The organism is Hyalangium sp. (assembly GCF_045802625.1).
Taxonomy (GTDB): Bacteria; Myxococcota; Myxococcia; order Myxococcales; family Myxococcaceae; genus Hyalangium.
In genome coordinates, this window is record NZ_JBJMQP010000135.1 from 1 (window position 1) to 55,697 (window position 55,697).

General features: G+C 68.9%; 50 protein-coding genes (1 of these 50 running past the window's edge). 27 read left to right on the forward strand and 23 right to left on the reverse strand.

The window, feature by feature from the left end; all coding sequences use genetic code 11:
- Both ACJ8AT_RS24925 and ACJ8AT_RS24930 read left to right on the forward strand, forming a co-directional pair.
- The coding region (locus tag ACJ8AT_RS24925) for a choice-of-anchor A family protein (protein WP_407740343.1) at positions 1 to 241 on the forward strand (241 nt) is incomplete at its 5' end.
- 104 nt (positions 242 to 345) lie between these two features.
- On the forward strand, positions 346 to 1,035 hold the full coding sequence (locus ACJ8AT_RS24930) for an NAD-dependent epimerase/dehydratase family protein (RefSeq protein WP_407740344.1): 690 nt from the start codon (positions 346 to 348) through the stop codon (positions 1,033 to 1,035).
- Between the two features lie 23 nt (positions 1,036 to 1,058).
- Here the strand turns inward: ACJ8AT_RS24930 and ACJ8AT_RS24935 are convergent, their stop codons facing one another.
- From ACJ8AT_RS24935 to ACJ8AT_RS24950, 4 genes are all read right to left on the reverse strand, one after another.
- Positions 1,059 to 2,219, reverse strand: a complete 1,161-nt coding sequence (locus ACJ8AT_RS24935; RefSeq protein ID WP_407740345.1) for a Gfo/Idh/MocA family protein — start codon at positions 2,217 to 2,219, stop codon at positions 1,059 to 1,061.
- Positions 2,220 to 2,321: 102 nt separating this feature from the next.
- Positions 2,322 to 3,662, reverse strand: a complete 1,341-nt coding sequence (locus ACJ8AT_RS24940; RefSeq protein ID WP_407740346.1) for an aspartate aminotransferase family protein — start codon at positions 3,660 to 3,662, stop codon at positions 2,322 to 2,324.
- A gap of 17 nt (positions 3,663 to 3,679) precedes the next feature.
- The gene (locus ACJ8AT_RS24945) at positions 3,680 to 4,108 is read right to left on the reverse strand and encodes a GtrA family protein (RefSeq protein WP_407740347.1); all 429 of its coding nucleotides are present in this window, start codon (positions 4,106 to 4,108) and stop codon (positions 3,680 to 3,682) included.
- Between the two features lie 5 nt (positions 4,109 to 4,113).
- Positions 4,114 to 4,911, reverse strand: a complete 798-nt coding sequence (locus ACJ8AT_RS24950) for a CDP-alcohol phosphatidyltransferase family protein (protein ID WP_407740348.1) — start codon at positions 4,909 to 4,911, stop codon at positions 4,114 to 4,116.
- Between the two features lie 192 nt (positions 4,912 to 5,103).
- Here ACJ8AT_RS24950 and ACJ8AT_RS24955 point away from each other — a divergent pair, with 192 nt between their 5' ends.
- Positions 5,104 to 5,796 carry a DUF3047 domain-containing protein gene (locus ACJ8AT_RS24955; RefSeq protein ID WP_407740349.1) on the forward strand — a complete coding sequence of 231 codons (693 nt, stop codon included), beginning with the start codon at positions 5,104 to 5,106 and terminating at the stop codon, positions 5,794 to 5,796.
- Positions 5,797 to 5,802: 6 nt separating this feature from the next.
- Here the strand turns inward: ACJ8AT_RS24955 and ACJ8AT_RS24960 are convergent, their stop codons facing one another.
- Positions 5,803 to 6,735, reverse strand: coding sequence for a phosphatase PAP2 family protein (locus ACJ8AT_RS24960; RefSeq protein WP_407740350.1), 933 nt, complete (start codon positions 6,733 to 6,735; stop codon positions 5,803 to 5,805).
- A gap of 299 nt (positions 6,736 to 7,034) precedes the next feature.
- Here ACJ8AT_RS24960 and ACJ8AT_RS24965 point away from each other — a divergent pair, with 299 nt between their 5' ends.
- The 3 genes from ACJ8AT_RS24965 to ACJ8AT_RS24975 are packed head-to-tail and all read left to right on the forward strand — an operon-like array spanning position 7,035 to position 9,896.
- Positions 7,035 to 7,679 (forward strand): hypothetical protein, encoded by a 645-nt coding sequence (locus ACJ8AT_RS24965; protein ID WP_407740351.1) that lies wholly within the window; start codon positions 7,035 to 7,037, stop codon positions 7,677 to 7,679.
- Entirely contained in the window at positions 7,676 to 8,854 is a 1,179-nt protein-coding gene (locus ACJ8AT_RS24970) for a hypothetical protein (protein ID WP_407740352.1), read from the forward strand. The genes ACJ8AT_RS24965 and ACJ8AT_RS24970 overlap by 4 nt, the downstream gene beginning before the upstream one ends.
- The gene (locus ACJ8AT_RS24975) at positions 8,844 to 9,896 is read left to right on the forward strand and encodes a glycosyltransferase (RefSeq protein ID WP_407740353.1); all 1,053 of its coding nucleotides are present in this window, start codon (positions 8,844 to 8,846) and stop codon (positions 9,894 to 9,896) included. Before ACJ8AT_RS24970 ends, ACJ8AT_RS24975 begins: the two co-directional genes overlap by 11 nt.
- Positions 9,897 to 9,906: 10 nt before the next feature.
- Here the strand turns inward: ACJ8AT_RS24975 and ACJ8AT_RS24980 are convergent, their stop codons facing one another.
- The 4 genes from ACJ8AT_RS24980 to glgA form a co-directional block, all read right to left on the reverse strand.
- Complete coding sequence (locus ACJ8AT_RS24980; RefSeq protein WP_407740354.1) at positions 9,907 to 10,506, reverse strand: hypothetical protein; 600 nt, start codon at positions 10,504 to 10,506, stop codon at positions 9,907 to 9,909.
- A gap of 84 nt (positions 10,507 to 10,590) precedes the next feature.
- The gene (locus ACJ8AT_RS24985; RefSeq protein WP_407740355.1) at positions 10,591 to 11,067 is read right to left on the reverse strand and encodes a hypothetical protein; all 477 of its coding nucleotides are present in this window, start codon (positions 11,065 to 11,067) and stop codon (positions 10,591 to 10,593) included.
- Positions 11,067 to 11,990: a serine/threonine protein kinase gene (locus tag ACJ8AT_RS24990; protein WP_407740356.1), complete on the reverse strand. Its 924-nt coding sequence runs from the start codon at positions 11,988 to 11,990 to the stop codon at positions 11,067 to 11,069. Before ACJ8AT_RS24990 ends, ACJ8AT_RS24985 begins: the two co-directional genes overlap by 1 nt.
- Before the next feature lie 33 nt (positions 11,991 to 12,023).
- Positions 12,024 to 13,451 carry a glycogen synthase GlgA gene (gene glgA, locus ACJ8AT_RS24995; protein WP_407740357.1) on the reverse strand — a complete coding sequence of 476 codons (1,428 nt, stop codon included), beginning with the start codon at positions 13,449 to 13,451 and terminating at the stop codon, positions 12,024 to 12,026.
- A gap of 99 nt (positions 13,452 to 13,550) precedes the next feature.
- On the opposite strand from glgA, the gene pdxH reads away from it, so the two are divergent.
- Positions 13,551 to 14,135 (forward strand): pyridoxamine 5'-phosphate oxidase, encoded by a 585-nt coding sequence (gene pdxH / locus ACJ8AT_RS25000; RefSeq protein ID WP_407740358.1) that lies wholly within the window; start codon positions 13,551 to 13,553, stop codon positions 14,133 to 14,135.
- A 16-nt stretch (positions 14,136 to 14,151) separates the two neighbouring features.
- Here pdxH and ACJ8AT_RS25005 read toward each other — a convergent pair whose 3' ends face one another.
- Complete coding sequence (locus ACJ8AT_RS25005; RefSeq protein ID WP_407740359.1) at positions 14,152 to 14,862, reverse strand: SDR family oxidoreductase; 711 nt, start codon at positions 14,860 to 14,862, stop codon at positions 14,152 to 14,154.
- Between the two features lie 104 nt (positions 14,863 to 14,966).
- On the opposite strand from ACJ8AT_RS25005, the gene hemG reads away from it, so the two are divergent.
- From hemG to ACJ8AT_RS25025, 4 genes are all read left to right on the forward strand, one after another.
- Entirely contained in the window at positions 14,967 to 16,340 is a 1,374-nt protein-coding gene (gene hemG, locus ACJ8AT_RS25010; protein WP_407740360.1) for a protoporphyrinogen oxidase, read from the forward strand.
- Between the two features lie 216 nt (positions 16,341 to 16,556).
- Positions 16,557 to 17,129, forward strand: coding sequence for a sugar transferase (locus tag ACJ8AT_RS25015; RefSeq protein WP_407740361.1), 573 nt, complete (start codon positions 16,557 to 16,559; stop codon positions 17,127 to 17,129).
- Positions 17,126 to 18,181, forward strand: coding sequence for a sensor histidine kinase (locus tag ACJ8AT_RS25020; protein ID WP_407740362.1), 1,056 nt, complete (start codon positions 17,126 to 17,128; stop codon positions 18,179 to 18,181). The genes ACJ8AT_RS25015 and ACJ8AT_RS25020 overlap by 4 nt, the downstream gene beginning before the upstream one ends.
- Positions 18,178 to 18,945, forward strand: coding sequence for a LytR/AlgR family response regulator transcription factor (locus ACJ8AT_RS25025; protein WP_407740363.1), 768 nt, complete (start codon positions 18,178 to 18,180; stop codon positions 18,943 to 18,945). Before ACJ8AT_RS25020 ends, ACJ8AT_RS25025 begins: the two co-directional genes overlap by 4 nt.
- A gap of 9 nt (positions 18,946 to 18,954) precedes the next feature.
- On the opposite strand, the gene ACJ8AT_RS25030 is transcribed toward ACJ8AT_RS25025, so the two are convergent.
- The gene (locus ACJ8AT_RS25030) at positions 18,955 to 20,442 is read right to left on the reverse strand and encodes a glutamate--cysteine ligase (RefSeq protein ID WP_407740364.1); all 1,488 of its coding nucleotides are present in this window, start codon (positions 20,440 to 20,442) and stop codon (positions 18,955 to 18,957) included.
- Between the two features lie 161 nt (positions 20,443 to 20,603).
- Here ACJ8AT_RS25030 and rlmN point away from each other — a divergent pair, with 161 nt between their 5' ends.
- Positions 20,604 to 21,692, forward strand: coding sequence for a 23S rRNA (adenine(2503)-C(2))-methyltransferase RlmN (gene rlmN / locus ACJ8AT_RS25035; RefSeq protein WP_407740365.1), 1,089 nt, complete (start codon positions 20,604 to 20,606; stop codon positions 21,690 to 21,692).
- On the opposite strand, the gene ACJ8AT_RS25040 is transcribed toward rlmN, so the two are convergent.
- Positions 21,643 to 22,404 carry a ferritin-like domain-containing protein gene (locus tag ACJ8AT_RS25040; RefSeq protein ID WP_407740366.1) on the reverse strand — a complete coding sequence of 254 codons (762 nt, stop codon included), beginning with the start codon at positions 22,402 to 22,404 and terminating at the stop codon, positions 21,643 to 21,645. The two genes, rlmN and ACJ8AT_RS25040, sit on opposite strands and share 50 nt — an antisense overlap.
- Positions 22,405 to 22,714: 310 nt before the next feature.
- Between ACJ8AT_RS25040 and ACJ8AT_RS25045 the strand changes: the two genes are divergently transcribed.
- Positions 22,715 to 23,101, forward strand: coding sequence for a hypothetical protein (locus tag ACJ8AT_RS25045; RefSeq protein WP_407740367.1), 387 nt, complete (start codon positions 22,715 to 22,717; stop codon positions 23,099 to 23,101).
- A gap of 10 nt (positions 23,102 to 23,111) precedes the next feature.
- Here ACJ8AT_RS25045 and ACJ8AT_RS25050 read toward each other — a convergent pair whose 3' ends face one another.
- Positions 23,112 to 24,725 (reverse strand): adenylate/guanylate cyclase domain-containing protein, encoded by a 1,614-nt coding sequence (locus ACJ8AT_RS25050; RefSeq protein ID WP_407740368.1) that lies wholly within the window; start codon positions 24,723 to 24,725, stop codon positions 23,112 to 23,114.
- A 41-nt stretch (positions 24,726 to 24,766) separates the two neighbouring features.
- Positions 24,767 to 25,627: a metallophosphoesterase family protein gene (locus tag ACJ8AT_RS25055; RefSeq protein WP_407740369.1), complete on the reverse strand. Its 861-nt coding sequence runs from the start codon at positions 25,625 to 25,627 to the stop codon at positions 24,767 to 24,769.
- A 152-nt stretch (positions 25,628 to 25,779) separates the two neighbouring features.
- Between ACJ8AT_RS25055 and ACJ8AT_RS25060 the strand changes: the two genes are divergently transcribed.
- The 3 genes from ACJ8AT_RS25060 (at position 25,780) to ACJ8AT_RS25070 (ending at position 28,987) form a co-directional block, all read left to right on the forward strand.
- Complete coding sequence (locus ACJ8AT_RS25060; protein WP_407740370.1) at positions 25,780 to 26,979, forward strand: hypothetical protein; 1,200 nt, start codon at positions 25,780 to 25,782, stop codon at positions 26,977 to 26,979.
- Positions 26,976 to 27,920, forward strand: a complete 945-nt coding sequence (gene gluQRS, locus ACJ8AT_RS25065; RefSeq protein WP_407740371.1) for a tRNA glutamyl-Q(34) synthetase GluQRS — start codon at positions 26,976 to 26,978, stop codon at positions 27,918 to 27,920. Before ACJ8AT_RS25060 ends, gluQRS begins: the two co-directional genes overlap by 4 nt.
- A gap of 134 nt (positions 27,921 to 28,054) precedes the next feature.
- The gene (locus ACJ8AT_RS25070) at positions 28,055 to 28,987 is read left to right on the forward strand and encodes a hypothetical protein (protein ID WP_407740372.1); all 933 of its coding nucleotides are present in this window, start codon (positions 28,055 to 28,057) and stop codon (positions 28,985 to 28,987) included.
- Between the two features lie 2 nt (positions 28,988 to 28,989).
- Here the strand turns inward: ACJ8AT_RS25070 and ACJ8AT_RS25075 are convergent, their stop codons facing one another.
- Entirely contained in the window at positions 28,990 to 30,306 is a 1,317-nt protein-coding gene (locus ACJ8AT_RS25075; protein WP_407740373.1) for a sensor histidine kinase, read from the reverse strand.
- 153 nt (positions 30,307 to 30,459) lie between these two features.
- On the opposite strand from ACJ8AT_RS25075, the gene ACJ8AT_RS25080 reads away from it, so the two are divergent.
- The 6 genes from ACJ8AT_RS25080 to ACJ8AT_RS25105 all read left to right on the forward strand — a co-directional run bounded on the left by ACJ8AT_RS25080 (position 30,460) and on the right by ACJ8AT_RS25105 (position 36,729).
- Positions 30,460 to 32,121: an FAD-dependent oxidoreductase gene (locus ACJ8AT_RS25080; RefSeq protein WP_407740374.1), complete on the forward strand. Its 1,662-nt coding sequence runs from the start codon at positions 30,460 to 30,462 to the stop codon at positions 32,119 to 32,121.
- Positions 32,122 to 32,256: 135 nt separating this feature from the next.
- A complete protein-coding gene (locus ACJ8AT_RS25085; protein ID WP_407740375.1) occupies positions 32,257 to 32,919 on the forward strand; it encodes an AgmX/PglI C-terminal domain-containing protein in 663 nt (220 codons plus the stop codon).
- 75 nt (positions 32,920 to 32,994) lie between these two features.
- The gene (locus tag ACJ8AT_RS25090) at positions 32,995 to 33,837 is read left to right on the forward strand and encodes a DUF4081 domain-containing protein (protein WP_407740376.1); all 843 of its coding nucleotides are present in this window, start codon (positions 32,995 to 32,997) and stop codon (positions 33,835 to 33,837) included.
- A gap of 11 nt (positions 33,838 to 33,848) precedes the next feature.
- The gene (locus ACJ8AT_RS25095) at positions 33,849 to 34,469 is read left to right on the forward strand and encodes a tRNA-(ms[2]io[6]A)-hydroxylase (protein WP_407740377.1); all 621 of its coding nucleotides are present in this window, start codon (positions 33,849 to 33,851) and stop codon (positions 34,467 to 34,469) included.
- A gap of 695 nt (positions 34,470 to 35,164) precedes the next feature.
- Positions 35,165 to 36,289 carry an HNH endonuclease signature motif containing protein gene (locus ACJ8AT_RS25100; RefSeq protein WP_407740378.1) on the forward strand — a complete coding sequence of 375 codons (1,125 nt, stop codon included), beginning with the start codon at positions 35,165 to 35,167 and terminating at the stop codon, positions 36,287 to 36,289.
- Positions 36,286 to 36,729: an SMI1/KNR4 family protein gene (locus tag ACJ8AT_RS25105; protein ID WP_407740379.1), complete on the forward strand. Its 444-nt coding sequence runs from the start codon at positions 36,286 to 36,288 to the stop codon at positions 36,727 to 36,729. The genes ACJ8AT_RS25100 and ACJ8AT_RS25105 overlap by 4 nt, the downstream gene beginning before the upstream one ends.
- Before the next feature lies 1 nt (position 36,730).
- Here the strand turns inward: ACJ8AT_RS25105 and ACJ8AT_RS25110 are convergent, their stop codons facing one another.
- Complete coding sequence (locus tag ACJ8AT_RS25110; protein ID WP_407740380.1) at positions 36,731 to 38,593, reverse strand: SLC13 family permease; 1,863 nt, start codon at positions 38,591 to 38,593, stop codon at positions 36,731 to 36,733.
- A 258-nt stretch (positions 38,594 to 38,851) separates the two neighbouring features.
- On the opposite strand from ACJ8AT_RS25110, the gene ACJ8AT_RS25115 reads away from it, so the two are divergent.
- From ACJ8AT_RS25115 to ACJ8AT_RS25125, 3 genes are all read left to right on the forward strand, one after another.
- Positions 38,852 to 40,639 carry a phosphoenolpyruvate carboxykinase (GTP) gene (locus ACJ8AT_RS25115; protein WP_407740381.1) on the forward strand — a complete coding sequence of 596 codons (1,788 nt, stop codon included), beginning with the start codon at positions 38,852 to 38,854 and terminating at the stop codon, positions 40,637 to 40,639.
- A gap of 165 nt (positions 40,640 to 40,804) precedes the next feature.
- Positions 40,805 to 41,629 carry a tetratricopeptide repeat protein gene (locus ACJ8AT_RS25120; protein WP_407740382.1) on the forward strand — a complete coding sequence of 275 codons (825 nt, stop codon included), beginning with the start codon at positions 40,805 to 40,807 and terminating at the stop codon, positions 41,627 to 41,629.
- Entirely contained in the window at positions 41,629 to 43,032 is a 1,404-nt protein-coding gene (locus ACJ8AT_RS25125; protein ID WP_407740383.1) for an ABC transporter substrate-binding protein, read from the forward strand. The genes ACJ8AT_RS25120 and ACJ8AT_RS25125 overlap by 1 nt, the downstream gene beginning before the upstream one ends.
- Positions 43,033 to 43,038: 6 nt before the next feature.
- On the opposite strand, the gene ACJ8AT_RS25130 is transcribed toward ACJ8AT_RS25125, so the two are convergent.
- From ACJ8AT_RS25130 to ACJ8AT_RS25160, 7 genes are all read right to left on the reverse strand, one after another.
- On the reverse strand, positions 43,039 to 44,205 hold the full coding sequence (locus tag ACJ8AT_RS25130; protein WP_407740384.1) for a pyridoxal phosphate-dependent aminotransferase: 1,167 nt from the start codon (positions 44,203 to 44,205) through the stop codon (positions 43,039 to 43,041).
- Positions 44,202 to 44,480: a hypothetical protein gene (locus tag ACJ8AT_RS25135; protein ID WP_407740385.1), complete on the reverse strand. Its 279-nt coding sequence runs from the start codon at positions 44,478 to 44,480 to the stop codon at positions 44,202 to 44,204. The genes ACJ8AT_RS25130 and ACJ8AT_RS25135 overlap by 4 nt, the downstream gene beginning before the upstream one ends.
- Before the next feature lie 105 nt (positions 44,481 to 44,585).
- On the reverse strand, positions 44,586 to 45,329 hold the full coding sequence (gene bioD / locus ACJ8AT_RS25140; protein ID WP_407740386.1) for a dethiobiotin synthase: 744 nt from the start codon (positions 45,327 to 45,329) through the stop codon (positions 44,586 to 44,588).
- Positions 45,319 to 46,503: an 8-amino-7-oxononanoate synthase gene (gene bioF / locus ACJ8AT_RS25145; protein WP_407740387.1), complete on the reverse strand. Its 1,185-nt coding sequence runs from the start codon at positions 46,501 to 46,503 to the stop codon at positions 45,319 to 45,321. The genes bioD and bioF overlap by 11 nt, the downstream gene beginning before the upstream one ends.
- Before the next feature lie 4 nt (positions 46,504 to 46,507).
- Complete coding sequence (gene bioB, locus ACJ8AT_RS25150) at positions 46,508 to 47,530, reverse strand: biotin synthase BioB (RefSeq protein ID WP_407740388.1); 1,023 nt, start codon at positions 47,528 to 47,530, stop codon at positions 46,508 to 46,510.
- A 129-nt stretch (positions 47,531 to 47,659) separates the two neighbouring features.
- Entirely contained in the window at positions 47,660 to 48,352 is a 693-nt protein-coding gene (locus ACJ8AT_RS25155) for a hypothetical protein (protein WP_407740429.1), read from the reverse strand.
- 171 nt (positions 48,353 to 48,523) lie between these two features.
- Complete coding sequence (locus ACJ8AT_RS25160; protein ID WP_407740389.1) at positions 48,524 to 49,234, reverse strand: FecR domain-containing protein; 711 nt, start codon at positions 49,232 to 49,234, stop codon at positions 48,524 to 48,526.
- Between the two features lie 220 nt (positions 49,235 to 49,454).
- On the opposite strand from ACJ8AT_RS25160, the gene ACJ8AT_RS25165 reads away from it, so the two are divergent.
- On the forward strand, positions 49,455 to 51,227 hold the full coding sequence (locus tag ACJ8AT_RS25165) for a di-heme-cytochrome C peroxidase (RefSeq protein WP_407740390.1): 1,773 nt from the start codon (positions 49,455 to 49,457) through the stop codon (positions 51,225 to 51,227).
- Between the two features lie 62 nt (positions 51,228 to 51,289).
- Positions 51,290 to 55,697, forward strand: the 5' portion of a protein-coding gene (locus ACJ8AT_RS25170; protein WP_407740391.1) for an AAA family ATPase. It continues 989 nt past the right edge of the window; 4,408 of the gene's 5,397 nt are visible here — the first part of the coding sequence; it begins with the start codon at positions 51,290 to 51,292; the stop codon falls past the right edge of the window.

Consider the following 55,697-nt stretch of genomic DNA (forward strand, 5'->3'; position numbering starts at 1 on the left):
CGGCATCGATCAGCACGGGGTGCTGTACAACTTCGTGGATGCCACCACCATCGACGCTCATGGCTACGGCTTCTGGGGCACGGTGCTGGCTCCCTACGCGCAGCTCAACTTCACGGACGGGAGCTTCGATGGCGGCATCTACGCCGGCGCGTTCTCGGGCAACGCCGAGGGCCACATCAACGCGCTGCAGGACCGCGACATCCCCGTCTGCCAGGCGCCGTCGCCAAACGTCGCCCCGTAGCGCCCCACCGTAGAGCAGCCGCCGCCAGAGCGTCTCTGCCGCCGAATTAGCGCAATTGAAGGCTAGAGTGGCCCCCGTACCAGCGCTGGACGGAGGGCTACGTCATGAAGGTGATTCTCTTCGGGGCAACGGGCATGGTCGGGCAGGGTGTCCTGCGGGAATGCCTGCTCGACTCCAACGTGGAGAGCGTTCTGGCGATCGTGCGCGGCCCGACGGGGCAGCAGCACGCGAAGCTGCGCGAGCTGGTGCACAAGAACTTCCTGGACTTCTCCGCCGTCGAGGGCGAGCTCTCCGGCTATGACGCGTGCCTGTTCTGCCTCGGCGTCTCCTCGGCGGGGATGACGGAGGCGGACTATCACCACGTGACGTACGACTTCACGCTGGCGGCGGCGCAGCCGCTGGCCCGGCTCAACCCCGGCATGACGTTCATCTACGTGTCGGGCGCGGGCACCGACAGCACCGAGAAGGGCCGCAGCATGTGGGCCCGGGTGAAGGGCAAGACCGAGAACGCGCTGCTGAAGCTGCCATTCAAGGCCAGCTACATGTTCCGGCCCGGGTTCATCCAGCCGCAGCATGGAATCACATCGAAGACGAAGCTGTACCGGGCCATCTATGCGGTGATGGGGCCGCTCTACCCGGTGTTGAAGGCGCTCGCGCCCAAGTACGTGACGACGACGGAGAGCGTTGGGCGCGCCATGCTCAAGGTCGCCAGGCAGGGCGCTGCCAAGCAGGTGCTCGAGAACTGGGACATCAACAGCATCGCCTCCGAGGGGGCCTCACCCGCCGCGCGCTGATCAGGCCCCCGGCGCAGGCTCCCTCAGCGGCCCAGGCGCAGCCCCTGCTCCCTCTCCATCGGCACCGAGGGCACGTGCCACGCCTCGGCGCTCAGGGGCTTCTCGCGGCAGCTGTCCGCCGCCGAGCGATAGGCCTGGGTGATGATCTGGATGCACAGATACGCCTCGCGGGCATCCTTGCCCACGAAGTCCCCATCGCGAATGGCGACCAGGAACTGATCGAACATGGAGTTGAACCAGCTGACGTGGCTGGCATCCATCCAGTGCGAGGAGATGGAGTACTTCTCCACCTCCCACGTCACCGCGCCCTGCGCCACGTCCGGGCCGTCCGTGCGCCGCATCACCGCCAGCTGCAGATCATCGTCATCGATGGTGATGGCGCCCTGATCGCCCTGCACCGTGTACATCACCTTGCGCACGCCCGCGGTCCACGTGAGCTGCGCGTAGGCCACCCCGTTCGGGAAGGTGAGCGCGGCGCTGAAGTTGTCCTCGGTATCCCAGCGCCCGGGCTCCAGGTTGGACATCTTCGCGGTGACCGCCGTGGGATAGGCGCCCATCCAGTCGAACGTCAGGTAGAAGGAGTGGCTGCCATGATCCATGGCGATGCCGCCGCCGCTGTAGCGGTGCTCGCGGCGCCAGTGGGTGTGCCACTCGGTGACGCCCTTGGCGTGCGTGTTGCGGAAGGTGTTGAGCGTGAGCGCGCGCACCTTGCCAATCCGCCCGCTGTCGATGATCTCGCGCACCTTCTTCGCCACCGGCGCGTGCTTGTAGTTGTGACAGGGGAAGAGCACGCGGCGGGCGCGCCGGGCATGCTCGAGCAGCGCCGCGGCGTCCTCCAGCGTGGTGGTCAGCGGCTTCTCGCACAGCACGTGCAGCCCGTGATCAAACGCCGCGTGCGCCACCTTGGCGTGATCACACGGCGGAGTGCTGATGTCCACGAAGTCCAGGCGGCCAGCCTCGGCCTGCAACAGCGAGGCATAGTCCGGGTAGATGCGCGCCTGGGGCAGCGCCTTCCGGGCGAGCTCGCGGCGCGCGGCGCAGATGTCCGCCACCGCGACGATCTCCACGTCATCCGTGGTGCGCTTCCGCTCGAGGTACGCCGGCACGTGGCCGTTGCCGGAGATGAAGCCGTAGCCGATGAGCGCGCCCGACAGCCGCCTGGAGGACAATTGAGTAGCTGACATAGGCGGCCTCTAGCCCATTGACCGAAGCGGCTCAAGAGTCCCCCCCCATTGGGAAACTCTCATGCCCGCTGAATTAGTGTCTCCTAAGAATGTGGATGACGCCTAGCGCCAGCGGCCACTCTCGTGCAGCTCGCGGAAGACCTCGTCCAGCAACCCCAGGGCCTCGGCCGCGGCCTCGCGGGTGATGGTGAGCGCAGGCTGGAGCCGGATGTGCGGCGAGTACGTCATCGCCAGCAGCCCACGCCGCACTCCCGACATGTACACCTCGCGCATCACCGCGCTGGAGACGGGTTCCTTGGTGGTCCGATCTTTTACCACCTCGATGGCGAGGAACAGCCCGGCCCCGCGCACCTCGCCGATGAAGGGGTAGCGCTCCTTCATGGCCTGGAGCTGCTCGAGCATGAAGGCGCCCACCTTGGCAGCGTTCTCCCAGAGCCGCTCCTCGCGGATGGTGCGCACCGAGGCCAGCGCCGCCGCCGAGGCCAGCGGGTTGCCGCCGTAGGACGACGAGGCGCCCGAAGGGTTGGACCAGGGCTTGGCCTGGGCGATCTCCGTGCGGGTGAGCACGCCGCTCACCGGGAAGCCGCTGCCGAAGGCCTTGCCCAGGGTGACGATGTCCGGCTTGGCGCCCGAGTGATCCACGCCCCAGGGCTTTCCGGTGCGGCCGAAGCCGGTGATCATCTCATCCGCGATGAACAGCGCGCCCGCCTCGTGCGCCACGTCCGCCACCGCGGGGAGGAACTCCGGGGGAGGAATCACGTTGCCGGCGGTGCCCTGCATGGGCTCGGCGATCACCGCGGCCACGGGCCCCTGGGCCTGCTGCTTGAGCGACTTGCGCATGAACTCCGCGCAGGCCAGGCCGCACGAGGGGTACTTCAGCCCGAACGGGCAGCGGTAGCAGTCCGCGTAGGGCACCTGCGTTGTCCCCGACGGGAAGGGGCCGAAGCCGTGGCGCGCCTCCGAGCCCATCAGCGCCATGGCGCCCGCCGTCTTGCCGTGGAAGCCGCCCCAGAAGCCCACCACGTCCTGGCGTCCGGTGTACACGCGCGCCAGCCGCAGCGCGCTCTCCACCGCCTCCGCCCCGCCCGAGTAGAGCTGCAGCTTGTCGAGCCCGTTGGGCGCCATCTCCGCCACCTGGTGCATCAGCTCGGCGCGAGGCGCGGAGGTGAGGCTGCCCACGGTCAGCTTCTTCGTCTGCTCGGTGAGGGCGGCGACGTACTTGGGGTGGCAGTGGCCCAGCGCGTTGACGCCGATGCCACCGATGAGATCCACATAGCGGTTGCCATCCACGTCCGTGAGGTAGCTGCCCTCTCCGGTGTCCATGGCCACGCCCGCCCAGAGCGCGAAGCCCTGCAGGCCCGGGGCCAGGTGTTCCTGCTCTTTGGCGACGAGCTCCTTGGAGCGCGGGCCGGGAATCTCGGTCTGAATGCGGACGTGACCCATGGAATGAAGCCTCTTCTTCAGGTGGGGGAATAGCGCCGCCGGAAGACATAGAGGCGGTGCAGGGGGTAATTCCAAACGAAGCCGATGACGATGGAGGCCCCAATCACGCCGGGGACCTTGGGGGCGCCGAGCCCATCCACCAGGCCGTATGACAGCAAGACATTGAGCCCCGCGGAGGCCGCGCTCACCAGCGCATAGCGGAGCGCCTGCCCATGGAGGCTGCCCGCCCCCACCCCCGCCTGAAACACCCACCACTTCTTCACCGAGAAGTCCGTGAGGGCGCCGGCCAGCGCTCCGGCCGCGGCCGCGTAGAGGTAGTACACGCCGAGGGCGATGAGGCTGCTCATCAGCCCCCAGTCCACGATGGTCGCCAGCCCCGAGGAGAGCTGTCCCTTGATGAACTTCCACACCTCGTGCCGGGTGCCCCCGGGGGACGCTTCGGCCAAGACGCTCACCGGCCCTTCTTGCGCAGCTCCGCTCGGACGAACGCGGTGCGCTGCACTCCCGTGACATTGGCCAGCAGCGCGATCAGCCCCAGCGCGGCGAGCACCAGGTAGTGCCGCGGCTCGGCGACGCCGCGCTCCCAGAAGTACGTCAGCATGGACGAGAAGAGGGTCGAGACGACCAGGTAGGCGGCGCGCTCGTGGCGTTGCATGAGCCCCATCTTCGCATCGATGCCCATCGCCTCGCCCTTGGCGCGGGAGTAGCTCACCATCACGGCCCCCACACAGGCGAGCGAGCACAGCACGAACCCCAGCGGCAGGTGGCGGTAGTAGTAGGCGTAGCCGAAGAAGACGATCATCTCCGCCACCCGATCGATGGCGGCGTCGAGCACCTCGCCCGAGTCGGAGGACAGGCCGCGCGCCCGCGCCACCGTGCCATCCAGCGCATCGCACATCGCGCCGAACAGCAGCAGCCACGAGCCGAGCCCGAAGAAGCCCCCGCCGATGGCCAGCGCGGCGATTGCGTGCAGCGCCAGCGAGGTCCACGAGAGCACGTCCGGATGCACCCGCCAGCGCACCAGCGCGCGGCTCACCGGGCCGAACATCCAGTAGCCGTACTCCATGAAGTACTCGCCCAGGAGCACGGAGCCCCCCTGCTTCATCACCCGCTCGGTGCGGATGCGGCCTCGGACGGCGCTGCGAATGACGTAGACCGCGAGCGCCAGGAGGAAGGCGCTCAGCAGCGTGACGAAGGGCACCACCGTCACGAGGGGCGAGGACAGAGCACGAGCGAGCGAAGGGGGCATGATCAGAACCAAGCCCCGGATACTTGAGTTTCCAAGGTTGTCAAGGTAAGCCGCCCGCTCACAAGCAAACCCGCCTGCCGGCCGAGGGCAGAGGGGCGCAGCTTGCAGGGGAATAGGCGAGCCGACTACGGCTCGCCGCGCGAGGCCTTCTCATTCCAGGTGCCCGGCACCTCCCCTGTCTTGGAGCTCCCCATGCGTGTTGCCCTCACGAGCGTGCTGTTGGCAGGGATGGCCTACGGAGGCCTCTCGTACGCCTCGACGGATGTCTCCCCCGCGCACTCCACGGCAGGCGCCGCGGCTTCTCGCTGCGCGCTGGGGCCGGATACCCAGTGGCTCGTGGTGGAGGGCAGCAGCAGCGACAACTACTACCGCGTGCAGCAGGAAGAGGGCCGCACCGTCTTTCACACGGACTACCCCAAGGACACCAGCACGGTGACGCTGGGCCGGCGCGTGCCGGACAGCGCCGTGGGCTGGCGCCACCTGGCGTGGAGCTGGCGGGTGCACCGCTTCCCCGAGAACGGCAACGAGAAGATGTCCTCGCGCGAGGACAGCGCCATGGCCGTCTACGCCACCTTCGGCAGCCAGCTGCACCGCCAGTCGCTGAAGTACGTCTGGAGCACCACGCTGCCGGCGGGAACGGTGGTGGGGCCCAAGCGCACGCTCTTCTATGACATCGTCACCATCGTCCTGCAGGGGCCGGGTGGCGCGAACCGCTGGCAGGACGAGAAGGTGGACGTCGCCGCGGACTGGGCACGCTTCTTCGGCGACCCTGGCGCGAGCCCCGAGCAGGCCCCGCCCATGGTCGGCCTGGGGTTGCTCACCGACGGTGACGACACGGAAAGCACTCCCTCCGCGGACATCGCGGACATCGCCCTGACGCCGTGAGCCGGCTCAGCCTCGCGCGCCCTGGAGCCCGGGCTCGGGCAGCTTGCGCTCGCCGAACAGCCGCTCGCAGCCCCACCAGCACACAAAGGCGACGGCAACCCCGGCGAGGAGATCCAGGATGTAGTGGTGCGCCAGGTACACCGCTGAGAAGGCCACGAGCGCCGTGAAGAGCACGCAGGGGATGCGCCAGCGCAGCCCGCGGTTCCACGTGTAGAGCGTCACAATCAGCGGGAAGGCGACATGCAGCGAGGGCATGGCGCCGAACACGTTCGGGTTGCGCGCGTAGAACCCCTGGAAGTAGTGGATGCCGAGCAGCGCATCGAAGCGCGCGCACCCGGCGGCCGAGCCGGCCGTGCTCATCACCGCGGGCCCGAAGCCGTGCTCGATGATGTACCAGGGCGGGGCCACCGGCAGCAGCATGTAGATGAGGGCGCCGAGCGCGTTGGATGCGAAGAGGGCCCAGACGAAGGACGTGCAGCGCTGCCGCTCTCCCACGACGTAGAAGAACACCACCACCGCCAGGAACTGGTAGAGGTAGAGCGCGTACGAGGCGCCGCAGAAGAGATCCAACACGGCCACCGGGCGCGCGTTGAGCCACTCGGCCCAGGGGATGCCGCCGGGCGCGTGGAACAGCGAGACCTCGAGCTTCCACATGTCATCCGTGTGAACGGGGCCCAGCAGCGGCAGGTAGCGCTGCGCGTCCACCAGCACTCCGGTGAGCCACACCGGGAGGACCCCTCGGACGAAGGACTGGGGGCGAGGCCCTATCCACGGCAGGCCGGCGATCAGCCCGTCCGCGAGGATGTGCTCCGGACGAATTCCACTCACCGCTGAGAAGGCCAGATGGGCCAGCGCCAGCGCGAGCATGACCCACCGAAACCCACGCCCCTCGCTGTGCATGGAGCGCTCATCCAGAGTGTGCTTGGTCGTTGCGTTCACGAGTGTGGTGTCCCCTGGCTACCGGGCGCCCTCATACCGGGGTCGTCCCAGATAGGGAAGAGCCGCCCGGCAGGCAACTGCTGTGCATCTGCATGCGCTCATGAGTGTGCAGGTTGCTTCACGTCCAGCCGCATTCCCCTCTGGGAGGCCCTTGGCCTTTTTGATGCAGTGCTCCAATTCGCTATTCGAACGAGGAGCGGCTCGCGATGTGGAAACAGTTCCAGGGGACGGCAGTGCACCGTATCAAACGTGCGGCTGTAGCCCAGTTGCATCGGTCCGTCGAAGGGGAGGCGCTGCTCTTGCGCGTCTACCTGGCGGGCGAGGAGTACGCGGAGAACGATGCGCTGCTCGGACGGCTGAAGGCGCTCGGGCCCGCGTGGCTGTCCGACGGCATGGAGCGCCACCTCGCGGACGAGCGGCGCCACGCTGCCCTGCTTCGGGCGCGGCTCGCGGAGCTGGGGGCCGACCCGGCGGCGCACCTCCCTGGCGGGGTGGATGGCCTGGAGGCGGGAAAGCTCCGAAGGCTGCGGGCGCTCGTGACAACCTATGCGAAGGACTTTGAAGCTGGCGAGCGCGTCCCGCTGCTCGCGGTGGCTGCACGGATGGAGGCCATGTCCGTGCGCATCTTCCAGCGGCACGTCGAAGTGCTGGAGGCCTGGGAGCGTGAGAGCGGCGCTCCTCATCCGACGGCGGAGCTGCTGCGCAGTGTGGTGAAGGACGAACAGCGTCACGTGCGCGGGTGCGAGCTGGCCATCGAGCGGCTGGTGCAGCCTCAGGAGCGCGAGGCGCTCGCCGCGCTGGGCGCTCGCATCGAGGCCATCGAGCGGCGCGGGGCGACGGCGGGCGCCCTGGCGCTCTGGGCGGTGGGCGTGGCGCTTCGACTCCGGCAGGCGGGCGCGCATCTCCAGCCCTTCCGGCAGGGCCGCCGCGAGGAGGCCGCATGAGCCGCCAACGTGTGATGTGGCTCGCGGTCGCGGACGGGCGCGGGCACCTGATGCGCGCGCACCTGATGCGTCAGTTGCTCGGGCGGCAGGGCGTGCAAGTGGATGTGGTGACGACCTCGCCCGAGGGCGCGCGCTTCCTCGAAGCGCTGGGGACTCCGTCGCGGGTGCTCGCCCCCGGCTTCCGCATCGTCTACGACGCTCAGCAGAACCTGGCCCGGCGGGACACCGAGCGGCTCGTGCTGCGCTACCTGCTGTCGCCGCGCCGCATCCAGTCGGATCTGCGCAACCTCCAGCCCTTGATGGAGGGCGCGGACCTCGTGGTCAACGACTTCCATCCGCTGCTGCTTGCGCTGCCGATGCTCGGGCTGGACGCGTACGAGAGCCGGATCGTCCACCTGTACGGGCAGAACCTGTGGGGGGCGTTCGAAGAGCACCTGCATGGGAGAGCCCCCGTGCTCGTCGAGAAGCTCTTCCAGCAGCGGGCGCGTCGGCTGCGCTCCCTGGCGTTCGGCACCGTGGAGCACTCGCTCGAAGTGAACCCGGGGACCGTCGAACGGCAAGGAGCGCGAGCCGTGCGGCTGGCGCCCATCGTTCCCGCCCTGAGCGCGAGACCGGAGGCCGTCCGGAGCCGTCTGGGCGTGGGGCGGGACGAGCGCCTCGCCACGGTGTACCTCAACCCCTACTTCCGCTCGCCCGCGCTCGGAGAGCGGCTGGAGCGCGCGCTGCGGGCCCGAGGCTACCGGCTGCACGCGGTGGGCGAAGGCATGCAGGGGCGTCCCGGTTGGCGGGCCTATGAGCCGCACCTCGCGGAGGTCGCCGCCGCGAGCGACCTGCTCGTCGCCGCTCCGGGGATGGGCTCGCTTGGCCAGGCGCGGCTGTTCGGCGTGCCCTATCTGGCGCTCTGCACGGATCAGCCCGAGCAGGCGCAGAACCTCACCCAGCTCGAAGGCACCGTCGTCCGCACGTTCCGCCCCGCGGTGGAGGACGACGACGCGCTCACCGGCTCACTCGTGGCGCTGGAGCATGGCTCGCGGCAGCGGTGGCACGAGCGCCCTTCACCCGTGGCCGCCGTCGAGCGGCTGCATGCCTCATGGGTCCGTGCGCTCACGGGCCTCATCGCCGCGTCCGTCGCGGAACGTCCTCATTCCACCCAGGAGCTCGCCCATGCCTCGTGAATCGCATCATCCCACCGCCGCGCTCGTGCTCGAGATGAACAACCTGCGCTCAGGCCCGGTGGAGCAGTCGATCGCCAGCCTCGAGCGGCTGTTGCACCACCTCCAGGCCCAGACCCGCCCACTCACCTCGCTGGCCGAGCTCGTCATCACGCACGATGGGCTCCCAGCAGAGTCCCTCGCGCGGCTGAAGCAAGCCGCGGGCAGGCCCGTGCGCTTCGTGGAGCTCCAGGGCGAGGACGGGTACTACACCGCGAAGAACCGAGGCTTCGAGGCCACCCGGGCAGACGTGGTGGCCTTCGGGGATGCGGACTGCTGGCCGGAGCCGCGCTGGCTCGAGGCGCTCCTGGCTCCATTCGAGTCCGAGGCAGGGACGCTGGTGGCCGCGGGCCGCACCACCTACCGCGAGGATCTGCTCGGAGCGGCGGCCACGACCATCGACTTCATGTACTTCGACAGCCCGCTCGGAGAGGGGTGCACGCGCAACTTCTACGCGAACAACGTGGCCTTCCGGCGAGAGGTGTTCGCGCGCCACGCCTACCTGTCCGAGCAGCACATCTATCGAGGCCACTGCCAGGTGCTCGGCCTGAGGCTGCAGGCGGCGGGAGTGCCAGTGCGCTTCGTCCCCGAGGCCCGCACGGTCCACCGCTTCCCAGACTCGCTGCGAGACTTCGCGCGGCTGCGGCTGCTGCGCGGAGCGGACGCGCACGAGCTCACGCCGCACCTGGCCCGCGCCTACCTTCCTCCGAGATTGCAGTGGCTCGGGGACATGCGCCCGGCCGCGTCCATGGCCGTGCTCGCGGCGCGGCTGGGGATGAGCCTTCGCGCGCTCAACCACCAGGATCTGCCACCGGTGAAGGGCATGCGGCGCGCCGCATGCGTCGGGGCGATCGTGGGGCTCTCGCTGGTGGATGCGGCGGGCGCGCTCGCGGGAGCCACGGGCCTGGGTCGGCCTCAAGTGCGCGATGGAGCGCTCGCGGAAGAGGGACTCGGCTACCACACCAACCGCGACGGGCTCACGGACGCCGCCCAGGCCACTGCATAGACGGCTGCGCTCAGTTCCTCGCCTTCGAGCAACGAAACCCCTCCCGGATCCGCTCCAACTGCCCCCAGACCTTGTGCGTCATCGGCTGGGGGCTCGCCTGAAAGAAGGCCACCGTTCTGCCCTGCGCGGCGCATCGGAACACCTGGACCCGGAGATTGAGCGTGAGGGGCTTGTGCGTCTTGAAGGGATCGTACGCATCCACCTTCCCCTCGAAACGCTGCTGTCCCTCCTGGGAGGCCTTCGCCTCCGTCAGGTGGGCAGTGACCGTGGCCGCATGGGGATCGAACTGGGTGTTCTTCTCTTCGACGGCCCGGCTCAGGCCTTCGAAATACGTCTTGAGATCCGCGTTCAGTTGCTCGGCCGTGAACGGGACCTCGCCTTCGAGCCAGAAGACGAAGGCATAGCTCCAGAAGTCCTCGCTCCCCGGCTTGAACATGCCCGGTGAGAAGCGGAGCTCCTCCAGCCCCCGGTACGGGAGCTTCGGCGCGAATTCGGGCGGAAGGGTGAAAGTCTCCGTGCGCCACCCCTCGGGCGTCGGCAAGGCGAAGGGAACTTCGGGCGCTGGAGGCTCCTTCTGAGCCAAGGCTTCCGAAGCGAAGAGGAGCGCCATGATGAGAAGGAGGTGCTGTCGCATGGGACTTCCCTGGGAGACGGCGGGGGACGAGCCCCACGATAGCAAGGAGGCTGCACGCCCTCACTCCAGCTTGGGCTCGGGGGGCGGCAGCCAGGGCAATTCCATCCGCCGCTCCACTTGGAACGTCGCCCGGCGCTCGGTCCTCGGGCCGTAGCGCAGCAGGGCTCCACCGTTCAGCCGGACCTCGTGGGACACATGAGACACAGTCCCCGCGGTCCCCTGGGCCACGAGCGGAAACGTCACCTCCACCGGCCGCGCTCGCCCATCCGTCCCCAGCGGCACCTCCACCTGCTGTAGCCCCTCGGCCAGCCGTCTCCCATCCACTGACAGCTCGAAGTCCACCCCCGTGAGCAGCCCCACATCCGAGGAGGGGTTGCGCACCTCCAGCTTCAGCGTGAGCTGGCCCGTGCCGTTGGGCGCGAAGCGCAAGTCCAGCGTCTCCACCCGCACCGCCGTGTCATAGGCCTCGGGCCTCCAGGGCACCCCAGGGCACCCAGCGAGCAGCACCACCGCCAGCACCGCCCCGAGCGCGCGCATCACCCGCCCAACAGGGGCCGCAGCGCCTCCACCGAGAGCGGCCACCCCGCGCGCTGGGCCATCACCTCGAGCGCCTTGATGAACTCCGCGGCCGTCTGGAACCGGCGCGCCTTGTCCGCGAACAGCGCCTTGCGCACCACCTGCACCGCGTAGTCCGGCAGCTCCAGCTTGAGCGAGGACAGCAGCGGCGCCCGCGCGTCCCTCACCCGCATCATCAGCTCCGCCTCGCCGCCCTGCTCCGTGCCATACAGGCGCCGGTTGGCGAACAGCTCCCAGAGCAGGACGCCCACCGCGTACAAGTCACTGCGCGCATCCACCGCCTGCCCCAGCACCTGCTCCGGGCTCATGTACGCCACCGTGCCGCGCAGCGCGCCCGCCTCGCCCTGCATCATCCCCTCCACCTCGGCCACGCCGAAGTCGGTGAGCTTCACCTCACCCTGCACGCTCAAGAGGATGTTGGTGGGGTTCACGTCCCGGTGGACGATGTTGGTGCCGTTCTCCCCCACCTTGGCCCGGTGGAGGTAGTCCAGCGCCTTGAGGATGCACCAGGCGATGTAGCAGGAGGCCTCCGGCGGCATCGCCGTGCCCACCTTCATCAGCAGGCCCTGCATGAACGCCAGGGTCCGGCCGCTCACCAGCTCCTGCACCATCAGGTAGTCCTGCCCCGCCTTGAAGAGGCGGAACGTGCGGACGATGTTCGGGTGGCGCAGGCGCACGGTGAGCTTCGCCTCGTCCACGAAGGCCTTCACGTAGTTGGCATCCGCTCGGAACGAGGGGTGGAGGCGCTTGAGCACCACCTCCTCCGGCTCGCCCGGGGAGCGCTGGATCGTGGGGCTGGCGCGGGCCTGATACACCTCGGCCATGCCGCCCACCGCCAGGCGGCCCACCACTTCGTACCCTCCCAACTCCAATGCTTCCGCCACGATCGAGAGCCTACCGCGCCTGAATCCGCCCTTCTATTCCTTGCGCAGGGAAGAGAAGAGACTTTCATACTTGCGGGCAGAGCTGGCCCAGGAGAAGTCCCGCTCCATCCCCCGCCGGCGGAACCCCTCCAGGCGCGCGGGGTCCGCGTAGAGCGCCTGTCCCCGGCGCATGGCCGCCAGCAGGGCGGCGGGGTGGAAGGCCTCGAAGAGGATGCCGGTGCCGTCCAGGCCCCCCTCCACCGTGTCAACCAAGCCCCCCGTCGCCCGGACGATGGGCACCGTGCCATACCGCAGGGAGTACATCTGGTTGAGCCCGCAGGGCTCGTAGCGGCTGGGCATCAAGAAGAAGTCCGCCCCCGCCTCCACCAGATGCGACAGGCCCCGGTCGAATCCAATGTGGACGCCCACCTGCTTCGGGAAGCGGGCCTGGAGCATCCGCAGACCCTCCTCGTAGGGCCCCTCGCCGCTGGCCACGGCCACGAAGCGGATGTCCGCCTGCAACGCGGTAGGCAGCACCTCCAGCAGCAGGTCCACTCCCTTCTGCCACGCCAGCCGGGTGACGGCGCCGAACACCGGCGCATCCGTCTCCGGCAGCCCCATACGCCGCAGCAGCTCGCGCTTGTTCACCGTCTTGCCGGACAAGTCCCCCGGGCTGTAGCGCGCCGGCAACAGGGGGTCCGTCGCCGGATCCCACTCGTGCGTGTCGATGCCGTTGAGGATGCCCACCAGCCGCCCCTGCTGCCGCAGCAGCAGCCCGTCCAAGCTGGCGCCCATCTCCGGCGTCTGGATCTCCTTGGCGTAGGTGGGCGACACCGTGGTGACGGCATCCGAGAACACGATGCCCGCTTTGAGGTAGTTCACCGTGTCGTAGAACTCGATGCCGTCGTGCGAGGTGAACAAGTCCCACGGCAGCCCCAGCTCATCCATGACGTCCTTGCCGTACTGGCCTTGGTAGGCCAGGTTGTGGATGGTCATCACGCAGCGAGCGCGCGACAGCGGGGTGCCCTGGAAGCCGCGCCGCAGCGCCACCGCCGCCAGTCCCGTCTGCCAGTCGTTGAGGTGGACGATGTCCGGGATGAACTGCAGCCGCTGGGCCGCCTGGAGCGCGCCGATGCTCAGGTAGGCAAAGCGCCGGTGGTTGTCCCCGAACCCGCCGTACATGTCCCCGTAGATGCCGGAGCGGCCGAAGAACCGCTCGTTCTCCAGGAAGAGCACCTCGTGGCGCTCCGCCACCCGGACCGAGAGGATGGGCCCGCCCTCTTCGCCAAAGGGGAAGCGCAGCCGGATCGACTGCCCCGTGGCGGTCAGCCGAGGCTCCTTCACATCCGCGTAGCGCGGGGTGATGACCTTGACCTCATGGCCGAGCCCGGCGAGCGCCCCAGGAAGGGCCCCCGCCACGTCCCCCAGGCCGCCCGTCTTGGAGAAGGGGGCGACCTCCGAGGAGATGAACAGAATCTTCATGCCCGAACCATGCCGTGTAGCGCCCGTGAGTCAACCTTAAGAAGAAGAGAAGCGCACGAGCGCTCTTCCCTGGGCGAACGAGGTTGTTAGGGTGGGTGCATGGAACTGCCTCAGGATCCCATCGAGCGCTTCGCCGTCCTCTACGAGCAGGCGAAGAAGGCCATCCCCGTGGACCCCAACGCGATGATCGTCGCCTCGGTGGGAGCCGACGGCCGCCCCTCGGCCCGGGTGGTGCTGCTCAAGGACTTCGATGCGCGCGGCTTCGTCTTCTTCACCAACTACGAGAGCCGCAAGGGGCGCGAGCTGCAGGGCCAGCCCGTCGCGGCGCTCGTCTTCTACTGGGCGGCGCTGGAGCGGCAGATCCGGGTGGAGGGGCGCGTGGAGCCCGTCTCGCAGGCCGAGGCGGACGCGTACTTCCACAGCCGGGCGCGCGGCAGCCAGATCGGCGCATGGGCGAGCCTGCAGAGCCAGCCCCTGCCCTCGAGGGAGCTGCTGGAGGAGCGGGTGGATCAGCTCACCCAGCAGTACGAGGGCAAGACGGTGCCGCGCCCGCCCCACTGGTCGGGCTTCCGGGTGGTGCCGGATCGCATCGAGTTCTGGCGCTCGCGCCCCAGCCGGCTTCACGAGCGCATCGTCTACACGCGCGCCGGCACTGGCTGGAGCACCGAGATCCTCTATCCGTGAGCGGGCCCCGCTCCCCCTACCAGAGCATCTCCTTGCCCTGGAAGTCGAAGAAGCAGCCACTTCTGGCCAAGGTCAGCTCGTCGATCACCCGGAGCAAGCCCTGAACGCACTCGTCCACGCGCGTGGGAGCCATCTTGCTGCCCATGTCCGTCTGCACCCAGCCCGGGTTGAGCAAAGCGGTGATGAGCCCCTTCTCGCGGAAGTCCACGGCCATGGTCCGCATGCCCTGATTGAGCGCGGCCTTGGACATGCGGTACGCGTACGCGCCGCCCGCGAAGCCGTAGACGCCGGCGGGCGTGTTCTCGGTCAGCGAGCCCATGCGCGTGGTCAGGTGGACGATCTTCCGCGTGTTCCCCTTCAGCACCAGGGGGAGCAGCGCGGAGGCCATGCGCATGGGGCCAATGGCGTTGGTCTCCATGACATGGGCCATGTCCTCGAAGTCCAGCTCGCCCAGGGGGTTCCACTTGCCGCTGACCCCTGCGTTGTTGATCAGCACGTCGATGGGCGCCTCGCCGATGGAGGCAGCGAAGGCGCGCACGCTGGCGGTGTTCTTCACATCGAGTGCGTGAATGCGCAGACGCTCCCCTGCGTCTCGCGCCAGAGCGGTCAGCTGCCGGGCCTCCCAGGGAACGCGAGCTCCAGCTTCTACGGTGTCGCCACGAGCGAGCAGTTGTCGGACGAATTCGAGACCAATGCCACGAGAGGCCCCAGAGATGGCGTAGCGCATACATGTATTAAGACGCTTCACTGGCTGTAGGCACAACCGATGGGACTCTTGACCCGAGTGACCTACACGCGCACAGGACAAATGGATCCAGGAGTAGCGGAAACATGACCGTAATCGCTGTTATCGGAGGTGGAATTTCGGGGCTCGCGTTGGCGTACCGATTGCGGGCGCGCGGGAAGGATGCGGTCGTACTGGAAGGCGAAAATCGTCTGGGTGGCAACATCCAGACGAGACAACGTGATGGGTTGGTAACGGAGGCAGGACCCAACAGCTTCCTTGATCGGGAACCGGCGACGCGGGAGCTGGCCAAGGGCCTGGGCATCGAGGAGCTGATCCGCGCGGCGGATCCGGCGGCGAAGGCGCGCTACCTCTACACGCGCGGGCAGCTGCGCGCGGTGCCCGCCTCTCCGCCCGCGTTCCTCAAGTCGGATCTCCTGCCGCTGGGCGCGCGCCTGCGCGTGGTGGCCGAGCTGTTCACCGGCCGAGCGCCTGAGGGAGTGGATGAGTCACTGGGGGCTTTCGGGCGTCGGCACCTGGGGACCCGGGCCACGTCGGTGCTGTTGGACGCGGTGCAGACGGGCATCTACGCGGGGGACATGGAGGCGCTGAGCGTGGGCGCCACCTTCCCGCAGCTGACGAAGCTGGAGCGCGAGCACCGCAGCCTCATCCTCGGGGCCATCCGCAGCCAGGGGGCGCAGCGCAAGGCGCTGGCGGCGGGGAGCGGGGGCTCGCAGAAGTTACGCGGAGCGTTGAGCACCTTCGAGGGTGGCATGCAGACGCTGGTGGAGGGCCTGACGCGAGCGCTGGGGCCGGCGGCGCGCACGGGCGCGAAGGTGGAGGGGCTGCAGCCCAGCCAGGACGGCTGGAGAGTCTCGGTGCGGGAGCACGGGCGGCAGGCGGAGCTGCTCGCCTCGAAGGTGGTGCTGGCGACGCCGGCCTACGTCACCGCGGGGCTGGTGCGGCCGCTGGATGAGAGGCTCGCGGCGCTGGTGGAGGGCATTGCCTATGCGCCCATCGCCGTGGTGCACCTGGGATACGCGCAGGGCAGCACGCCCGCGCCGGACGGCTTCGGCTTCCTGGTGCCGGGCCTGGAGAAGCGGCGGCTGCTGGGAGCCATCCACGCCTCCACGGTGTTCCCCTTCCGCGCCGAGGACGGCAAGGTGCTCTACACCTGCATGATCGGCGGCGCGAAGAGGCCGGAGCTGGTGGGCCTGGACGAGGAGGCCCTGGTGACGCTCGCGAGGGAGGAGCTGAAGGAGCTGGCCGGCGTCACGGCGAGCCCCGTGTTCACGGAGGTCTTCCGCTGGACGCGAGGCATCCCCCAATACAACGTGGGGCACCTGGAGCGGGTGGCCGCCATCGACTCGGCGCTGGCGCGGCTGCCGGGGCTGCACCTGGCGGGCAACGCCTACAAGGGCGTGGGGATCAACGACTGCATCCGCAATGCCCTGGCGCTGGGAGATGCGCTGGCATCCTGATTGCTGGCGCGACCACTCACCCTCCACCCGCGACCGCTCGCCCTCTTCCGGGCCACGTCGGGGTCAGGCGGCATCATTCTCCCTCCGTCACGCACTCTCGGAGTGAGCCATGACCTCGATCTCGACGCCCCTGCTGGTTCTCTGCGCCGTCCTCCTCTTTCCGCTGGTGCTCGCGGGCACCATCGCGCTCGACCTGACTGAAGCGGAGGTGGCGCCGTGAAGGGCAAGCGCCTGCTGGATCTCGCCCTGATGCTGCCGCTGGTGCCCTTCTTCGGGCTGGCGGTGGGAGTGCTCGCCCTGCTCGTGCTGATCATCGATGGGCGACCAGTCTTCTTCACCCAGCCCCGGCTGGGCCAGGGGCGCCGGGTGTTCCGCATCCTCAAGCTGCGCACCATGACGTGCGAACCGGACATGCGCGCCCGGCGTCCCACCCGGCTTGGCAACCTGCTGCGCCACCATGGCTTGGACGAGCTGCCCCAGCTCTTCAACGTCCTCATCGGCGACATGAGCCTGGTGGGGCCTCGCCCGCTCACCCCGGAGGATGCCGAGCGCCTCATCGCCTCGCACCCGCCCCTGGCCGCTCGCTTCGAGGTGCCGCCGGGGATAACGGGGCTGGCGCAGGTGTGCCAGGCGCGCGGGGCGGCCCTCACGGCGCAGCTCGATGCCGAGTATGCTCGGGCGCGGAGCGCCTCCGTGGACATCCGCATCCTCTTCCGCACCACCTGGATCAACGTCGTCGGCAAGCGCCGGGGGGCGCGCCCGCTGCCGCCGCACCTCGTGCCGAGATGAAACTGTCTCCGGAAGGCTCGATTGTCCGAGCCACCCTGCTCGCCCTCATGGCGCCCAAGCGGCTGGCGCCGCTGCTGCTGGTGTCGGCGTCACTGGTGCTCGCCCAGGTCCGGTTCAGCCGGGATCCGTTGGCCCTGCCGCTGGGCCTGCTGATGTGCCTGATCTTCGTAGCGGTGGCCCCTGTCTCCTACCGCGTCCTCTTCCCCGAGGGCCTCGACTTCAGCCACGGCGGCGTGCGGCTGGCGCTCTATGGAGCGGTGGGCAGCGGCGTGGTGCTCTCCTCCGGGTACGTCCTGCCGAAGCTGCTGCGCATGGCGCCCACCTTCCTCACCCAGCCGGTGAACCTGGCCGTCTGTGGCGCGCTGTACCTCGTGGGGGGCTGGGGCCTGGGCCGGGACATCGGCTTCGAGGAGTCGCTGGCTCGCGAGCGTGCGCGCGCGGCCCGGCTCGAGCTGGAGGCCGAGCAGGCCCAACTGCTGGCGCTGCGCAGCCACCTGGATCCGCACTTCCTCTTCAACACGCTGAATGCGATCGCCGAGTGGTGCCGCACCGATGGCGCGGTGGCCGAGGCAGCCGTGCTCCGGCTGTCGGCCATGCTGCGCAGCGTGCTGGCCGGAGTGCGCAGCGCGACATGGCCGATGGAGAAGGAGCTGGAGCTGCTGCGCACCCTGTTCGAGCTCCACCTGCTGAGAGATCCGGAGCTGTTCCAGCTCTCGTTCGAGGTGGCACCGGGGCTGGGCGAGGTGCCAGTGCCGCCGCTCATGCTGCTGCCGCTGGCGGAGAACGCGGTGAAGCACGGGCCGGCGGCGGGGCACCGCGGGCGCATCACGCTGGAGCTGAGCTCGCGAGATGGCGAGCTGGTCTTCACCCTGGAGAACCCGGGGGCCTCGAAAGGTCCACGGCTGGGCAGCACGGGCCTGCCCACGGTGGAGCGGCGGCTCGCGCTGGCCTACGGTGGAAAGGCCCGGTTCTCGCTGGAGAGCGCCGAGGGCCGCACCCGTGTCACCGTCACCCTGCCCCGCTCGGGCCCCCTGCTGGGAGTCATCACGTGAGCCAGTCCCTGCGTGTCCTGATCGCCGATGACGAGCTGCTGGCTCGCAAGCGTCTGGCGCGCCTGCTGAGCGCGTTCCCGGACGTGGAGGTGTGTGGCGAGGCGGCGGATGGAGATGCGGTGCTTGCCGCGGCGCGAGCGGGCGGGCTGGATGTGATTCTGTTGGACATCCACATGCCGGGGCTGAGCGGGCTGGATGCGCTGGCGCTGCTGCCAGAGGACGGGCCGGGCGTCATCCTCTGTACGGCGCATGCCGAGCACGCGGTGGATGCCTTCGAGCATGGCGCGGTGGACTACGTGCTCAAGCCGGTGGAGGCGGCGCGGCTGCAGAAGGCGCTGGACCGGGCGCGGGCGAGGCTGGGGCCGAGGGAGGAGCCAGAGCCCGCGAAGGGGCAGGCAGCGGGCTCGAAGGGGCTCACGCGGCTGCCGATTCCCACGCGGCAGGGGATTGTCCTGGTGGATCCGGACACCATCTCCCACGCGACGCTGGAGGAAGAGCTGGTGACGGTGTTCACCACGCAGGGCGAGTTCCTCACGGACTTCACGCTCAACGAGCTGGCCGACAAGCTGCCGGTGGAGGGCTTCCAGCGAGTGCACCGGCGCGCGCTGCTGAACCTGGCCCACGTGACGCGGCTGGAGCCGCTGGAGACGGGGGGCTACATCGCTCGGACCACGCGCGGGCACGCGGTGGAGGTGAGCCGCCAGTCCGCCCGGGAGCTGCGCCGGATGCTCGGCCTGCGCCGCGGGCCCGAGGAAGAAGGCTGAACCTCAGCTTCAGTCCACCGGCCACTCGTGCACGGGCGCGCCGGACTCGGCGTGCTCGCGGTAGCGCTCCAGGAGCGTAGCCAGCGCGTCTTGTTTGGGCATCTGCTCCTGCAGCTTCGCCAGCACCAGGCGCTGCCAGCGAGCTCCCGTGCGCCGCGCCGCCACGCGGGCCTCGATGATGCCCAGCATCGCGTCCGCCTCGTCCGCGTCCACGCCCGCCTCTACCAGTCCGCGCCTCGCCACGGGCAGCAGCTTCGGCACCAGCTCCGTCACCGGTACGGGCTGGGGTGAGGGCGCCCTCTCCGAGGGCCAGAGCAGCACCGCGTCCATCCCCTGCTTCGCCGCTCGGATGAAGTTGCCACGCGCGTGGATGAAGGGCATCGCCGGCAGCAGCGTATCCGTCTGATCCGCGAGGCCCAGCGTCAACCCGAGCAACAGCGCCCCATTGGCCACCATGTCCACCACCGAAGGCCCGGCCGGGAGCGCACGGAACTCGATGCGCAGGTGGCCTCCGCACTTCGGATCATAGATGGCGCGGTTCCAGTTCCAGATGGTGCTCTGGTGCAGCCGCAGCTCGTCCAGCCCCGGGAGCTCGCTCCGCGCCAGACACTCGAGTGGAGACATCGGGCCCACCACCGGCAGCAGCGGCGCGTGCAGCGCCACCGCCTCCGAGAACAGCTCCAGCGCGCCCTCCCTCGCCCAGCCGTGACCGAACGTCACCCGCGCGTGAGCCCCGGAGGTGTTCTCGTGAGGCTCGCCCCGGTCGTCCACGGCCTGCCGGAAGAGCGCCACCCGTGTCTCGTCCCACAGCCGCCTCCCGAGGAAGAGCGGCGAGTTGGTGGACACCGCCAGCACGGGCGCCGTCACGAGCTGCGCCGCGTTGTACATCCGGGCGAACTCCGCGGGCTCCACCCGCAGGTGGAACTGGAGCGAGGTGTTGGCGCCCTCCAGCGTCACGTCATCCCAGGTGAGCGACAGCGAGTCCTCGCCCGCGATGGCCACCTGGAAGGGCGCATCCCTCCTGCGCCGGATGGCCGCCGAGAGCGCCCGGTAGCGAGGCATTCCCGTCAGCGCGCCGCTGCCCAGATCCACCTCTCGGAGCGTGGGGAGGATGCCCGTCACCACCACCCGAGCCCCCTGCGTGGCCGCCGCGCGGCGTACCTCGCTGAGCGAGTCCTCGAACTCCGCGCGCAGCGCCGAGAAGGGCCGCCCGGCCAGCGGAGAGGGACGCAGGTTCGTCTCCAGGTTGAAGCGGTTGATCTCCAGCGTCACGCGCGGGTCGACCGTCTGTCCCAGCACCTGGCGGTTCACCGGCAGCGGGAAGCCCGTGGCGTCCACCAGGAACATCTCCAGCTCGGCGCCCACCGTGCGCGGGCCCACGCCAAAGCCGGGACGCCGCAGCAGCGCCCGCAGGGCCTCCAGGTTCTCGGCGAGCCTCTGGGAGAAGCGCCGGTAGTCCTCGGGGGAGAATTCCTCGCGTTCGATCGCCAGACCCATACCTGGAGATTGGCCACAATCCCCATTCCCGGCAGGCTGCCCGCCGCGCGCCTGTCTCTTGGCCGCCTCCAAAGCAGGCTGGCGCGGTCAGCCCGCCCGGCTCCTGAACGACCATCCCCAGGTCACACCCCCGCCCAGGTGTGTTATCGCTCGATAGCGCCATGCAGCCTGCCTCCTCCCCTGCTCTGCTCAACCTCTACGATCTGCCTCGCACCGCCCTGGGCGAGTTGCTGGCGGGCTGGGGCTTCAGCGCCTTCCACCGGGACGCGCTGTGGGAGGCGCTCTATCGCCAGCAGGTGGAGTCGCTCGACGCGCTGGAAGGACTGCTGCGGCCGGAGCTGGTGAGGCTCCTTCGTGAGCGCACCTGCCTGCGCCGCCTCGCCGTGCACCACGAGGCGTTCAGCAGCGATGGCTATACCCACAAGCTGCTGCTGCGCCTGCACGACGGGCAGACCATCGAGACGGTGCTGATGCGCTTCAAGGGACGCGCCACGGTGTGCATCAGCACGCAGGCTGGGTGCGCCATGGGGTGCGTCTTCTGCGCCACCGGGCAGATGGGGCTCGTGCGCCACCTGAGCCCGGGGGAGATCGTCGCGCAGGTGTTGCACGTCACCGGAGTCCTCCGCCAGTCCGGCGAGTCCCTGCGCAACATCGTCCTCATGGGCATGGGCGAGCCTCTGCACAACTACGACGGCACCATGGAGGCGGTGGACATCCTGGTGGATCAGCTCGGCTTGGCCATCGGCCCGCGCTTCATCACTTTGAGTACCGTGGGCGTGGTACCGGGGATCCGCCGACTGGCGGACGAGGACCGTCCGGTGCAGCTCGCCGTCAGCCTGCACGGCGCCACGGACGCGGAGCGCGCGGCGCTGGTGCCGGTGGGCAAGCGCTGGCCGCTGGATGAGCTGATGGAGGCGTGCCGCTACTACAGCGAGAAGCGCAAGCGCCGCATCTTCTTCGAGTGGACCCTGATCGCCGGGAAGAACGACACGCCGGAGCAGGCGCACACGCTCGGGCAGTTGCTGAAGGGCATGGACGCGCACATCAACGTCATCCCGCTCAACCCCACGGTGGGCTATGGCGGAACGCCCAGCGCTCCCGAGGCCGTGCGCGCCTTCCAGGACGTGCTGGCCTCCTACGGGTTGCCGAGCACGGTGCGCCAGCGTCGCGGCATCGACATCGACGCGGGGTGCGGCCAGCTCAAGGCCGCGGTGGAGCGCCCGCGCCGTTCACCTCCTGCAACTTCCTGAGCGACAACCGCCCGCCGACGGGGAGGTAGCTCGCGGCCTCGCGCACGAGCCCTACGAAGGCCCGAGCCGCCTCCGTCAGCGGAATCCCCATCGTCCTCAGCGTGCGGCGGTGATCCACCAACACCACGCCCATCGCCGCCATCGCGAGGCTCCACCACACCGCCTGCCACCCCGCGCGCACCAGCACGCCCCAGCCCTGCCGCGCGAAGAATTCGCCGTGGAAGTCCAGGTGGTGCTGCTCGTCCTCGCAGATCTCCTCCAGCGCGCGCCTCAAGTCCCCCACCGGCAGGCGCGAGGCCAGCAGCCCATAGAAGGCCCCGCCAATCACCTCCGCCACCAGCAGCACCATCAGCTTCAGCCGCAGGCCCAGCAACCTACGCCCGTAGACGAATAGACGCTCCGTCCAGTTGCGCGCTAACAGCGCGCCTCCCAGTCCTCGCACCATCAGCCCGAGCATGCGTGCATGTCGCCCCTCCTCCGCCACGAAGAGCTTCAACGCCGCGCGGTAATCCGCGTCGATCCCCGGCACCTGGGCGCGATCAATCTCATGGGCAATGCGCCCCTCGCCCGCCTCGCCCAGCTGGAAGGTCGCCAGCGACCCCGCCAGCGCCGAGCGCCACGCCTCGGGCAGCGCCTCCGCTCGCTCCAGTCCCTCGGGCAAGGGACGCCGCCGGTTCATCTCGAAGTGCCTGCGCCAGTCGCTCCACCGCATGATCCTCTCCTTCGTGGGACGCGCGCTGCGTCCCTGTCGCGAAGAAGAAATGCCTCAGCCCCGAGCGCCCGGAGCGCCATCCCACCCGAGCGGTCGCGCCGCCCCCGCGAGCGGTCGCCTCGCGTCCCCCAGCGCTTCACCGGCTCGGGCGCGCCGCGGTGTTCAGTGTCAGTGGATGCGGGCCTGCATACGACGCCACGCGCAACGAGGTCGATGGTGGACACTCCACACAAAGCGCGACGAGGCCCCTTGCATGCACTTGGCACGTGGGCACATTCTTCGAAGTGGCAACACCGAGGGAGGTGGGGCGATGCAGCTTGCCATTCATGAGCACGCGACTGTGGAGGAAGCGAGCAAGGACCTGCTCGACTTCATTCTCACGCCGTCCAACTGGCTCTCCACGGAGCAGCAGGCGGCGGATCCCTCCGCGCGCCCCGCCCAGAACGCGCTCTACCAGCGGCGCGTGGGGCCGCTGCGCATCTGCGCCTGCGTCGAAGTGACGCCCACGCTCGAGGTCTCCCTGCGCGTCGCCTTCCGGGCCCCCGGGCTCACGCCGGTGAAGGCCGCCGATCACCTCGAGACGTTCCTGCGCACGCGCATGCCGCTGACGCCCAACACCGAGTGGCAGGTGGAGGTGGACGAGCGCCGGTGGATCCACTTCGTGCGGCGCTACGCCGGCGCGCGCCTGCTGGCCTGAAGCCCCGCGCTCACGTCAGCTTGAAGTAGCGCAGGGGCTGGCCCACGTTCTTCACGGGCGTCTCCGTCAACGGACCGAAGTTCAGCGCCTGCACCCAGGGCTCCTGGGACAGGCTCAGCGCCTCGCGCGCGCTCTCCATCAGCAGCGTCTCCCGGAAGCCGCCGAGCGCCTGCAGCCGCGCCGTCTGGTTCATCCCCGTGGAGAAGGCGGTGTACTGCCGGTTAGGTCCGAACAGGCCGCAGTTGGTGTGGGCCAGGTTCACGCCGATGGCCACGCCCAGCCCGGGCAATGCCACTCGCTTGCAGAGCTCCATCACCTCTTCCCGAGCGCTGAGCGAGGCGGTGTACTTCTGGATCTCCAGCGCGGCGCGCATGACGGCCTCGGCGCGCTGGACACGGCTGGTCTCGAAGAAGGGTGGGCCGAACAGGCCGATGACGCAGTCGCCCACCATCTTGTCGAAGACGCCACCGCACTCCCAGATGGAGTCCACCACGCGCGCGCTCCACTCATCCACGAAGCGGCCGATGCTCTTGGGGCTGTCGAAGCCCTGCTCGCAGATACGGGTGAAGCCGTTGATGTCCGCGAAGAGGATGCCCACCTCCTGATCCTGCGGCCGGAGGTACTGGGCATAGGCCGGATCCCTCAGCAGCTCGTCGATGGTGCTGCTGCGGAAGAACTGCGAGAGGTGGATGCGCTCGCGGTTGTAGTCCAGCAAGCGCTGGCTGAGGCCCGAGGCCAACAGCCGGACGATCTCCATCGTGTACGAGGAGAAGCCCTCGTCGCTCCAGAGGACGAGCTTGCCCAGGTGCTCGTTGCCGGAGGCCCCGGAGATGAGCACCACCTCCGAGGTGCGCCCCCGGGCCTGACCGAAGAGCTGACGCAGCGAACCATCCACGCGGTGGAGCAGCTCCGAGCCGTGCTTCTGGATGAGGCGCTCCAGGTGAGGGCCGGGCCGCTCGGTGCTCTCGTACTCCAGGTGGCCGTGGCGCCAGGTGCGGTAGTGCAGCACCTGGGGGCGCACCGCGTCCCGGTAGAGCAGCGCGAAGCCCGGCAGCCGCACCCGCTGCGCCAGGGCCAGCACGGCCTGATCCATTCCCACCTCGAAGACGGGGTTGGACAGGTGCTGGTTGCACTGGAGGACGAGCTGGTGCTTCTCCGAGGCGGTATGGACCAGGCACAGCACGGTGTCGAGCAGCTCGGCCACCGTCTCCAGCATGCGGGCGAGCCGCGCGGACTCCACGGCGTCGGTGTGGTCCCCGGCGAAGAGCAGGCCGATAGCGCCCACGCGCGTGCCCACCACATCCAGCGCCTGGGAGACGAGCGTCCCATCCTCCAGGCGCCGCACTCCGTTGGGCTCCTGGATCAGCAGGCTGGGGTGACGCTCGCCCCAAGGACCTTCCATCCAGGTCTGCTCGGCGAGCTCCTCGTTGCGCGTGGTGAGGGCGATGGCGCGCGCTCCCGTCAGCTCGACGATGCGCGGCAGGCATCGCTCGAACGTCTGGTCGAGGCTCTCGCGCAGCTTGAGGCTCTCCTCGAGCAGCTCATCCACCGTGCGGTGGAGGTGGCGAAGCGATCGGAGTTCCTCCAGCGAGGGCTCCGCGGGCAGCGCATACGACGCTTTCATGGACTGAGGTTCTACAGCCCCTGGGCTCCGGTGTCACAACCTCACCCAGACACCTGGGGGACGTGCTTCTCTCCGCCGACCACCTGCCCCTGGGAGACGTCGATGACCCAGTAGCCCTCGCGCCCGGCCATGGTGGAGGAGCCGGCGCCGAAGATATGCGGTCGCTCGGCGGTGGCCAGGTGGTGGTAGCGGTGGTGAATGTGGCCGTGCAGCACAGCGTGGCGTGGGCCCGGGAGCAGCCGGCACAGCGCCTCCGCGTCCCGGAGCCCGTGGGTCCATTTGTCCGCGCGTCCGCGAGGCGTCAGGGGCGCATGGTGGACGACCACGAGCAGCGCCCGGCCCGCCAGCCTCGGGTCTTTGACGAGCGCATGGAGCCCTTCGAGCTGCGCCGGGCCAATGAGCCCATTCGAGATGCCGGGGACGGGAGGCACGCGAGCGGACTTGAGCCCGATGACGGCGGCCTCCTCGCCCACCAGCCGGACGAAGGGGAACGCACCTTCGCGGCAGTGCTCGGGAAGATCGCTCTCCAGCAGGTGGCCGAAGTAGCGCTCGAAGCGCCGGCTGCGCTCACTGCCCGGGGTGTAGACGTCGTGGTTGCCCGGGATGACGGTGCAGCGAGTCCGGTCCTCCACCCACCCACTGAGCGCGGCGCGAGCTCCCTCGAACTCGCTGTCGAGCGCATAAGCGGTGAGATCTCCCGAGAGGATGAGGTGATCCGCCTTCTGCGCCCGGGCCTCGCGAGCGATGGCGGCGAGCGTCTCGGGGGCTCGACGGTAGGCGCGAGCCCGGCCTCCCACCGCCAGCTCCGCGAGCGCCACCCACCGGCGCCAGCCGAGCCGGAAGAACGGCTGCGCGAGATAGTCAGCGGTGATGTGGACGTCGGAGCAATGGACGAAGCGCATGGAGGAGACCTGGACAGGAACGGCTCGCGACGGGGGGAACATTCTCGCCGAGCCAGCCGCCGTGGGAAGCAGGTTCGATGGGCATTCCGCGTGAAAGAGCGCTGTCTCACGCTCGACTGGCCCGCGCGGGCGGGTTACGAGTGCTCCGCCCCATGATGCGAACCGCGCTCCTCTTCAGCCTGTTGCTGTGCGCTTCGAGCAGTGCGCAGGCCCCTCGACGTGTGGCCGTGCTCCCCTTCCAGGCGATTTCAGGGGATGTGCCCGGCCGAGCGGGTCCTCGGGTGACGCAGCGGCTCACCACCGAGGTGCGTGGAGTCCCAGGTCTCGAGCTGGCTGAACCCTCCGAGACAGAGCCGCCTCCGGATGCGCTCGCGCAGGCTCGGGCGGCGGTGAAGCAGGCGGAGGCTCAAAGGCAGAAGCATGACTTCGCTGGCGCGGACACCTCGCTTGGCCAGGCGCTCGACGCCTACGCGGCAGTGGCCGCGGCCCTCCCGGGCGGAGACGAGCTGGCGGACACCTATGCCCTGCGTGCCGCGGTGCGCTACTCGCAGGGCCGTGACGAGGATGCCGCGCGGGCGCTCGCCTTCGCCCTGGCGCTCTCTCCGGGACGAACGCTCCCGCTAACCGCTACCTCTCCCCTCTTTGCTCGCACGGTGGATCGCGTGCATGCGGCCCTCCAGGGGCAACCTCGTGGCAGCGTGCGCTTCGTCTCCGTGCCTCCGGGAATCCCGCTCACGATCGATGGACAGCCCGTGGAGGACACGCCGGTGCGCGTGGCGGAGATTCCTCCCGGAGGACATCTCTGGCGTGCGGTCCTGCCCTCGGGCGAGACCACGGGTGGGCTCGTCGAGGCGGTGAGCGGCAAGGAGGTGGAGGTGAAGATCCGTCCCCCGGGTGAAGGCCCGGAGGCCACCCTCGCCGCGGCGCTCGCGGCCAACCGTTTGGATGCGGCGGCGGTGGAGGCGGCGGCGACGCTCGGCCAGACGCTGCGAGCGGAGCTCGTCCTCTTCGGCACGGTGTCGCGGACAGACACGGGGCTTGCCGTGGATACCTTCGTCCTGGCTCCCAGCACCAAGACCCTGCGCCGGATCTCCCGTCTCACGCTGGACACGGATCTCCTCGACGCCGGGCCTCCGATGCGAGAGCTGGCCACCACGCTTGCCACTCGCGGTCCCCAGGCCGGGGACGCTGTCTCCCTGCCCGTCGTTCCTTCTCCGGCAGCGGGTGCCGCGCCCCGCCTCACCCAGGCGAAGTATCCGGTCGAGGAGAAGCCCGTGAGCGCTCCGAAGCCCGTGGCGCCCACTCCCGATCGTCCTCCCCTCGCTCCCAGGAAACCCCTCGTCCGCCCATGAGCTTTCGTGGTCGCTTCGCGCCCAGCCCCACCGGGCGCATCCACCTCGGCAATGCCCGAAGCGCCCTGCTCGGCTGGCTCCAGGCCCGCGCCGCCGGAGGCCAGTTCCTCCTACGCGTGGAAGATCTCGACCGAGCCCGCTGCCGTCCGCAGTACGTCGATGAGCTGCTGCGCGATCTGGAGTGGCTGGGGCTCACCTGGGATGAGCAGCCCCTCTTCCAGAGCGCTCGGGACGACGTGTACCGGGACGCGCAGGCGAAGCTGGAGCGGGAGGGGCTCGTCTACCCGTGCTTCTGCACGCGAGCGGAGATCGCCCGCGCCGCGAGCGCCCCCCATGGCCTGAGCGACGAGGGGCCCCGCTACCCAGGCACCTGCGCCCAGCTCTCCTCGGCGGAGATCTCCGAGCGCGCCCGCACGCGCGCTCCCGCGTACCGCTTCCGAGTCCCGCCCGGCGAGGTGCGCTTCATGGATGGGCTGCAAGGCCCCTACGCTCAGGACGTCGAGGCAGTGGTCGGAGACTTCGTGGTGCGCCGCAACGACGGCGTGGCCAGCTACCAGCTCGCGGTGGTGGTGGATGACGCCGCCACGAGCATCACCCACGTGCTGCGCGGAGACGACCTGCTCAGCTCCACGCCTCGACAACTCCAGCTCTACACGGCGCTCCGGCTCTCCGCGCCCGAGTTCTTCCACGTGCCCCTGGTGCTGGGCGAGGATGGCAAGCGGCTCGCCAAGCGCGAGGGCGCCTTCGCCCTGGCAGAGCTGAGAGAGCGCGGCCTGCCCGCCGAGCGAGTCCTCGGTGTGCTCGCCGCGTGGAGCGGACTCGGGGATGGCAGCCCGGTGTCCCTGCAAGAGTTGGTCAGGACCTTCCGGACCGAGGCCCTGCCCCGTGCCCCGGTAGTGGCGCGTGAGCAGACTCTCGTGGCGGCACTCGGCCTCGGCTAGGCGCTCTCTCGTCCGCCCGAGAGGGGGCAGTCCTGCCTGAGGAAGTCCCCACGCCATGGGCACATGCCCATCTTCTCGTCGGATATGGGCGTCTCGTTGATTGATCGAGCGCTCCCTATGCAGGAGAGGCAGACATGGCTGAGATCGTGGAAAGGTCACGCGTCGAGGCGATACCGAGTGTCCCCTTCAAGCTGAGCTGGGGCGCCATCTTCGGAGGGACCTTCGTCGCGCTAGGCGTGTGGATTCTGCTGTACGCGCTCGGGCTGGCGCTGGGACTGTCCTCGGTGGATCCGAGCAACCCCGGCAGCGCGAAGTCGGCGGGCATCGGCACGGGGATCTGGTCGCTCATCGTTCCGCTCATCGCGCTCTTCGCCGGCGGTCTGGTGGCCTCGAGGACGGCGGGCGTGGTGGACAAGATGGGCGGCGCGCTCCATGGCGCGGTGCTCTGGGGGCTCACCACGCTGGTCGGCGTGGTGGTGATGGGCATGGTGATCTCGTCGCTGATGGGCGCGGTGTTCAACGTGGGGAAGACCGCGGTGGGAGCCGCCGGAAGCGCCATCTCCGGCGTCGCCTCGCAGACAGGCAACGTGGGCAATGCCGCCAAATCGTTCGGGCTCGACGCGAATGACGCGCTCGCGCCAGTGAACAAGCGGCTGCGGCAAGAGGGCAAGCCCACCATCACCGCGGATCAACTCCAGGCGACGACGAAGGATGTGATCAACACCGGCATCCAGCAGGGCCGGCTGGATCGCAACCTCCTGGTGAGCTCCATCGCCCAGAACACCTCGCTGTCGCGCCGGGACGCGGAGGATATCGCCGACCGCATCGAGGCACAGTGGAGCCAGGCGCAGGCACAGGTGGGCCAGGTCGCGCAGCAGGTGCAGCAGGGCGCGCTCAAGGCCGCGGACACCACGGGCCACGTCTTCTGGGGCGTGTTCTTCGCGCTCCTGCTCGGCCTGGTGTCGTCGATCCTCGGCGCCACGCTGGGGGTCAGCAAGAGCCAGCGCTTCTACGCGGGGGGCGCGGTCACCTCGGTCGTGGGCGCGCGCCGCGAGGTGTATCCGTAGGCTCAAGGGCTGGAGGGCGGGGCGGCCTTCGACCGCGCCAGCGGCAGGGTGAGGACGAAGGTCGAGCCGCTGCCGGGCGTGCTCCGAGCGACGATGCTGCCGCCGTGGCGCTCGGCGATCTTCCGGCAGATGGCCAGCCCCAGCCCCGTGCCCTCGTACTTGCCGCGTCCGTGCAGGCGCTGGAACAGGTTGAAGATCTTGTCGGCGTGCTTCTCCTCGAAGCCGATGCCGTTGTCCTGGACGCGCAGCTCACAGCGGCCGCTCTCCTTGTCCACCTTGGCCTCGATGGAGATGCGCGGCGGGGCATCATCCTGGCGGAACTTGAGGGCGTTGCTCAGCAGGTTCTGCAGGATCTGCCGCATCTGTGTCGGGTCCGCATCCAGCACGGGGAGCTCGCCCACGGTGACGGTGGCCTTCGATTGCTCGATGGCGACCTCGAGATCGCTCAGCACCTCGCGCGCCACGGAGGCCAGATTCACCGGGGTGAAGGGCTGGGCCTTCGAGGTGACCCGCGCGAAGGCGAGCAGGTCATCGATCAACCGGCGCATGCGGGTCGCGGCGCTCTGCATCCGCTCCAGGTAGTCCCGCCCTTCCGGGCTCAGCGCGCCGGAGTCCGAGGCCTTCAGCCGCTCGCCAAAGGCTTGGATCTTCCGCAGCGGCTCCTGGAGATCATGCGAGGCGACGGACGCGAAGCTCTCCAGCTCGCGGTTGGACTGCTCCAGCTCGCGGTTGGACTGTTCCAGCTGGAGCTGGGTGCGCTTCAGGCTGGTGACGTCGGTGGTGATCATCGTGAAGCCCACGATGCGTCCCGCGTCCCGGATGGGCCCCACGCGCACCACGTACCACTGGGCCCCGGTGTCGGCGTAGGAGCGGATGTCATACGAGTCCGGCACCCCCGTCTCGAGCACTTTGTGGATGACGGCCCGGCACCGCTCCTGATCCTCGGGCAGCAGGAATTCGTAGACGCTCCGGCCGAGCACCTGCTCGTACGTCAGACCGGGGAGGGTGAAGTTGATGAAGCGGATCCGCTCCGAGGTGTCCGCGGTCATCATGATGTTCTGCGACTGCTCGACGAGGGCCTCGATGCCGAACTTCTCCACCGAGGACAACCGGCGCGTCTCGAGCAACCCCGCCAGCTCATTGAGCGCCTGAGCCACCGGCCCCAGCGAGCCCGCTCCGACGCGGCACCTCACGTGGGGCTCGTTCGTCGCCAACCGGGTGATGAACTGGATCAGCTCCTCGGAGGTCGTCTCCGCCCCACCGGCCAAGGCCTGGGTTCCATCGCCTGACGAGCCCTTCGCTGCTGCTTCCTGGGTCATCTCCGTGGCTCCTGTTCAAGACAGACGTACACCGTGATCTCGCGCGACAACGGCGGCGCCGTGACGCGGAGTTCGGCCTCCCCAGGTGGCCCCCCACCCCGAAAGCCATGTATCCTCTCCTTCAACATATCCTGCAACAGAGGGGGCAGGCACATGCCGCAGTGGGACCATCGGGCGGATGTCGTTGTCGTCGGAACCGGGGCCGCCGCGTGTGCCGCGGCGACTGCGGCAGTGGACAAGGGGGCCTCGGTCATCATGCTCGAGGCGGCGGATGCGGCTGGAGGCACTACCCGGCGCTCCGGTGGCGCGTACTGGATCCCCAACAACTCCCTCATGCGCGCCAAGGGCTTCACCGACCCACGCGAGGACGCCATCAAGCTGATGGCGCGGCTGGCCTACCCCACGCTCTATGATCCGGCTCAGCCTCGGCTCGGGCTGCCTCTGCTCCAGTACGAGCTGCTCGCCGCGTTCTACGACAACGCGTCGCCCGCCATCGATCGGATGATCCAGCTCGGCGCGCTGGATCCGATCATCCTGCCCAACTACGGCTACTCGTCCAACCCGGTCACGGATCCGGACTACTTCGCGGAGCTGCCCGAGAACCATGCGCCCTACGGCCGCGTGCTCACGGCGAAGTCGCCTCCGGGCTCCTTCGAGTTCCCCGGCCTCTATCTCTCGGAGGGGATGCTCGCGCACCTGCGCGGCCAGGACGTGCCCATCTTCCTGTCGCACCGGGTGACGGACGTGGTGCAGAACGGGCAGGGCGAGGTCATCGGCGTGCAGGTGGAGAACAACGGCCGCACGAAGTTCATCCGCGCGAAGCGGGGGGTGATCTTCGGCTCGGGAGGCTTCTCGCACGATCGGGACAAGCTGCGGTCACACCTGCGGGGCCCCATCTTCGGCAGCTGCAGCGTCACCACGGCCCAGGGCGCCTTCGTGGACATCGGAGGCCACGCGGGCGCCGAGCTGGGCAACCTCTCCAACGGCTTCTTCTACCAGGCGGCCCTCGAGGACGCGGCGGCGCACGAGGGCTACGTGGTCCGGCCCGATGCGCATGTCTTCTTCCCGTACGGGGACAGCACCCTCCTGGTGAACAAGTACGGCCAGCGCGTGGTGAACGAGAAGGAGCAGTACCACGTGCGCACCCAGAGCCACTTCCACTTGCGGCACACGGAGTACCCGAACCTGGTGCAGTTCATGATTTGGGATCAGTGGACCGCCAACGAGCCCACCCCGTGGCCGTGGCGTGGCGTGGTCCCGTTCCCGGGGCAGCAGTCCCCGCTCGTGTTCCAGGCCGCGACGCTCGAGCAGCTCGCCCAGCGCATCAGCGAGCACCTGGATCAGATGCGCGGCGTGCGCTTCCTGAGCAGCTCCATCGTCCCGTTCGTGCAGCTGTCTCCGGACTTCGTCTCCTCGCTGCGCGCCACCATCCAGCGCTTCAACACGTTCGCCGAGACGGGCGTGGATCTCGACTTCCACCGCGGCGAGACCCCCGTCGAGCAGGCCTGGCAGGGGCCGTCGCGCAGCACCACCAGCAACCGGACGATGTACCCGATGACGCTGGATGGGCCGTACTACTGCGCGATCCTCGGACCCGCGACGCTGGACACGTGCGGTGGGCCGGTGATTGGCACGGATGCGAGGGTGCTCCGTCCGGATGGCTCGGCCATTCCCGGGCTGTTCGGCGCGGGCAACTGCATCGCGTCTCCCACGGGCCAGGCCTACTTCGGCGCCGGTGGAACGATTGGACCGGCGCTCACCTTCGGCTTCGTCGCCGGGCGCAACGCGGCGCTGGGGACAGCGCTCTCGGAGTAGGCCGCACTTCAGGAGATGGCGCTGAGCCAGGCGGCGGACCGCTCGGCCAGGGCGCACCGCGGGACGTCCTCGGACCGGAAGCTATACTGGGTTTTGGGTCCATAGCGGTAACCGGCCCGGTGGCATAGTGGCGCCATGTCGGGCCGTTCCATCCTCTTCTGGGTGCTCATTCCCTTCGTGAGCCTCTGCGCGCTGGCGCTCTGGCTCACGCGCCCGACCTCTTCCTCCGAGCCCAGGCCCGCCGAGCCTACCGAACGCGCCGAACGGCTCCCGCCCCCCTCCGTGCTCCCGTCCGCGCCGAGTCCACAGCTCCCCGTCCAGCCCCCCCTTCCGAGCCCACGGAGCCCCCCTCCGAGCAAGGCCCCTGCCGCCCCGCCACCCTCGGCGCGAATCTTCGGCGAAGGCTCGACGCTCCCCTCCCGCTCGCCGCCGCCTCCGCCCATCACCATCCCGGAGGCCGAGCCTCGAAGAGAAGCCGAGACGGGCACGGTGGACAAGGAGGACGTGCGCCGAGCCATCCAGACCGTGGTGCCGTTGATCCGCCAGTGCTTCGAGGACATCGCCGAGCGCCACAGCGGCCCTCAGTCGGTGACGCTCAAGTTCACCCTCGAGGGCCAGGGGCTGACGGGCCACTTCCGGGACGGCGAGGTGGTGGACTCGACGATTCAGGATCCATACGCGCTGGCCTGCTTCCTGGACTCCCTGCTGGATGTCCGCTTTCCAGCACCCCGAGGGGGGGGCAGGGTCACCATCACCTACCCTTTCCGCTTCGAGCCGGGTTCGGATGCTGGCCGTTGAGCCCACCTTCTCGTAAGGTGCGCCCGTTCTTCGCATGCCCGCCCGACCCCCTCAGGTGCGCCTGACTCGACTCGCATGCCCTCCACCATCGAACAGCTCGGTCCTCAGCACACGGATGCCCTGCGGTCGTTCCTGGCCAGGGACTCGACGCACAACATCTACCTGCTCGGGCTCTTCGAGGAGTTCGGCATCATCCCGCGCGCGGGCCGGGCGCGGTTCGCCTTCCACGGCCGGTTCGACAGCAAGGGCCTGACCGCGGCCCTCTTCGTGGGCGGAGAGGGCGGGCTGGTGGTGCCCTCGGCGAGCGATCCGGGCTTCATCTCCGAGCTCGCCGAGAGCCTGGGCTCCCAGGTGAAGCTCCAGGCCTCGGTGGGGGAGAAGCCGGCGGTGGACGCGCTGGTGAGGCTCCTGGGCCAGAACGCGAAGCCCCGGCTGTCGCGGGTGCAGCGCCTGTTCGCCGTGTCCGCGGATGACCTGGGGCCCTTCACCAACCCGACGCTGCGGCTGGCCAAGGAGGAGGATGTGCCTCGGCTGATGCCGCTGGCGCTGGGCGCGGTGCGGGAGCTGCTGGAGCGGGATCCGCTGGCGGAGGATCCGGACGGGTACGAGGCGCGAGTGATGCAGCGCGTGCGAGGCCGGCGCACCTACGTGCTGGAGGAGAACGGGGCGCTGGTGTTCAAGGTGGATATTGGCAGCCGCTCGCAGCACGGCGCGGAGCTGGAGGGCCTGTACACGGTGCCCAGCGAGCGCCACAAGGGCCACGCCACGCTGTGCCTGGGGCAGATCTCCCGGCACCTGCTGTCCTCGCTGCCGAAGCTGGTGCTGCGGGTGGACGAGAAGGACGAGAGCCTTGCGCGCATCGCGCGCAAGGTGGGCTTCCTGGCGGGCCGGGTACAGCGGCTGGTGCTGCTGGAATAGGCTCCGCGTCCATGTCCCGCCCGACTCCCAGCCGCCGTCCCCTCTCCGGAGAGGGACCTGTCATCCTCCACTCGGCCACGGATCCGCGTTGGTTGCCGCTGGCGCTGGAGCGCTTCGACGAGGTGCTCGTGGACCATGCGCACTGCGAGAAGAAGGCGGCGGCGAACGCGCTGTCGATGTTGCAGGTGTACCCGGATCTGCCGGGCCTGCCGGCGCAGATGGCGCGGCTGGCGCGCGAGGAGAGCGCCCACCTGGCGCGGGTGCTGGATTTGATGGCGGCACGGGGGCTGACGCTGACGAAGGACGTGGGAGACCCGTACGCGCAGGGGCTGCAGAAGCTCATCCGCACGCCATCCGAGGAGCGCAAGGTGGACCGGCTGCTGGTGGCGGCCATCATCGAGGCGCGCTCCTGCGAGCGGCTGTCGCTGCTGGCCGAGGGGCTGGAGGATCCGATGCTGCGCCGCTTCTACGGAGAGCTGGCGCAGTCGGAGGACGGGCACCAGTCCCTGTTCTTCCGGCTGGCGGTGACGGCGAGCGGAGATGAGGCGGCGGTGCGCGAGCGGCTGGAGACGCTGCTGGCCCGCGAGGCGGAAGTCATCGCATCCATCGGCGTGCGCGCCGCGATTCACTGATTGCCGGGCACAACGAGACCGACTTTGTCCTCTCTTGTGGTGAGCCTCGTTCTAACGAATGCGCTCAGGGTCATGCTGTGGCACTGGAACGTAGCTGGAAACCACAAGCGGCAGGGTGAGTAGCTGCCCCCTGCGGGGCATCCCAGAACCGAGCCGCACTGGGCACCTGGAAACGCCAGCCAAGTTCATTACCTATGGCGCCCACAGAAACCGTAGTTCCCCTGCAAAGCCTGGAAACTGCACCCAGGCTCTTTGCACCTGTCTTCCTTGGGCACGCGGTGATGGTAGCCACAAAAACCAAAGTTACCGGGTCGAGCAGGATACTTGCAGCCTGTCTCCTTGCAGAGAGGCTCGCTTGATTCCTCCTCCGGCTCGAAAACAGACACCTCAGCCAGTTCGTGCTCATTCCGCTCATCAGGATATGGAATGAGCCTGCTCGCTTCTATTAGAGCATCAGGTTCAATTTCACGTTCGAAGGTCAGCTGGCGGATGGCTCGATCTGGGCTACCCTCGCACTGTCAGGCTCAGTGCCTGGCGATGGAATGGGGCACCTCTGGAGGACCCTGATGCTGCGATGGGCTGTAGCGCTGTTGCTGCTGGGGACAGGCTGTGTAAGCACACATGTGGTACGGCTGGAGACCGGCCAGGGACGCACACTGAAGTACGCGCCACCTACCTGGAACAAGTCCGTAGGGGTGGACAAGACCGAGTTTGAGGCGGCGCTCCAACGGCTGGTGCTGGAAGCGCCGCTGGCCATCCGCCCTGCCCAGCCCGGCGGACTGGTTCGCACCTCCTACTCTCCTCACGAGGCTGACGCACGCTGGCAGTCGCTGCTACGCAAGAGCTTTGGCGGCCTGTGTAGAGCGGGCCAGCCCGGGGACGAATGCCTGTCGCTGCTCGACGACGTGATGGGCCTGAGTCCGTGGGACAAACTGGCAGCGGCCCTGGGCCTGTCATTCGAGCCGATGCGCGAGAGCATCGCCGAGGCGGTGCGGGACACCCTGGCTCCCCAGCTCTTCTACTCGATCATTGCCACAGGTCTGGTGACCTGGGTTGTCCTGGCAGCGAACCCGGAGCCGGTGTTCACCAAGGCGGCGGCGATCGTGTCGGCGGCGATGTTGATCTACCTGGGAGTGGAGTCCTTCCTGGAGGTGCTCAAGGCGAGCATCGAGCTGAAGCGGTCCACCGACAGGGCCACTACCATGGAGGAATTGGAGGAAGCTGGCCAGCGCTTTGCCCGCCGGGTGGGACCGCAAGTCGCGCGTGTCTTCGTCCTCGCAGTAACAGTCGTGGTGAGTCAGGGCATGACTGGGAGCGCCGCGTTCCTGGCCTCGCGGCTGTCGATGCTCCCTGCTTTCTCGAAGGCTGCGGCATTGGGTGCCGAGCAGGTGGGTTTACGGCTGGGGTCGGTGGGGCAAGTGAGCGCGGTAGCAGTTATCGAGGGCAACCTCGTCATCTCCCTGGTGCCCACTGCTGTGGCCATGGCGGCCACGGGACCGGGTAGCGGAAGCGAGCCTCCACGTGCCTCCCGCGTCTCCGGAGATGAACTCGCGAAGCTGCGTCGCGAGTTCGAAGCAGTCAAATCGAGATTTTGGAAGAACGAGGCGGCAGTCAACCCAGGGGCATACTCACCCGAGAACCTCGCCAGAATGAGAGCGGGTAAGCCCCCCATCGGTCCGGATGGCTACCCGATGGAACTCCATCACAAGGTGCCGCTCGCTGAAGGGGGAACCAACTCGTTCGAGAACCTAGAGATCAAGACGCGAACCGACCACCGCCTTGGTCCCAACTACAAGCAGAATCATCCGAACCTGCCATGACGTTCGACGAACTTGCGCAGAGGCTGGAGTTATCCTCCTCGAAGAACTTTGGACGAGGTGCTACCGAGCATGACCTCCATGCCGCCAGTGCTCGACTTGGTGTGAATCTGGCCGGTGGCTATCGTCGTTTTCTACAGCGCTTCGGCTGGGGAGGAGTCGGATCCTTCGAGCTCTTTGGACTGGGCTCGGATGCTCCGCCCTACTTGAACCTCGTCGCGGTGACCGAGAGCGAGCGGACGGAGATGCATCCGGCACTGCCCGCGCACCTCATCCCGCTGATGAATGATGGGGGCGGCAACCTCTACTGCCTCGACTCGAGAAGCGCGGGCGAGCCTGTGGTTGTCTTCTGGGATCATACGGCTAGCGCCGAGCAAGCCCCGGAGCCAGTGGCTCCAGATTTCGTCTCCTGGCTGGCAGAACGCGTGGAGGACTTCACCTAAGCTAATGCGCTGAGCGTGGCGCGTTCAGGCTCACCGGCGCTCGCTGGACCGGCGCCTCATGGCCCTGCGCCTGGAAGGGCCACACCGCCGGCACCGCGAACACCAGGAAGGCCAGCAGCGCCCCCGTCAGCGGTGTGCCCAGCCGGAAGAAGTCCGTGAAGCGGTAGTGCCCCGGGCCGTAGACCAGCACGCAGCTCGGCTCCAGCGGCGTAATGAACGAGCAGCTCGCCGCCAGCGTCACCCCGATCGCGAACGGCCGCGCGTCCACCCCCAGCTTCGCCGCCGCGCTGATGGCCACCGGCAACACCACCAGCGCCGCCGCCTGGTTGCTCATCGGCGCCGACAGAATGATCGTCAGCACCATCAACAGCGCCAGTACCCCGCGCGGACCTCCGAACGCCCCCATCCGCGCCACCAGTGAGCCCAGGAACTGACCCGCGCCGCTCGACTCCATGGCTACCCCCAGCGCCATCATCGAGCCGATCAGCAGCACCACCCGCCAGTCCACCCGGAACGCGATGCGCGCGTCCACACACCCGGTGACGATCATCGCCAGCATCCCCGCCAATCCCGCCACCGACATCGGCACCAGGTTCAATGTCCCCGCTCCCAGCGCCCCCAGGAAGATGCTCACCGCCACCAGCGCCTTGCCGTAGCGCGGCGGCTGGTACTCCACATCCGTGAGCACCAGCAGCGTCGAGCCATCCGCCAGCTCGGCCACGCGCGAGCGCGGCCCTCGCAGCAGCAGCACATCCCCCACCGCCAGCGGCACCGTCGAGAGCGAATGCCCACCGAAGACACGCCTCAACAGCTGCAGCTTCGTCAGCCGCTGGATCGCCGGCTTGCGATGCAGCGCCAGCGCCACCAGCCCGTAGCGCTCCACGAAGAGCACCTCCTTCAGGCTGCGCCCCACCAGCGGGCTGCCCGGCGGCATGCTCGCCTCCACCAGCAGCGCATCCCTCGAGCTCAGCTCCGCATCCGCCAGCTTCACGTCCGGGCGGATGTCTATGCCCTGCAGATCCTTCACCCGCAGGATGTCCTCGCGCTTGCCCTCGATGATGAGGCGCTCGTTCCCCACCAGCCGGTACGAGGGCACCGCCGGAACCCCCTGCCCCTCCCGGATCACCCCGATGACGCGCAGCCCCAACCCCTCGGTGATCTCCGCCAACTCCTTGCCCACGTACCGCGAGTCCGGCGGCAGCACCGCCTCCGTGAGGTAGTCGCGCAGCGACCACTCGCTCACCCCACCCCGGCCCTCGCGGCTCGGGAGCAGCAGCGGCCCCAGCAGCACCACCACCAGCACGCCCAGCACCGCCACCGGCAACCCCACCGGCAGCAGCTCCGTCACCCCAATGCCCCGCATCCCCAGCTTCTGCATCGCCGCCGAGGCCACCAGGTTGGTGGAGGTGCCGTACAGGAAGATCATCCCGCCCAGCATCGACGCGTACGCCAGCGGCAGCAGCACCTTGCTCTTGGGCACCTTCGCCCGGTGCGCCGCGCCAATCGCCACCGGCAGGAACGCCGCCGTCGCCACCGTGTTGGAGATGACCGACGAGAACGCCGCCACCGCCCCCATCATCGCCAGCACGAACACCTGGTGCCCGTACCGCGCGAAGAAGGCGAGCCGCTGCCCAATCAGCTGCACCACGCCCGTGGAGGCGAGCCCCTGCGTCATCGCCAGCAGGGTGAAGATGAAGATGACCGTGTCGTTGCTGAACCCCTCGAACGCCTGTTGCGGTGTGAGCACTCCCGTGAGCGACAGCAGGCACACCACCGTGAGCGAGCTCACCTCAATGGGAATCGTCTCCAGCGAGAAGAGGACCAGCGCGACGACGACGACGCCCAGGACGATGGCAATGGACATGGCTCTGCCAGCAACGTGGGGACAGGTGCGCTCCTGGGCGAGTCCCTCGACGCGCTGCATCGTTGGCTAATGGAAGCTCCCCTGCTGATAAGAGAAATTAGAGGAGCCCTGTTCACCCGGCAGCTTCATGACCCTCCGGGTGTTGCTTTTAGGGGTACCTTCCTGAAGTTTCCCCATCCCACGCCGCGAGCGCCCCCGCGCTCCCGCAACGGACCCGCTAAGGGGGGACTTCACTTGAGACGACACGAGGAAACTTCCATGGCTTCGACGCAGACTCCGGCCGCGGGCAACGCGCCGACGAAGAACCAGGGCCTGCTGCAGTGGGTCGCCCGCTGCGCGCGGATGACGCAACCGGACCGCATCGTCTGGTGCGATGGCTCCGAGGAGGAGAAGAAGCGCCTGACCGAGCAGGCGGTGAAGGAGGGCATCCTCATCCCCCTCAACCAGGAGAAGCGGCCCGGCTGCTACCTGCACCGCTCCAACCCCAATGACGTGGCGCGCGTGGAGCACCTCACCTTCATCTGCACGCCCAACAAGACGGACGCCGGCCCCACCAACAACTGGATGGATCCCGAGGAGGCGTACACCAAGCTGGGCCAGCTCTTCGACGGCTCCATGAAGGGCCGCACCATGTACGTGGTCCCCTACGTCATGGGCCCGCTGGGCAGCCCCTACGCGAAGATTGGCGTGGAGCTCACCGACAGCATCTACGTGGCGCTCAACATGCGGATCATGACCCGCATGGGCAAGGCGGCCCTGGACATGCTCGGCGAGTCGGATGACTTCAACCGCGGCCTGCACAGCACCGGAGACGTGAACCCGGACCGCCGCTACATCTGCCACTTCCCCCAGGACAACACCATCTGGAGCTTCGGCTCGGGCTACGGCGGCAACGTGCTGCTGGGCAAGAAGTGCCTGGCGCTGCGCATCGGCAGCTACCTGGGCCGCGAGGAAGGCTGGCTGGCCGAGCACATGCTCATCCTCGGCGTCACCAACCCCGAGGGCCAGACCACCTACGTGGCCGCCGCCTTCCCCTCCGCCTGCGGCAAGACGAACTTCGCGATGATGATCCCGCCCGGCGAGTACAAGGGCTGGAAGGTAGAGACTGTCGGCGACGACATCGCCTGGATGCGCCCCGGCCCGGATGGCCGCCTCTACGCCATCAACCCCGAGGCGGGCTACTTCGGCGTGGTGCCCGGCACCAACAACAAGACCAACCCCAACGCGATGGCCTCCATGGCCCGGGACACCCTCTTCACCAACGTGGCGCTCACGCCCGACGGGGACGTGTGGTGGGAGGGCAAGGACGGCGAAGTGCCCGCCGAGCTCACCGACTGGCAGGGCCGCCCCTGGAAGCCGGGCAACGGCGAGAAGGCCGCCCACCCCAACAGCCGCTTCACCGCGCCGATGAACAACAACCCGGCGCTCAGCCCCAAGGCGAATGATCCGCAGGGCGTGCCCATCAGCGCCATCATCTTCGGCGGGCGCCGCTCCAACACCGTCCCGCTGGTGCTCCAGGCCTTCAACTGGACGCACGGCGTGTTCCTGGGCGCCACCATGGGCAGCGAGACGACGGCCGCCGCCACCGGCAAGGTGGGTGTGGTACGCCGCGATCCCATGGCCATGCTGCCCTTCTGCGGCTACCACATGGGGGACTACCTCCAGCACTGGCTGGACATGCAGAACTCCATCACTCACCTGCCGAAGATCTTCCAGGTGAACTGGTTCCGCCAGGACAAGAACGGCAAGTTCCTGTGGCCCGGCTACGGCGACAACATGCGCGTGCTCGAGTGGATCGTGAACCGCGTCAACGGCCGCGTCCCCACCCAGGAGACGCTGCTGGGCTGGGTGCCGCGCCAGGGTGACATCAACACCAAGGGCCTGGACATCTCCCCCGACACCATGTCGGAGGCCTCCTCCATCAAGGCCGAGGAGTGGAAGGCCGAGCTCAAGAGCCAGGAGGTCTTCTTCGAGCAGCTCGGCACCAAGGCGCCCGAGGCGCTCATGCTCCAGCGCAAGCTGCTGATCTCCCGCCTGGGCCACTAGCCTCCTCGCCCTTCAAACGAGGTGGCTCCGGGGCCGTCCCGCCTTCACTGGCTGGGCGGCCTCGCCGTTTCCGGGGGCTGGGATCTCCCCGGCCGGGACGGGGGTGCCTCCCTGGGAGGTGTGCCTCTTCGCCACGCGACGGGTTCGGCGCTAGGCTGGGGCGCCATGAGATTGGTCTTCTTGTTGACGGTGGGCCTGATGCTCGCGTCCCCCCCGGCGTGGGCTCAGAGAGGGGCGAAGAGCCCCAGCGCGCTCGTGAAGGAGGGGGAGCGGCTGTACAAGGCCGGCAAATATCGCGAGGCCGCCGAGGTGCTGAAGAAGGCCCAGGAGGCCCAGCCCAACCCCTTGGTCCTCTACAACATCGGCCGCGCCTACCAGCGCGCCGGAGAGCTGCGCGAGGCGCTCAGCTACTACCAGCAATACGTGGGGCTGCCCGCCGACGAGGCGGACCCCGAGCTGCTGAAGAAGTCCGCCATCGCCATCGACGAGATCCGCGTGCTGCTCGAGAAGGAGGAGCGCACCGCCGCCGCGTCTGAGGTCGAGCGCAAGCGCCTGCAGGATGAGGCGGAGGCGTCCCGGCGCAAGGCGGAGGAGGAGCAGGCCGCCACCAAGCGCGCCGAGGAGGCCGTGCGGCAGCAGCGCGCCGCCGAGCAGCAGCGGGCCCTGGCCGCCTACAAGCGCTCCCGGCTGGCCGCCTTCGGCCTCGGAGGCGTGTCCGCCGCCAGCGTGGGCGCGGGCATCTTCTTCGGCCTCCAGGCGAAGGATGCGCGCAAGACGTTCGACACGGCCACCAACCTGGAGAGCAAACAGACCGCGGCGGACACCGTCCGGAGCAAGGCGCTGATCGCGGACATCGGCTTCGGCGTGGGGCTGGCCGCCGCCATTGGTGCCATCGTCGTCTTCCCCAAGGAAGGTCCCCCGGCCGAGGGCGAGGTACGGATGACGCTCGCGCCCCGGGGTGCCGGAGCCGCCGTGGAGGTGAGCTTCTAATGCGTGCGCTTGAAATCCTGACCCTGTCCACCGTCCTGCTCGCCGGCTGCAGCTTCACCACCGCGGCCGGGCTGTCCGAGTGCGAGACCAGCGCCGACTGCGGCAAGGATCGGGTCTGCAGCAACAACTTCTGCCTGCCCCTGCCCACGGGCTGTGGGACTCAGTACGGCGACCCCTCGGCGGACGCCGTGCAGATCGGCGCGGTGCTGCCCCTGAGCATCTCGGCGACCAACCCCGAGGCGGGCAAGGACGAGTCGGAGACGCAGGGGCTCAATGCCATCCTGCTCGCGCTGGACGAAATCAATCAGCGCGGCGCGGCTGGCAAGAAGATCTCCCTGAACCTGTGCGACACCGCCTTCGACGCCACCCGCACGGCCCAGCAGACTCAGTGGCTGGTGACCGAGAAGAAGATCGTCGCGCTGCTGACGGCCGGCAGCAGCCAAACGCTGGCCGCGGCGGACGTGACCATCAAGAACAACGTGCTGACGATGAGCTCCAGCGGCACCTCGCCCGAGCTCGCCGCGGTGGCCGACACGAACGGCGGCACCGTGGGCCTGCTGTGGCGCACCGCGCCCTCGGACGTCATCCAGGGCAAGGTCATCGCCAACCTGCTGCGCAACGACACGCGCTTCAACGCGGCGACGAAGATCGGCCTGCTGTACCTGGATGATCCGTACGGACAGGGCCTCTTCGACGTCATCACCGCGCAGCTCAAGGGCGCCAGCCCGGCCAAGACAGTCAAGTCCATTCCCTACAAGCGCAAGGACGAGCCCTCCATCTCCCTGGCGGTGACACAGCTGGATCAGGCGATGGCCCCGAACCTCACCATCGTGGTGGGCTTCGAGGACGACGCTTCGCTCATCATCAAGCGCGCTGCCAACACCATCAACCTCAAGCTCGGCTCGGGCAACCAGTGGTTCTTCACCGATAGCGCCAAGGACGCGGGGCTGCTGGAGGATGCGGCCGTGCGCACCCAGCTCCAGAACGCCTACGGCACCGCGCCGGCCACCAACGGTGGCCAGGCCTTCGACTCGTTCCAGTCCCGCTTCCAGTCGAAGTACACCAAGGACCCATCGGACTACTCCTTCACCGCGCACAGCTATGACTCGATGTACCTGTTCGGCCTGGCGGTGGCCTACAGCCAGGGCACCTCGGGCTCGGTGACGGGGCCGAAGATGGCCGAGGGGCTCACCAAGGTGTCCAGCGGCAAGGTGTACCAGTTCACCCCCGTCAACTTCACCGACGCGGCAGCGGATCTCGCCGCTGGCCGGGGCATCGACGTGGAGGGCGCCAGCGGCAGCCTCCAGTTCGACAGCACGGGCGAGGCCCCCTCCCCCATCGAGCTCTGGCAGGTGTCCAGCAACACCTTCAAGGACGTGGAGAACATCCCGCCTCCTCCGTAGCGGCGGCTACCCCTCGAGCACGCGCACGAGCGGGCCGAGCGCGGACTCGAACACCTCCGGGGGCGGCAGCAGCGACAGCACCAGGAAGGCGCCGCCCGTGAAGTCGTAGAAGTAGCCCGGCTGCACTACCAAGCCCGCGTCGAGGAGAGCCAGGCAGGTGGCCTCCTCGCCGGGCTCGCGGGGGATGCGCAGCACCGCGCTCCACCCGCCGTGCCCGGGCACCACGTCCCACGAAGCTCCCGAGGGCCGTGCGGCCACCAGGCGCCGCCGGTTCTCCTTCACTCGCTCCAGGAGCGCGGCCTGGAAGCGCGGCGCGTGCGCCAGGAGCCCGGGGAGCGCCTGCTGCACCGGCGTACCCACCGAGAGGAAGGTGTCCGCCACCCACTCGAGCCGCGCCAGCGCCTCGTCCCTCGCCGCCGGTGGGCCGCCCACGTGCGTCCAGCCGAGCTTGAGTCCCGGCAGCCCGGCGACCTTGGAGAGCCCGGAGAGTGAGAACGTGAGCATGGGCAGCTCGCGCCCCGCCACCGTGGCCACCCGGTCCGGCTCCGCGTCCCAGGCAAAGTCGGAGAACACTTCGTCCGAGACGAGCGCCAGCCCCGTGTCCGCACACAGCGATGCCAGCGCGGCCAGCTCGCCCTCGTGGAGGTAGTGGCCTGTGGGGTTGCCCGGGTTGACCACGAGCACCGCGCGGCTGCGCGCATCCCGAGCGGCAGCCACCTCCTCCACGTCCAGCCCGAAGCCGTGCACGCGCGGCAGGCGGTAGGGGCGGACCTCCACGCCCTCCAGGCGCGTGAGGTACTCGAAGAGCGGGTAGCTGGGCGCCGGGACGAGCACGTTGTCCCCGGGCTCGCACAGCAGCTTGAAGAGCCACGCGTAGGACTCGCTGGTGCTCGCCGAGAGGATCAGGTGCTCGGGCGAGACGCTCGCGCCGCGGGAGCCGAGGTGCGCGGCGACGGCCTCGCGTGCGAAGCGCAGCCCCAAGGGCTCGGGCGCGTAGGTGAAGGCCTCCGGCGTGGAGAGCAGACGTGGATCTGGCTGCGGCAGCCCCACTCGGGTGGGGTTGGACTCGGTGAGATCCACCAGGGGCTCGCCTCGGGCCCGGAGTTCCGCCAGGGCCTTCGCCAGCGGATTCCACGCCCGAGGGAAGTCGCTGCGCGTGGAGAAGCCGCTCACAGCCCCGTCTGCAGCATCGCGCTGGCGACGCGGCGGATCAGCTCGCGGCGGATCTCCGTGCGGCAATGCTCCACCGCCTGCTCTGGCGGCCGAGGCTGCCCCTCAGGGCGCGTGCGCAGCGCGGTCCGAATGACGAGCTCCACCTTGGCGGGCTCGATCTGAAAGAGCCGGTGCCCCTCCTTCTTGAGGAAGTAGGCGAGGCCGCGCGTGTCGAGGAGCTTCTGGAAGTAGCGCCTGACGTCTGCCAGGAGCGTGAGGTCGATGATGTCCGCCATTCGCGATCGGGGTTCTCGCGCAGATCAAAACACGCGTCCATTTCGCGGCCGGAACACCCGAAAACTTGCGCGGCCTGTAGCACTCCGAACGCCGCGGAGGCCGATTTATCGGCCTTGGGCGCGATGTGGGAGAAGGGGGCGCAGCGCGGCGCGGAACGCGGCGTGGCGGCGGCGTGGATCGCGCAGGAAAGGAACTGGACCGAGCACCCGAAGCCCATGACGCTCTTCCAGCAGCAGGCGGTTGTCGCGCTCGGAGGGATCCCGGGCGGGAGTGCTCCGGCTCAGCAGCACGGCGCGCACCGTCAGCCCGCGCTCCGCCAGGGCCCGCAGCGACAGGGCTGTATGGTTCAGCGTGCCCAGCCCCGCTCGAGCCACCAGCAACACCGGGAGCTGCAGCGCGGCGATCAGATCGATGATGTCGCGCCGGGAGTCGATCGGCACGAAGAGCCCACCGGCGCCCTCGACCACCACCGGGCCGTGCCGCAGGCGCTCCCAGGCGGCGAGCGTGGTGTTCCAGTCCGGCTCCTTGCCGAGCCTGCGCGCGGCCACCCCGGGAGCCAGCGGCGCTCGGAAGCGATGGGGGCAGAGCACGTCCACGGGCAGCTCGCTCCGGGCCGCCGCGCGCATGGCGAGCGTGTCGGCGGGAGCGGACAGCGGCTTGCACCCGCTCTCGTAGGGCTTGAAGCCCTGGGGCCGCAGCCCCTCGTCCGCGAGCAGGGACAGCAGGGCGCACGAGGCCTGGGTCTTGCCCACTCCGGTGTCCGTGCCGGTAACGAAGATCTGGAACGGCTTGTCCTCGCTCTCCGCGAATGGATCCGCGGGGAGGGACTCCGGGGTTCTATCCGCCACGGTGCACTCCGAGCTGGCGCAGCACCTCCAGCGCAAGATCGATATGGCCCTCGGTGTGGGCCGCGGAGAGGCAGAAGCGCAGGCGGCTGGTGCCCTCGGGAACGGTGGGCGGGCGGATGGCCTTGACCAGCAGGCCGCGCTCCCGGCAACGGCGCGCGGCGTCCATGGCCTGGTCCGGCTCGCCGAGGATGACGGGGAAGATGGCGCAGCGCGGCTCGGCGGGGACTCCCAGCGCGCGCAGGCCCTTGGCGAAGCGGCGGATGTTGCGCCACAGCCGCTCTCGCAGGGCGGCGTCTCGCTCCACCATGTCCACGGCGGCCTCGGCGGCGGCACACAAGGCCGCGGGCAGCGAGGTGGAGAACACGAAGGGCCGCGCCCGGTTGAGGAGCAGCTCCACCACGGCCCGAGAGGTGGCCACGTAGCCGCCCAGGCACCCGAACGCCTTGCTCAGCGTGCCCACGCGCAGGTCCACCTCCGCCTCGATTCCCAGCTCCTCACACAGCCCCGCGCCTCGGGCCCCGAGCACTCCGGTAGCGTGGGCCTCGTCCACCATCAGCGCGGCGCCGTGCTCCCGGCATGCGACGAGGAGCTCTCGCAATGGAGCGAGGTCCCCGTCCATGGAGAACACCGTGTCCGTCACCACGAGCTTGCGGCGCGCGGGCGTCTCCGCCAGGGCCTTCGCGAGCGCCTCGGCATCCGCGTGCGGATAGACGACCACGCGCGCCCGCGACAGCCGGCAGCCGTCCACCAGCGAGGCGTGGTTGAGCGCATCGGAGAACACGGCGTCTCCGGAGCCCACCAGCGCGGGGATGATCCCGGTATTGGCCGCGAAGCCCGTGTTGAACAGGAGCACAGCCTCGGCCCGCTCGAAAGCGGCGAGCCGCTCCTCCAGGCGATGGTGCGCGGGGGTGTCTCCCACCACGACGCGGCTGGCGCCGGTGCCCAGCCCGTGAAGTTCCAGGGCCGCCTGGGCCGCGGCTCGCAGAGTGGTTGACGAGGCCAGCCCCAGGTAGTCGTTGGACGAGAAGTTGATGAACGTCTCGCCGCCCACGCGCACCACGGCGCCCTGGGCGGGCTCCAGCGGCTCCAGGAAGCGGCGCAGGCCCCGTGCGGAGAGGGACTCCAGGTCCTCCCGGGCCCACGCCGTGGCAATCCCCTCTCCTGCTCCGCTCATACGCCTAGCGCGACAGGTCCGGCTCGAGCGGCTTGATGCCGGCCTTCTCGAGCAGCGCCATGTCCTGGGAGAACTCGGGGTTGCCCGTGGTCAGCAGCTTCTCGCCGAAGAAGAGCGAGTTGGCGCCCGCGAGCATGCACAGCAGCTGCGCCTCCTCGTTCATTTGCTGGCGGCCCGCCGACAGGCGCACCATGGACAGCGGCATGAGCAGGCGCGCGGTGGCAATCGTGCGCACCATCTCCACCGTCTCCACGCGCTTCTGGTTCGCCAGCGGCGTGCCCTCGACGGCGACGAGCGCGTTGATGGGCACCGACTCGGGGTGGACCTCCTGGTTGGCCAGCGTGAGCAGCAGCTCGCAGCGGTCCTCCACGGACTCGCCCAGGCCGATGATGCCGCCCGAGCACACCGAGATGCCCGCCTGCCGCACGCGCTCCAGCGTATTGAGCCGGTCCTCGTAGGTGCGCGTGGAGATGATGTCGCCGTAGTGCTCGGCCGAGGTGTCCAGGTTGTGATTGTACGCGGACAGGCCCGCCTCGCGCAGGCGCCGGGCCTGGCTGTCGGTGAGCATGCCCAGCGTGGCGCACGCCTCCATGCCCAGCTTGCGCACGCCCTTCACCATCTCCAGGACACTGTCGAACTGGGGGCCGTCCTTCACCTCGCGCCAGGCGGCGCCCATGCAGAAGCGGGTGGCTCCGGCGGCGCGGGCCTTGGAGGCTGCCTCCAGCACCTCCTGCACCGCCATCAGCTTCTCGGCCTTGACGCCCGTCTTGTAGCGCGCCGCCTGCGGGCAGTACGAGCAGTCCTCGGGGCAGCCGCCCGTCTTGATGGACAGCAGCGAGCACAGCTGCACCTTGTTGTCCTGGAACACCGCGCGGTGCACCGTCTGCGCCTTGTGGATCAGCTCCAGCAGCGGCAGCTCGTACAGCGCGCGCACCTCGGGCAGCGTCCAGTCATGGCGGACGGAGACTCCGGCGGGGGGCGCGGCGAAGTGGGCGTGGCCGTGGAAGGACTCGGAGGCGTCGGACATGGGCTCCTCGGTGGGGCGAGGCGCGCAAACTGCGTGGCCGCCGCCCCCTTGTCAACGCTGTCTCGCCTGCCGGTTGACGAGTGTCGGTGTGTATCCGACAGGCCGCCGGCTCACGCCTCCGCCCAGAGCTTAGTTGCCACTCACCCGAGCGTTCATCGTGGGCACAAAGCGGCTCAACGCGTCCGGGCGCGGGTTCTCCAGCGTGATGAGGCCCTCGCTGGTGACGGGGACGGGAACCGGTTGCGGCGGCGCATAGATCTGGCCTTCCACTTTCAGCGAGGAAGGCAGCGTGAGGCGATACGTGAGCGGCGTAAAACTCTCGAACGTCTTGTACTCAAGGATGTACTGATGCCCCGCCTCGACGCTGTCGAACACGTAGACCGCCGTCCCGGTCTCGAGCGCGTTTTGCACGCTAGAGGTTGGTAGTGCATAGAGGATGGCGCCATCCCTGCTGATGGGCATCATGTCGAGCGGATACGCGTAGCCATACTGATAGCCATTCGGGTTGGCTTCGAGCACGTCAGACTGGACGCGCACCCTGCCGGTCTCCAGCGCCGTGACCACGTAAGCGTCGTAACGGAAGGTCAGTGCCCCCAGCGCGGAGTGGTTGGTGAGCACTCCCAGAAACGCGTCGTTCCCCGGCGGCAGCTCCGGCCCAGTACCAGGGTCCCGAGCGGAGGCCGTGAGGGAGTAGGGGGCGGTCTGCACCTGCGGGGTGCCGGTTGGCTGATCCGGGTTGGTGCCGCCCGTCTCGGGCTCTGGAGCCGGCTGGCATGCGGTCACCTGCGCCAGGAGTACGAACAGGGCGACGGCCAACGGCATCGGCCTACGCACGTCGCGTGCGTTGGCCCAACGATACGAAGGACTCATGGATGTTTCCCCCAAATTATCCGGCCCAGCCCCATGCTCGGAAAGGAGCGCTGAGAGGTCAACCGCTTTCGGGCGATTCGTAGCAGCGCTGACACCTGTGGCTCCTCCCTGCGTCCGCGAGGCTTACCGGAGGTTGCGCCGCTGCCGCATCCGCTCGCGCAGCTCCTCCCGGCGCTCCAGGCGCTTCTCCGGGGGCTCGCGGCGCAGCTTCTCCATCCGCTCCCGGTGGGCGTGGATGAAGCGCTCGAAGCGCCCCTGGGGACCGACGAAGCGCTCCCGGAGCACCTGGGCGCGCAGCAGGCGCAGCCGCTCTCCGGCGCGCACCTGGTGCACCTGCCGTGCCTCGCCCGGGGCGTTGCCATCGTGCTGCACCTCGACGAGCCCCTCCTCCACATCCACGTGGGTCTCCTCGCCAGCCACTTCCACCTGGAAGGTGGTGCCTCGCACGCCGGCCACGGAGCGCTCGGTGGTGATGTCGAACTTCGCCGAGGAGCCGGCCATGGCCTTCTTCACCTTGGCCCACACCGTGCCGAGCATGAGCCGCGCCGAGAAGCTCTGGCGCTCCAGCCCCGAGAAGGAGGCCTCGTCGATCCGGAGCTGGGAGCCGCCCGCGAGCACCAGGGTGCTCTCGTCCGTGAGGAGCAGGGCGAGGTTGCCTCCCGGTTGCACGGCGATGAGATCCCCCAGCTCGACACCGCTGCCCTCCTGGAGCGCCTCGGCGGAGCCCCCCGCCGCCGTGCGAGTGGCCTCTCCCTCGAGCTGCGCCACCCGGCCCACCTCGGCGAGCGCGGGGAAGGCGCAGAGACAAGTCAAGCAGAGCAGCAGGTAGCGCATGGATAGACCTCCAGGGGTGGAGCCTCCAGTGTCCGCCAACACGGCAGGCCCTCGAAAGTTTCGGGCAGGGCCTCAAAAAAGAAGAGGCGCTCGGAGCCAGCCTCATCAGGAGTAACCGGGTTCACGGCCACGGTGTGAATCCGTTCACAGCCCACGGCGGGTCATGAGGCGTATTGACTCCCATGAAGCCAGTGAACACTCCGCCTCCCAGGAGAAGACGATGCCCCGCTCCGCTCACATCGCCCGATCGCTCGCCGCCGCGCTCGCGACGGCCCTGCTCGCAGGCTGCCCTCAGTCTCCGCCACCCCCACCACCACCACCCTCCCACCAACCCTGGATCCACATCGACAGCGGCCTGTCGCCTTCGGAGCTCGCGATCCTCTACCACGAGCCAGAGGGCAGCGAATTCCTCCCGCTGGCCGTCCTCAGCGCGCTGCACACCCCAGAGGGCCAGACGCTCCTCTCCTCGCCCCAGAGCTACGGGCTGTTGGAGGATCCTGCTGACCCGGATCATCTCCCCGTGGGCATGTCGAAGCATCGCTTCCCGGGAGTGATCTCCGACTCGGTGGGCTTCAACTGCGCCGCCTGCCACGTGAACGAGTTCCACTACCAGGGGACCTCCGTGCGTGTGGACGGCGCGCCGGGCCTCTTCAACCTCAACGCGTTCTACGCCGGGCTGTTCCACTCCATCCTGAACACGCTCATGAAGCCGGAGGAGCTGGAGGGTTTCCTCATCCGCTTCGCCGACCAGCAGGGCCACCGCGAGCCGGGCGAGAGCGATGCCCACCTGCTGCGGCGGTTCTATGACGAGGAGGGCCTGCCCCAGGACGATGCCGGCCTCCAGGCGTACGTGCAGGCCCAGACGGAGCACTACGCCGAAATCGAGCAGCAGGGCGGGCTGCAGCTCCCGGCGCCGGCCACGCTGCTCCTCAAGAGCGCGGATGACGTGGACACCTTCAAGGAGACCGTGGCGTTCCTCGAGGGCCACCTCACGTACCTGTCGCCCCTGACGAAGCTGAACTCGCCCACCGCCGCGGGCCCGGGCCGGCTCGACGCTTTCAATGGGGCGCGTGCGCTGCTGTTTGGACTGAAGCAAGCGATCCCGCTCTCCGCGCCGGTGAGCTACCCCTTCCTGTGGGGCTTCTCGGAGCAGAGCTGGCTCCACTACGACGGCAACACCAACTCCGTCATGCAGCGGAACATGGGCCAGGCCATGGGACTGGGCGCGACGTACGATCCACAGAAGGGCTCCTCCACGCTCCTCCCGAAGGAGATCGACACGCTGGACAAGCTCGCCGCCCAGGTGAAGGCGCCGCGCTGGCCGGAGGACGTCTTCGGCAAGATCGACCCCGCGCGCAGCGAGGCCGGCCGCCAGGTCTTCCAGGAGAACTGCGCGGAGTGCCACGTCCCCGGTTCCGGCAAGACCATGCTCTACTCCCTCGACGTGATCGGGACCGATCCGAACCGCGCCACGACCTTCGATTCCAAGGTCCAGCCCGATCCGTCCTCCCCGGAGGTGCCGTACTCCCAGGCGCTCGCCAGCGTTCTGGCGAAGCTCGAGGATAAGGCCTTCGAGGATGCCGGGCTCTCCCCCGAAGAGCGCCAGGCCATGGAGCCCGCCTCCCCGGTGTGGAGGACCACGAACAAGTATGCGGCGCGGCCGCTGAACAGCATCTGGGCGACGGCGCCCTACCTCCACAACGGCTCGGTCCCCACGCTCTGGGATCTGCTCCAGCCCGCCGGGCAGCGCCCCACCTGCTTCCAGGTCGGCCAGCGCGACTACGACCCGGACACGCTGGGGTACTCCACCTCCGCGGACAGCGCCGGCAAGTGCTCCAGCGAGCAGAAGGCGTGCGAAACTCCGCCGAGCGAAGGCTTCGTTCAGTGGTTCAACGTCCAGTGCACGGGCAACTCCAATGCCGGCCATGAGTATGGGACGCACCTGCCCGAGGAGCAGAAGCGCCAGCTGCTCGAGTACCTGAAGACGCTCTAGCGCGGCTCGGTGATAGAACCCTGGGCAGACTGATCAGTCCACGCCCAGGGAACGTCAACCGGATGCATCCAATCGCGGGCTATTCCATCAGGGAAACGCTCTTCTCCAGCTCCAAGTCCATCATCTGCCGAGCCGTCCGGACCGCCGATGGGCTGCCGGTGATCCTGAAGGTGATCAACGCGGAGTTCCCGACCACCGAGCAGATCGCTCGGCTCCACCGCGAGTACCGAATGACACGAAGCATCGAGGCGGAGGGGATCATCCGAGTCTTGGGCCTCGAGCGCTTCCGGAGCAGCGTGGCGCTCATCCTCGAGGACTTCGGAGCGGAGTCGCTGGCCCGCCTCGCCTCCACCCGGCGCCTGGAGCTCCCCCACGTCCTGAGCATCGCGATCCGGCTCGCGGACATCCTGGGGCACCTCCACCGTCAGCACATCATCCACAAGGATCTCAACCCCTCCAACATCGTCTGGAACCCGGACACCGACGAGCTCAAGCTGATCGACTTCGGCATCTCGACGGAGCTGTCGCGCGAGACTCCCGCCGTCTTCACCCCGAACGTGGTCGAGGGAACCCTGCCCTACATGTCGCCCGAGGCGACCGGCCGCATGAACCGGGCCATCGACTATCGGACGGACTTCTACTCCCTGGGCGTCACGCTGTACGAGCTGCTCACCGGGCAGCTGCCCTTCACGTCGGTCGATCCGATGGAGCTGGTGCACTGCCACATCGCGCGCGTCCCCGTGCCACCGCGCGAGCGGGTGCCGGAGATCCCCGCCGTCGTCTCCGACATCGTGCTGCGGCTGCTGTCGAAGCGGGCGGAGGATCGCTACCAGAGTGCCTTCGCGCTGGCCGCGGATCTGCGGCGGTGCCTCGAGGAGGTGCGGGCCACCGGCAGCGTCACGCCCTTCGAGCTCGGGCGTGGGGACATCCCCGAGCGCCTGCAGCTCCCGCAGAAGCTCTACGGGCGCGAGCAGCAGCTCGAGGAGCTGCTCGAGACGTTCGACCGGGTCGCCGAGGGCACCGCGGAGGTGGTGCTGGTGGCGGGCTACTCGGGCATCGGCAAGAGCGCGCTCGTGCACGAGGTGCACAAGCCGATCGTCAAGCGCAGGGGGTACTTCATCTCCGGGAAGTTCGACCAGTTCAACCGGAGCATCCCCCTCCACTTCCTCATCCAGGCGTTCCAGGAGCTCATCCGTCAGCTGCTCACGGAGCCCGCGGAGCGGCTCGCGATGTGGAAGGAGCGGCTCGTGGCCACGCTCGGGCCGAATGCCTCGGCGCTGATCGACGTGATGCCGGAGGTCGAGTTCATCATCGGGCCCCAGCCGAAGGCGCCGAGCCTGCCGCCGACAGAGGCCCAGAACCGCTTCATGCTCTCGTTCGAGGGCTTTGTCCGGGCCTTCACGGGGCGCGAGCATCCGCTCGTGGTGTTCCTGGATGATCTGCAGTGGGCGGACCTGTCATCGCTCGCGCTGCTCAGGCGGCTCATGACCCACCCGGACACGAAGCACCTGCTGCTGATCGGCGCCTGCCGTGACAACGAGGTGCACACGGCCCCCCTGCTCCTTCCCATGCTGGAGGAGATCCGCAGGGCCGGGACCCCTGTCCGCACCTTGAACCTCGGGCCGCTGGGGCGCGAGCACTGCCTCCAGTTCCTGGCGGACGCGCTGGGCCGCAGCCCCGAGAGCGTCGAGCCGCTCGCGGACGTCTGCCTCCGCAAGACGGAGGGCAACCCCTTCTTCCTGGGGCAGTTCCTGCTCTCGCTGCATGAGGCGGGGATGCTCCGCTTCGACGCTCCGTCCGGCGGCTGGACGTGGGACCTGGAGTGGATCGTCCAGACGCCCATGACGGACAACGTCGTCACGTTGATGGCCACGAAGATCCAGAAGCTCCCGGAGGACGCACAGCGGGTCCTCCGGCTCGCGGCCTGTATCGGCAACAGCTTCGATCTGAAGACGCTCGCCATCGTGAATGCCAGGCCCCAGCAGGAGACGGCGGACTCTCTCTGGGCGGGGCTCCGCGAGGGGCTGATCCTCCCCCTGGGGGACGGCTACAAGTTCATCGAGGATCGCTCGGCCGCCTCGGACTTCGTCACCGCGGCCGGGACTCCGAGCCCCTCCCCTGCCTCGAGCCACAGGGTCACCTACCGCTTCCTGCACGATCGCGTGCAGCAGGCCGCCTATGAGCTGATCCCCGAGCGCTATCAGCGCGAGGTCCACCTTCGGATCGGCCGCCTGATGCGCTCGGGCCTCACCCCCGCGGAGCAAGGCGAGGAGCTCTTCACCATCGCCAAGCACCTCAACCTGGGAGCGGAGCTGCTCGACAGCCAGTCCGAGCGGGACGATCTGGCCGAGCTCAACCTCGCCGCCGCACGCAAGGCCCAAGCAGCCGCCGCCCACGTCGCCGCTCGGGAGTACCTCGAAGCAGGCCTCGCGCTGCTGGGCGAGGAGCCCTGGAAGCGCCGCTACGAGCTCACCCTCCAGCTCCACACCCAGGCAGTGGAGGCGAGCTTCCTGAGCACGGACTTCGTGTGGATGGATCGCTACGCCGCCGAGGTGCTGGCGCAAGCCCGCGGTCCGCTCGATCGGGCCCGGGTCTACGAGGTGAAGATCCAGGCGCTGGCCATGCAGAACCGGCTCAAGGATTCGATCCTGACAGCCCTCGAGATCCTGGCGCTGCTCGGCGTCGAGTTCCCCGCGCAGCCGACGCCCGCGGATCTGAGCACCGCGATCGCCGAGGCCCAGGAGGCCATGCGCGATCGCCGCATCGAGGAGCTCATTGAGCTGCCCACGATGACGGATCCCTTGATGCTCGCGGCGGCGCGCACCCTCGCGATCGTCGCCTCGACCGCGTACCTGGCCAATCCCACGCTCTTCCCGATCATCGTGCTCCGCGGAATCGTGCTCGCGACGAGGTACGGCAGCACGGGGGCTCTCGCGTACATCTATGCCTCGCATGGCGTCGTCCTCGTGGGAGTCCTGGGGGACCTGGACTCCGCCTACGCGTTCGGCAAGCTGGCGCTGCGGGTCCTCGAGCGCCACGAGGCCCGGGAATACGTCTCACGCACCCACCACCTCTGGAACATGTCCATCCGGCCTTGGACGGAGCACGTGCGCGCGAGCTTCGAGGGCTTCCAGGATGTCTACCGGATGGGGCTGGAGACGGGGGACCTCGAGTTCGCGGGCTGGGGGGCGCTCCAGCGGGTGATCCACGCCTTCTTCATGGGACAGCAGCTCGAAGAGGTCGACCGCAGAGCCGAGGGCTGGCTCCCAGTCATGGCGCAGTTCAAGCAGAAGAACGCCCTCTACACGACGCGGCTCGTCCAACAGACGGTGCAGAACTTGAGAGGAGCCTCCGAGAACCCGTGCCGCCTTGTCGGCTCGGCCTTCGACGAAGAGCACATGTTGCCTCGCAGCCGGGGAAGGGAAGCCGCCGTCGGCCTGGCGATCTTCTTCCTCTACAAGCTCCAGCTGTGCGTCCTGTTCGGGCAGCCCGCGGAGGCGCTCGCCTGCGCCGCCCAGGCCGAGTCCGCTCTGGACACGCACGTGTCCACCATTCAGATCCCCAGCTTCCACTTCTTCAGCGCCCTGGCGCGCCTGGCGCTCTACGGCACCCTGCCGCCCGAGGAGCGTGAGCGCGCGCTGCGGCGCGTGGACGAATCCCTGGAGAAGATGAAGGCCTGGGCCGCGCGTGCGCCCATGAACTACGCGGCGAAGCAGGCCCTGCTCGAAGCGGAGCGGCACCGCGTGCTCGGAGAGGCGGAGCAGGCTCGAGCGGCCTACTACCGGGCGATGGCTGACGCCCGGAAGCACGAGTACCGCAACGACGAGGCGCTCGCGACGGAGCTGTTCGCCTCGTTCCTGAGCGAGCGTGAGGAGCACGAAGTCTCACGGCTCTTCAGGGCCAAGGCGCGCCACGCCTATCACCTCTGGGGCGCCGAGGCGAAGGTCCGCGCGATGGACCGGGCCTTCCCGGAGCTGCGCATGCTGACGAGCTCCACCGGCGGAGGAATGCTCGCGCCGCTCTCGGCGGAGAACGTGACGACCACCCAGGAGACCCGCTCCTCGGATGCGCTCGATCTGGTGAGTGTGCTCAAGGCCTCGCAAGCGATCTCCGGCGAGGTGGTGCTCGCCGAGCTGCTCAAGAAGCTGGTGCGGCTCGTGGTGGAGAACGCGGGGGCCCGCTGGGGCCTGCTCATGCTGGAGGGCGAGCGGCCCCTGATCGCCGTCGCCCAGAGCTCGCCGAAGAACGAGGTGGAGACCGTCTCCCTGCACGAGAGCCTGGAGCAGCTCCCGGTCGAGTTCTCGCACGCGATCATGCGTTACGTGGGCCGCACGCAAGAGGTGGTGGTGCTCGGCGACGCCTCCACCGCGGAGATCCTCCAGTCGGATGCCTACGTGGCGGCGCACCGCCCCCGGTCCATCCTCTGCATGCCCATCCTCCACCACAAGAAGCGCGCGGGCATCCTCTACC

Bases quoted from the DNA above. Each gene is read 5' to 3' on its own strand.
- ACJ8AT_RS24930 (WP_407740344.1), top strand. From the start codon at position 346: ATGAAGGTGATTCTCTTCGGGGCAACGGGCATGGTCGGGCAGGGTGTC.
- ACJ8AT_RS24935 (WP_407740345.1), bottom strand. From the start codon at position 2,219: ATGTCAGCTACTCAATTGTCCTCCAGGCGGCTGTCGGGCGCGCTCATC.
- ACJ8AT_RS24940 (WP_407740346.1), bottom strand. From the start codon at position 3,662: ATGGGTCACGTCCGCATTCAGACCGAGATTCCCGGCCCGCGCTCCAAG.
- ACJ8AT_RS24950 (WP_407740348.1), bottom strand. From the start codon at position 4,911: ATGCCCCCTTCGCTCGCTCGTGCTCTGTCCTCGCCCCTCGTGACGGTG.
- ACJ8AT_RS24955 (WP_407740349.1), top strand. From the start codon at position 5,104: ATGCGTGTTGCCCTCACGAGCGTGCTGTTGGCAGGGATGGCCTACGGA.
- ACJ8AT_RS24970 (WP_407740352.1), top strand. From the start codon at position 7,676: ATGAGCCGCCAACGTGTGATGTGGCTCGCGGTCGCGGACGGGCGCGGG.
- ACJ8AT_RS24975 (WP_407740353.1), top strand. From the start codon at position 8,844: ATGCCTCGTGAATCGCATCATCCCACCGCCGCGCTCGTGCTCGAGATG.
- ACJ8AT_RS24980 (WP_407740354.1), bottom strand. From the start codon at position 10,506: ATGGCGCTCCTCTTCGCTTCGGAAGCCTTGGCTCAGAAGGAGCCTCCA.
- ACJ8AT_RS24985 (WP_407740355.1), bottom strand. From the start codon at position 11,067: ATGCGCGCGCTCGGGGCGGTGCTGGCGGTGGTGCTGCTCGCTGGGTGC.
- glgA (WP_407740357.1), bottom strand. From the start codon at position 13,451: ATGAAGATTCTGTTCATCTCCTCGGAGGTCGCCCCCTTCTCCAAGACG.
- pdxH (WP_407740358.1), top strand. From the start codon at position 13,551: ATGGAACTGCCTCAGGATCCCATCGAGCGCTTCGCCGTCCTCTACGAG.
- ACJ8AT_RS25005 (WP_407740359.1), bottom strand. From the start codon at position 14,862: ATGCGCTACGCCATCTCTGGGGCCTCTCGTGGCATTGGTCTCGAATTC.
- hemG (WP_407740360.1), top strand. From the start codon at position 14,967: ATGACCGTAATCGCTGTTATCGGAGGTGGAATTTCGGGGCTCGCGTTG.
- ACJ8AT_RS25020 (WP_407740362.1), top strand. From the start codon at position 17,126: ATGAAACTGTCTCCGGAAGGCTCGATTGTCCGAGCCACCCTGCTCGCC.
- ACJ8AT_RS25030 (WP_407740364.1), bottom strand. From the start codon at position 20,442: ATGGGTCTGGCGATCGAACGCGAGGAATTCTCCCCCGAGGACTACCGG.
- rlmN (WP_407740365.1), top strand. From the start codon at position 20,604: ATGCAGCCTGCCTCCTCCCCTGCTCTGCTCAACCTCTACGATCTGCCT.
- ACJ8AT_RS25040 (WP_407740366.1), bottom strand. From the start codon at position 22,404: ATGCGGTGGAGCGACTGGCGCAGGCACTTCGAGATGAACCGGCGGCGT.
- ACJ8AT_RS25045 (WP_407740367.1), top strand. From the start codon at position 22,715: ATGCAGCTTGCCATTCATGAGCACGCGACTGTGGAGGAAGCGAGCAAG.
- ACJ8AT_RS25050 (WP_407740368.1), bottom strand. From the start codon at position 24,725: ATGAAAGCGTCGTATGCGCTGCCCGCGGAGCCCTCGCTGGAGGAACTC.
- ACJ8AT_RS25055 (WP_407740369.1), bottom strand. From the start codon at position 25,627: ATGCGCTTCGTCCATTGCTCCGACGTCCACATCACCGCTGACTATCTC.
- ACJ8AT_RS25060 (WP_407740370.1), top strand. From the start codon at position 25,780: ATGATGCGAACCGCGCTCCTCTTCAGCCTGTTGCTGTGCGCTTCGAGC.
- gluQRS (WP_407740371.1), top strand. From the start codon at position 26,976: ATGAGCTTTCGTGGTCGCTTCGCGCCCAGCCCCACCGGGCGCATCCAC.
- ACJ8AT_RS25070 (WP_407740372.1), top strand. From the start codon at position 28,055: ATGGCTGAGATCGTGGAAAGGTCACGCGTCGAGGCGATACCGAGTGTC.
- ACJ8AT_RS25075 (WP_407740373.1), bottom strand. From the start codon at position 30,306: ATGACCCAGGAAGCAGCAGCGAAGGGCTCGTCAGGCGATGGAACCCAG.
- ACJ8AT_RS25080 (WP_407740374.1), top strand. From the start codon at position 30,460: ATGCCGCAGTGGGACCATCGGGCGGATGTCGTTGTCGTCGGAACCGGG.
- ACJ8AT_RS25085 (WP_407740375.1), top strand. From the start codon at position 32,257: ATGTCGGGCCGTTCCATCCTCTTCTGGGTGCTCATTCCCTTCGTGAGC.
- ACJ8AT_RS25090 (WP_407740376.1), top strand. From the start codon at position 32,995: ATGCCCTCCACCATCGAACAGCTCGGTCCTCAGCACACGGATGCCCTG.
- ACJ8AT_RS25095 (WP_407740377.1), top strand. From the start codon at position 33,849: ATGTCCCGCCCGACTCCCAGCCGCCGTCCCCTCTCCGGAGAGGGACCT.
- ACJ8AT_RS25105 (WP_407740379.1), top strand. From the start codon at position 36,286: ATGACGTTCGACGAACTTGCGCAGAGGCTGGAGTTATCCTCCTCGAAG.
- ACJ8AT_RS25110 (WP_407740380.1), bottom strand. From the start codon at position 38,593: ATGTCCATTGCCATCGTCCTGGGCGTCGTCGTCGTCGCGCTGGTCCTC.
- ACJ8AT_RS25115 (WP_407740381.1), top strand. From the start codon at position 38,852: ATGGCTTCGACGCAGACTCCGGCCGCGGGCAACGCGCCGACGAAGAAC.
- ACJ8AT_RS25120 (WP_407740382.1), top strand. From the start codon at position 40,805: ATGAGATTGGTCTTCTTGTTGACGGTGGGCCTGATGCTCGCGTCCCCC.
- ACJ8AT_RS25125 (WP_407740383.1), top strand. From the start codon at position 41,629: ATGCGTGCGCTTGAAATCCTGACCCTGTCCACCGTCCTGCTCGCCGGC.
- ACJ8AT_RS25135 (WP_407740385.1), bottom strand. From the start codon at position 44,480: ATGGCGGACATCATCGACCTCACGCTCCTGGCAGACGTCAGGCGCTAC.
- bioF (WP_407740387.1), bottom strand. From the start codon at position 46,503: ATGAGCGGAGCAGGAGAGGGGATTGCCACGGCGTGGGCCCGGGAGGAC.
- bioB (WP_407740388.1), bottom strand. From the start codon at position 47,530: ATGTCCGACGCCTCCGAGTCCTTCCACGGCCACGCCCACTTCGCCGCG.
- ACJ8AT_RS25155 (WP_407740429.1), bottom strand. From the start codon at position 48,352: ATGCCGTTGGCCGTCGCCCTGTTCGTACTCCTGGCGCAGGTGACCGCA.
- ACJ8AT_RS25160 (WP_407740389.1), bottom strand. From the start codon at position 49,234: ATGCGCTACCTGCTGCTCTGCTTGACTTGTCTCTGCGCCTTCCCCGCG.
- ACJ8AT_RS25165 (WP_407740390.1), top strand. From the start codon at position 49,455: ATGCCCCGCTCCGCTCACATCGCCCGATCGCTCGCCGCCGCGCTCGCG.